The sequence below is a fragment of the Ruicaihuangia caeni genome (genome assembly GCF_029952955.1).
Lineage (GTDB): Bacteria > Actinomycetota > Actinomycetes > Actinomycetales > Microbacteriaceae > Ruicaihuangia > Ruicaihuangia caeni.
In genome coordinates this window covers 357,054-414,323 of the sequence record NZ_JASATX010000002.1, presented here as the reverse complement: position 1 = coordinate 414,323, position 57,270 = coordinate 357,054, and the positions used below count along the sequence as shown (strand labels likewise).

The 57,270-nt window shown below is 67.3% G+C and carries 53 protein-coding genes, 1 tRNA gene and 1 riboswitch (2 of these 55 running past the window's edge); of the genes, 17 read left to right on the top strand and 37 right to left on the bottom strand.

The features are described from left to right. Positions 1-1,075, bottom strand: the 5' portion of a protein-coding gene (gene hutU / locus QF206_RS07045; protein ID WP_281488500.1) for a urocanate hydratase. It extends 650 nt beyond the left edge of the window; the window shows 1,075 of its 1,725 coding nt (coding positions 1-1,075); the start codon lies at positions 1,073-1,075; its stop codon lies off the left edge, out of view. Continuing rightward, a complete protein-coding gene (gene hutH / locus QF206_RS07040) occupies positions 1,072-2,652 on the bottom strand; it encodes a histidine ammonia-lyase (RefSeq protein WP_281488499.1) in 1,581 nt (526 codons plus the stop codon). The genes hutU and hutH overlap by 4 nt, the downstream gene beginning before the upstream one ends. Positions 2,653-2,771: 119 nt before the next feature. Between hutH and QF206_RS07035 the strand changes: the two genes are divergently transcribed. The 6 genes from QF206_RS07035 (at position 2,772) to pstB (ending at position 9,118) form a co-directional block, all read left to right on the top strand. Further along, entirely contained in the window at positions 2,772-3,572 is an 801-nt protein-coding gene (locus QF206_RS07035; RefSeq protein ID WP_281488498.1) for an IclR family transcriptional regulator, read from the top strand. Between the two features lie 10 nt (positions 3,573-3,582). Continuing rightward, entirely contained in the window at positions 3,583-4,656 is a 1,074-nt protein-coding gene (locus QF206_RS07030; RefSeq protein WP_281488497.1) for a phosphate ABC transporter substrate-binding protein PstS, read from the top strand. Between the two features lie 313 nt (positions 4,657-4,969). After that, entirely contained in the window at positions 4,970-6,073 is a 1,104-nt protein-coding gene (locus tag QF206_RS07025) for a phosphate ABC transporter substrate-binding protein PstS (protein WP_281488496.1), read from the top strand. Positions 6,074-6,212: 139 nt separating this feature from the next. Next, positions 6,213-7,166 (top strand): phosphate ABC transporter permease subunit PstC, encoded by a 954-nt coding sequence (gene pstC / locus QF206_RS07020; protein WP_281488495.1) that lies wholly within the window; start codon positions 6,213-6,215, stop codon positions 7,164-7,166. Then, the gene (gene pstA, locus QF206_RS07015; RefSeq protein ID WP_422785371.1) at positions 7,163-8,275 is read left to right on the top strand and encodes a phosphate ABC transporter permease PstA; all 1,113 of its coding nucleotides are present in this window, start codon (positions 7,163-7,165) and stop codon (positions 8,273-8,275) included. Before pstC ends, pstA begins: the two co-directional genes overlap by 4 nt. Before the next feature lie 63 nt (positions 8,276-8,338). Continuing rightward, on the top strand, positions 8,339-9,118 hold the full coding sequence (pstB, locus tag QF206_RS07010; RefSeq protein ID WP_281488493.1) for a phosphate ABC transporter ATP-binding protein PstB: 780 nt from the start codon (positions 8,339-8,341) through the stop codon (positions 9,116-9,118). 449 nt (positions 9,119-9,567) lie between these two features. On the opposite strand, the gene QF206_RS07005 is transcribed toward pstB, so the two are convergent. Then, on the bottom strand, positions 9,568-10,197 hold the full coding sequence (locus QF206_RS07005) for a DNA-directed RNA polymerase subunit beta (RefSeq protein ID WP_281488492.1): 630 nt from the start codon (positions 10,195-10,197) through the stop codon (positions 9,568-9,570). A gap of 156 nt (positions 10,198-10,353) precedes the next feature. Here QF206_RS07005 and QF206_RS07000 point away from each other — a divergent pair, with 156 nt between their 5' ends. Next, positions 10,354-11,757, top strand: a complete 1,404-nt coding sequence (locus tag QF206_RS07000; protein WP_281488491.1) for a CoA-binding protein — start codon at positions 10,354-10,356, stop codon at positions 11,755-11,757. A 42-nt stretch (positions 11,758-11,799) separates the two neighbouring features. On the opposite strand, the gene QF206_RS06995 is transcribed toward QF206_RS07000, so the two are convergent. Further along, complete coding sequence (locus QF206_RS06995) at positions 11,800-12,456, bottom strand: TetR/AcrR family transcriptional regulator (protein WP_281488490.1); 657 nt, start codon at positions 12,454-12,456, stop codon at positions 11,800-11,802. 143 nt (positions 12,457-12,599) lie between these two features. Between QF206_RS06995 and QF206_RS06990 the strand changes: the two genes are divergently transcribed. From QF206_RS06990 to QF206_RS06975, 4 genes are all read left to right on the top strand, one after another. After that, complete coding sequence (locus QF206_RS06990) at positions 12,600-13,379, top strand: enoyl-CoA hydratase/isomerase family protein (RefSeq protein ID WP_281488489.1); 780 nt, start codon at positions 12,600-12,602, stop codon at positions 13,377-13,379. Between the two features lie 8 nt (positions 13,380-13,387). Further along, on the top strand, positions 13,388-14,266 hold the full coding sequence (locus tag QF206_RS06985) for a 3-hydroxyacyl-CoA dehydrogenase family protein (protein ID WP_281488488.1): 879 nt from the start codon (positions 13,388-13,390) through the stop codon (positions 14,264-14,266). 76 nt (positions 14,267-14,342) lie between these two features. After that, positions 14,343-15,518: an acyl-CoA dehydrogenase family protein gene (locus tag QF206_RS06980; protein WP_281488487.1), complete on the top strand. Its 1,176-nt coding sequence runs from the start codon at positions 14,343-14,345 to the stop codon at positions 15,516-15,518. Between the two features lie 49 nt (positions 15,519-15,567). After that, positions 15,568-16,365 (top strand): enoyl-CoA hydratase/isomerase family protein, encoded by a 798-nt coding sequence (locus QF206_RS06975; RefSeq protein ID WP_281488486.1) that lies wholly within the window; start codon positions 15,568-15,570, stop codon positions 16,363-16,365. Between the two features lie 26 nt (positions 16,366-16,391). Here the strand turns inward: QF206_RS06975 and QF206_RS06970 are convergent, their stop codons facing one another. Beyond that, complete coding sequence (locus QF206_RS06970) at positions 16,392-17,441, bottom strand: MBL fold metallo-hydrolase (protein WP_281488485.1); 1,050 nt, start codon at positions 17,439-17,441, stop codon at positions 16,392-16,394. 180 nt (positions 17,442-17,621) lie between these two features. Between QF206_RS06970 and QF206_RS06965 the strand changes: the two genes are divergently transcribed. Further along, a complete protein-coding gene (locus tag QF206_RS06965) occupies positions 17,622-18,920 on the top strand; it encodes an MFS transporter (protein WP_281488484.1) in 1,299 nt (432 codons plus the stop codon). Between the two features lie 7 nt (positions 18,921-18,927). On the opposite strand, the gene QF206_RS06960 is transcribed toward QF206_RS06965, so the two are convergent. From QF206_RS06960 to QF206_RS06890, 15 genes are all read right to left on the bottom strand, one after another. Next, complete coding sequence (locus QF206_RS06960) at positions 18,928-19,542, bottom strand: flavin reductase family protein (RefSeq protein WP_281488483.1); 615 nt, start codon at positions 19,540-19,542, stop codon at positions 18,928-18,930. Between the two features lie 22 nt (positions 19,543-19,564). Then, entirely contained in the window at positions 19,565-20,485 is a 921-nt protein-coding gene (locus tag QF206_RS06955) for a cytochrome b/b6 domain-containing protein (protein WP_281488482.1), read from the bottom strand. Positions 20,486-20,501: 16 nt separating this feature from the next. After that, positions 20,502-21,470 carry an electron transfer flavoprotein subunit alpha/FixB family protein gene (locus tag QF206_RS06950; protein WP_281488481.1) on the bottom strand — a complete coding sequence of 323 codons (969 nt, stop codon included), beginning with the start codon at positions 21,468-21,470 and terminating at the stop codon, positions 20,502-20,504. Between the two features lie 16 nt (positions 21,471-21,486). Further along, a complete protein-coding gene (locus tag QF206_RS06945) occupies positions 21,487-22,266 on the bottom strand; it encodes an electron transfer flavoprotein subunit beta/FixA family protein (RefSeq protein ID WP_281488480.1) in 780 nt (259 codons plus the stop codon). Positions 22,267-22,333: 67 nt separating this feature from the next. Then, positions 22,334-23,119, bottom strand: coding sequence for an SDR family NAD(P)-dependent oxidoreductase (locus QF206_RS06940; protein ID WP_281488479.1), 786 nt, complete (start codon positions 23,117-23,119; stop codon positions 22,334-22,336). Continuing rightward, complete coding sequence (locus tag QF206_RS06935; RefSeq protein WP_281488478.1) at positions 23,119-23,913, bottom strand: enoyl-CoA hydratase/isomerase family protein; 795 nt, start codon at positions 23,911-23,913, stop codon at positions 23,119-23,121. The genes QF206_RS06940 and QF206_RS06935 overlap by 1 nt, the downstream gene beginning before the upstream one ends. Before the next feature lie 28 nt (positions 23,914-23,941). Beyond that, a complete protein-coding gene (locus QF206_RS06930; RefSeq protein ID WP_281488477.1) occupies positions 23,942-24,994 on the bottom strand; it encodes an acyl-CoA dehydrogenase family protein in 1,053 nt (350 codons plus the stop codon). Continuing rightward, positions 24,991-26,166, bottom strand: coding sequence for an acyl-CoA dehydrogenase family protein (locus tag QF206_RS06925; protein ID WP_281488476.1), 1,176 nt, complete (start codon positions 26,164-26,166; stop codon positions 24,991-24,993). The genes QF206_RS06930 and QF206_RS06925 overlap by 4 nt, the downstream gene beginning before the upstream one ends. Then, positions 26,163-28,259 carry an acetate--CoA ligase family protein gene (locus QF206_RS06920; RefSeq protein ID WP_281488475.1) on the bottom strand — a complete coding sequence of 699 codons (2,097 nt, stop codon included), beginning with the start codon at positions 28,257-28,259 and terminating at the stop codon, positions 26,163-26,165. The genes QF206_RS06925 and QF206_RS06920 overlap by 4 nt, the downstream gene beginning before the upstream one ends. 58 nt (positions 28,260-28,317) lie before the next feature. Further along, the gene (locus tag QF206_RS06915) at positions 28,318-29,073 is read right to left on the bottom strand and encodes an SDR family NAD(P)-dependent oxidoreductase (RefSeq protein ID WP_281488474.1); all 756 of its coding nucleotides are present in this window, start codon (positions 29,071-29,073) and stop codon (positions 28,318-28,320) included. Between the two features lie 46 nt (positions 29,074-29,119). Further along, on the bottom strand, positions 29,120-29,953 hold the full coding sequence (locus QF206_RS06910) for an ABC transporter ATP-binding protein (RefSeq protein ID WP_281488473.1): 834 nt from the start codon (positions 29,951-29,953) through the stop codon (positions 29,120-29,122). Continuing rightward, complete coding sequence (locus tag QF206_RS06905) at positions 29,950-30,867, bottom strand: cyclase family protein (RefSeq protein ID WP_281488472.1); 918 nt, start codon at positions 30,865-30,867, stop codon at positions 29,950-29,952. Before QF206_RS06905 ends, QF206_RS06910 begins: the two co-directional genes overlap by 4 nt. Continuing rightward, on the bottom strand, positions 30,851-32,767 hold the full coding sequence (locus tag QF206_RS06900; RefSeq protein WP_281488471.1) for a flavin-containing monooxygenase: 1,917 nt from the start codon (positions 32,765-32,767) through the stop codon (positions 30,851-30,853). Before QF206_RS06900 ends, QF206_RS06905 begins: the two co-directional genes overlap by 17 nt. Before the next feature lie 28 nt (positions 32,768-32,795). Next, positions 32,796-33,749, bottom strand: a complete 954-nt coding sequence (locus QF206_RS06895) for an ABC transporter substrate-binding protein (RefSeq protein ID WP_281488470.1) — start codon at positions 33,747-33,749, stop codon at positions 32,796-32,798. Positions 33,750-33,965: 216 nt separating this feature from the next. Further along, a complete protein-coding gene (locus tag QF206_RS06890) occupies positions 33,966-34,736 on the bottom strand; it encodes an ABC transporter permease (protein ID WP_281488469.1) in 771 nt (256 codons plus the stop codon). A gap of 330 nt (positions 34,737-35,066) precedes the next feature. Between QF206_RS06890 and QF206_RS06885 the strand changes: the two genes are divergently transcribed. Beyond that, a tRNA-Lys gene (locus tag QF206_RS06885) sits at positions 35,067-35,142 on the top strand. A gap of 359 nt (positions 35,143-35,501) precedes the next feature. Here QF206_RS06885 and QF206_RS06880 read toward each other — a convergent pair. Then, entirely contained in the window at positions 35,502-36,188 is a 687-nt protein-coding gene (locus QF206_RS06880; protein WP_422785367.1) for a DNA alkylation repair protein, read from the bottom strand. Between the two features lie 79 nt (positions 36,189-36,267). On the opposite strand from QF206_RS06880, the gene QF206_RS06875 reads away from it, so the two are divergent. After that, positions 36,268-36,648, top strand: coding sequence for an RNA-binding S4 domain-containing protein (locus QF206_RS06875; RefSeq protein WP_281488468.1), 381 nt, complete (start codon positions 36,268-36,270; stop codon positions 36,646-36,648). Between the two features lie 60 nt (positions 36,649-36,708). On the opposite strand, the gene QF206_RS06870 is transcribed toward QF206_RS06875, so the two are convergent. Together QF206_RS06870 and QF206_RS06865 are read right to left on the bottom strand one after the other, a co-directional pair. Beyond that, positions 36,709-37,248: an ABC transporter permease gene (locus QF206_RS06870; RefSeq protein ID WP_281488467.1), complete on the bottom strand. Its 540-nt coding sequence runs from the start codon at positions 37,246-37,248 to the stop codon at positions 36,709-36,711. 6 nt (positions 37,249-37,254) lie between these two features. Then, positions 37,255-38,160, bottom strand: a complete 906-nt coding sequence (locus QF206_RS06865) for an ABC transporter ATP-binding protein (RefSeq protein WP_281488466.1) — start codon at positions 38,158-38,160, stop codon at positions 37,255-37,257. A gap of 87 nt (positions 38,161-38,247) precedes the next feature. Between QF206_RS06865 and QF206_RS06860 the strand changes: the two genes are divergently transcribed. Then, positions 38,248-39,060, top strand: a complete 813-nt coding sequence (locus QF206_RS06860; protein ID WP_281488465.1) for a TetR family transcriptional regulator — start codon at positions 38,248-38,250, stop codon at positions 39,058-39,060. A gap of 33 nt (positions 39,061-39,093) precedes the next feature. Here the strand turns inward: QF206_RS06860 and QF206_RS06855 are convergent, their stop codons facing one another. The 4 genes from QF206_RS06855 to glyA all read right to left on the bottom strand — a co-directional run bounded on the left by QF206_RS06855 (position 39,094) and on the right by glyA (position 42,299). Further along, positions 39,094-39,408 carry a DMT family transporter gene (locus QF206_RS06855; RefSeq protein ID WP_281488464.1) on the bottom strand — a complete coding sequence of 105 codons (315 nt, stop codon included), beginning with the start codon at positions 39,406-39,408 and terminating at the stop codon, positions 39,094-39,096. Next, the gene (locus tag QF206_RS06850) at positions 39,405-39,812 is read right to left on the bottom strand and encodes a DMT family transporter (RefSeq protein ID WP_281488463.1); all 408 of its coding nucleotides are present in this window, start codon (positions 39,810-39,812) and stop codon (positions 39,405-39,407) included. Before QF206_RS06850 ends, QF206_RS06855 begins: the two co-directional genes overlap by 4 nt. 272 nt (positions 39,813-40,084) lie before the next feature. Then, positions 40,085-40,972: a bifunctional methylenetetrahydrofolate dehydrogenase/methenyltetrahydrofolate cyclohydrolase gene (locus tag QF206_RS06845; protein WP_281488462.1), complete on the bottom strand. Its 888-nt coding sequence runs from the start codon at positions 40,970-40,972 to the stop codon at positions 40,085-40,087. A gap of 22 nt (positions 40,973-40,994) precedes the next feature. After that, entirely contained in the window at positions 40,995-42,299 is a 1,305-nt protein-coding gene (gene glyA / locus QF206_RS06840; RefSeq protein WP_281488461.1) for a serine hydroxymethyltransferase, read from the bottom strand. A 14-nt stretch (positions 42,300-42,313) separates the two neighbouring features. Continuing rightward, positions 42,314-42,394, bottom strand: a riboswitch (ZMP/ZTP riboswitch). Between the two features lie 48 nt (positions 42,395-42,442). Between glyA and nagA the strand changes: the two genes are divergently transcribed. Further along, positions 42,443-43,600 carry an N-acetylglucosamine-6-phosphate deacetylase gene (gene nagA, locus QF206_RS06835; RefSeq protein WP_281488460.1) on the top strand — a complete coding sequence of 386 codons (1,158 nt, stop codon included), beginning with the start codon at positions 42,443-42,445 and terminating at the stop codon, positions 43,598-43,600. Between the two features lie 70 nt (positions 43,601-43,670). On the opposite strand, the gene QF206_RS06830 is transcribed toward nagA, so the two are convergent. From QF206_RS06830 to QF206_RS06785, 10 genes are all read right to left on the bottom strand, one after another. Next, positions 43,671-44,867, bottom strand: coding sequence for an MFS transporter (locus QF206_RS06830; protein WP_281488459.1), 1,197 nt, complete (start codon positions 44,865-44,867; stop codon positions 43,671-43,673). Positions 44,868-45,018: 151 nt separating this feature from the next. Next, the gene (gene nagB / locus QF206_RS06825; RefSeq protein ID WP_281488458.1) at positions 45,019-45,810 is read right to left on the bottom strand and encodes a glucosamine-6-phosphate deaminase; all 792 of its coding nucleotides are present in this window, start codon (positions 45,808-45,810) and stop codon (positions 45,019-45,021) included. 6 nt (positions 45,811-45,816) lie between these two features. Continuing rightward, the gene (locus QF206_RS06820) at positions 45,817-48,843 is read right to left on the bottom strand and encodes an FAD-binding and (Fe-S)-binding domain-containing protein (protein WP_281488457.1); all 3,027 of its coding nucleotides are present in this window, start codon (positions 48,841-48,843) and stop codon (positions 45,817-45,819) included. After that, positions 48,840-50,183: a hypothetical protein gene (locus tag QF206_RS06815; RefSeq protein WP_281488456.1), complete on the bottom strand. Its 1,344-nt coding sequence runs from the start codon at positions 50,181-50,183 to the stop codon at positions 48,840-48,842. Before QF206_RS06815 ends, QF206_RS06820 begins: the two co-directional genes overlap by 4 nt. Next, the gene (locus QF206_RS06810) at positions 50,180-51,298 is read right to left on the bottom strand and encodes a serine hydrolase domain-containing protein (protein ID WP_281488455.1); all 1,119 of its coding nucleotides are present in this window, start codon (positions 51,296-51,298) and stop codon (positions 50,180-50,182) included. The genes QF206_RS06815 and QF206_RS06810 overlap by 4 nt, the downstream gene beginning before the upstream one ends. A gap of 67 nt (positions 51,299-51,365) precedes the next feature. Then, on the bottom strand, positions 51,366-52,532 hold the full coding sequence (locus tag QF206_RS06805) for an anhydro-N-acetylmuramic acid kinase (RefSeq protein ID WP_281488454.1): 1,167 nt from the start codon (positions 52,530-52,532) through the stop codon (positions 51,366-51,368). Continuing rightward, positions 52,529-53,455, bottom strand: a complete 927-nt coding sequence (murQ, locus tag QF206_RS06800; protein WP_281488453.1) for an N-acetylmuramic acid 6-phosphate etherase — start codon at positions 53,453-53,455, stop codon at positions 52,529-52,531. Before murQ ends, QF206_RS06805 begins: the two co-directional genes overlap by 4 nt. After that, on the bottom strand, positions 53,452-54,345 hold the full coding sequence (locus QF206_RS06795; protein WP_281488452.1) for an ABC transporter permease: 894 nt from the start codon (positions 54,343-54,345) through the stop codon (positions 53,452-53,454). The genes murQ and QF206_RS06795 overlap by 4 nt, the downstream gene beginning before the upstream one ends. Beyond that, positions 54,342-55,310 carry an ABC transporter permease gene (locus tag QF206_RS06790; protein ID WP_281488451.1) on the bottom strand — a complete coding sequence of 323 codons (969 nt, stop codon included), beginning with the start codon at positions 55,308-55,310 and terminating at the stop codon, positions 54,342-54,344. The genes QF206_RS06795 and QF206_RS06790 overlap by 4 nt, the downstream gene beginning before the upstream one ends. A gap of 70 nt (positions 55,311-55,380) precedes the next feature. After that, positions 55,381-56,934 (bottom strand): ABC transporter substrate-binding protein, encoded by a 1,554-nt coding sequence (locus QF206_RS06785; RefSeq protein ID WP_281488450.1) that lies wholly within the window; start codon positions 56,932-56,934, stop codon positions 55,381-55,383. A gap of 193 nt (positions 56,935-57,127) precedes the next feature. Here QF206_RS06785 and QF206_RS06780 point away from each other — a divergent pair, with 193 nt between their 5' ends. Beyond that, a protein-coding gene (locus QF206_RS06780) for an ABC transporter ATP-binding protein (RefSeq protein WP_281488449.1) crosses the window boundary here: on the top strand, positions 57,128-57,270 show its start. 1,576 nt of this gene lie beyond the right edge of the window; 143 of the gene's 1,719 nt are visible here — the first part of the coding sequence; the start codon lies at positions 57,128-57,130; its stop codon lies beyond the right edge, outside the window.

Genomic DNA, 57,270 nt, shown 5'->3' with positions numbered 1-57,270 from the left:
ACCCGGGGAACTCGAACGCCCGATCGAAGCCGCCGAGTTGGGCTTCGGCACGGATCGAGTTGCCGTAGTCGAACACCTCGGCGCCGGCATCCTGGAACCCCACCATCGCGCGCACCTGCTTCGCCATCGCTGCACGCGCTCGCTCGATGAAGCCGTTGGGGTCGCGCTCGGCGGCGGCTCGCCACTCTGAGACCTCGATTCCTTCGGGCAGATACGAGAGCGGATCATGCGCGCTGGTCTGGTCGGTCACCGCGTCGAACCGGATGCCGCGATCGAGCAGTTCGGCGTAGATCGTCGCCGCGTTGCCAACCATTCCGATCGAGCGCGCCTCACCGATGTCACGCGCGGCGAGTGCCCTCCCGAGCGCCTCGTCGAGATCGCGGCTGTACTCATCGAGGTAGCCGCGCTCGGCCCGCCGGGCGAGCCTCGACTCGTCGACGTCCGCGATGAGTACAGCGCCGCCGTTCATCGTGACCGCGAGCGGTTGGGCTCCACCCATGCCGCCGCACCCCGCGGTGAGCGTCAGCGTGCCCTTCAGCGAAGAGGAGGCGACATCCGCACCGCGTTTCGTCGCGAGTGACCGCGCGACCGCCGCGAACGTCTCGTACGTGCCCTGCAGAATGCCCTGAGTTCCGATGTAGATCCAAGAACCCGCCGTCATCTGCCCGTACATCGTGAGGCCCAGAGCTTCGAGCCGACGGAACTCGGGCCATGTGGCCCAGTCGCCGACCAGGTTCGAGTTCGCGATGAGCACTCGCGGTGCCCACTCGTGGGTGCGGAACACGCCTACCGGCTTGCCGGACTGCACCAGCAGCGTTTCATCGCTCTCAAGGTCGCGCAGCGCTTCGACGATGGCGTCGAACGACTCCCAATCCCGCGCGGCCTTGCCGCTGCCTCCGTACACCACGAGCCGGTCCGGATGCTCCGCTACCTCGGGGTCGAGATTGTTCATGAGCATGCGCAGCGGCGCTTCGGTCTGCCACGACCTTGCGGTGAGCGCTGTACCGCGCGCGGCGCGCACCGGCGCTCGCTCGGTCTGCCGCTGTACTTCTGCCAGAGGTGAATTGTCGATCATCGTTCCTCCTTCTCGGAAACTGTCGACGGCATAGCGGCCTCCACCACCCGCCCTTCGAGCACCAGGGCGGTGATGGCTTCGATCTCGGGCGAGAGGAAGCGGTCGTGCCCCGGCTCGCCCGTCACTTCGGCGACAAGATCTCGCACCGCCGAGGTTGCGCGCGCGGGCTGCAGCGGCGCTCGCAGGTCGAGCGCGCGCACACCGCACAGCAGCTCGATGGCGAGCACCCGAGCAAGACCATCGATGGCGCGCCGAAGTTTACGGGCAGCCGCCCAGCCCATCGAGACGTGGTCCTCCTGCATGGCCGAGGACGGGATCGAATCGACGGACGCGGGCACGGCCAACCGCTTCAGCTCAGACACGATGCCCGCGGCGGAGTACTGCGCGATCATGAGCCCTGAGTCGACGCCCGGCTCATGAGCGAGAAACGCCGGCAGCCCGTGACTCCGAGTGGGATCGAGAGCGCGGTCGGTGCGGCGCTCCGAGATGCTCGCCACGTCGGCGATAGCGATGGCGAGGAAATCGAGCACATAGGCGACGGGGGCGCCATGGAAGTTGCCGTTCGACTCAATGCGCCCGTCGACTGTGATCACCGGGTTGTCGATCGCGCTGGCAAGCTCTCGCTCGGCGATGGTGCGCGCGTGCTCGAGTGTGTCGCGGGCTGCGCCGTGCACTTGGGGCGAGCACCGCAGAGAGTACGCGTCCTGCACTCTCGTGTCCTCGGGACCCCGGTGGCTGGCGACCATCGGCGAACCCTTGAGCACGGCTCGCATGTTCCTCGCGGATGCGGCTTGTCCCTCCTGAGGCCGCAGCGCCTGCAGATCCGCAGCGAAGACCGCATCCGTACCCATTTGCGATTCCACGCTGATCGCTGCGGCGATATCGGCGGTGGTGAGCAGCACCTCGAGGTCGTGCACCGCCAGTGAGAGGTGCGCGAGCATCCCCTCTGTGCCGTTGATGAGGGCCAGGCCCTCTTTCTCCATCAGCTCGAGCGGCTCGATGCCGGATGCCGCGAGCGCGTGTGCGGCCGGCATGCGCGCTCCCGAAGCATCCCGAACTTCGCCTTCGCCCATTGCTGCGAGTGCGACGTGGGCGAGCGGTGCGAGGTCGCCGGAGCAGCCGAGCGATCCGTACTCGCGCACGATCGGCACGATGCCGGCGTTCAGCAGGTCGGCGTACGTCTGAGCGACGATTGCCCGCACACCGGTACGGCCAGTCATCAGAGTAGACAGCCGCAGGAGCATGAGGCCGCGGACGATCTCTGTCTCGATCTCGGCGCCGGTACCTGCTGCATGCGAGCGGATCAGGCTGCGCTGCAGTTGGGCGCGACGGTCAGACGCGATGTAGGTCGTGGCCAGCGCCCCGAACCCCGTCGAGATGCCGTAGTGCGCACGACCGGTGTCGGCTAACTCGGCGACGAGGGCCCGGCTTGCTTCCACCCCGGCCAGTGAGTCGGGGTCGAGTACCACTCTCGCTCTTCCGCGCGCGACGGCCACGACCTGCTCAACCGGCACAGGACGCGAGTCGACTATGACCTCGCCGACCTCTGCTTCAAGCTGCCCGGACTTCGATGTCATGTTTGCATCCCAGCGCACCCGCTGTGCCGCGTATAGTCGAAAGCGATCGGATGTGTCTGGGATACCAGACGTGGCCCCGAAATCGACGGCGGTTTGTCGGCGCCGCACGAGGGAGCATCGTGGGAGATTCGAGCGCGGTACCCGCTGCTGAGCAGGCGCTCGGCATCCTGAGCTACATGGCGCGCCAGCGAGGCCCCGTGACCGCTGCGGCGATTGCGAACGCCCTCGCCGTCCCCCGCTCCACCACCTACCACCTGTTGGCGGTGCTCATTCGCCAGGGATTCGTGACACACCTGAGCGAGCGACGCCGCTACGGACTGGGCGTATCAGCACTCGAGCTCGGCACCGGTTACGCGCGCCAGGAACCGCTGGCCCAGCTCGGACGACCGCTCGTGGAGACTCTTGCCCGCACTGCCGGGGCGAACGCCCACCTGGCGGTCATGCACGGCACCGACGTGCTGTACATCGTCGAAGAGCGGCCGCGCCAAGCGCCGCGGCTGGTGTCTGGGCTGGGGGTACGTCTACCGGCCCACCTGACGGCGAGCGGAAGGGCAATGCTCAGCGCCATGCCCACCGAACAGTTCTGGGCGCTGTACCCCGATCGGGAGATGCTCGTCGAGCGCACCGGCCGCGGCCCCCGGACGGTGGCGGAGTTGCGCGATTGGCTGCGAACCGCGCGCGCCCGAGGGTACGCCACTGAGGTGAGCGAGATCACGCAGGGCCTGGTCTCGGTGGGCCTACCGGTGCTCGATCATCTCGGCTGGCCGACCGCTGCAATAGCGCTGACCTTCCCCGAAGCCGATGGCCGAGCGCTGGACGAGGTCGCTGATGAGATCCGGCCAGCCTCGCAGGAGCTCTCAAGGCGCATCGGAGGCGTCCCCGCACGCCTAGTTCACCGAGACGTCACCAGCCGGCCATAGGCTGTTCAGCATGCGTCGCGCCCTTCTCGTCACGACCGCCATGATCCTCGTGCTCCCCCTCGGCGGTTGCGCGGTGAATGAACTCGGGCTCGAGGGCAAGGGCAAGTACCACGGCACGCTCGTCGGTAGCGGGGCTTCATCGCAACAGGCCGCGCAGGAGGCCTGGATCGCGGGCTTCCAATCGGCCAACGCCGACGCGACCATCGAGTACGACCCCTCAGGATCGGGTGCCGGACGCGATAGCTTCATTGCGGGCGGCAGCATGTTCGCCGGCTCCGACCGAGCGCTCCACATCGACGAGATCGAATCATCGCACTTCGCCGCTTGCGCCGAGGGAAGCGGCATCGTCGAGGTTCCTGCGTACATCTCCCCCATCGCGGTCGTGTTCACGCTCGAGGGCATCGACCGCCTCGATCTCGATCCGACGACCATCGCCCGCATCTTCTCCGGAGAGATCACTCGGTGGAACGCTGAGCCGATCGCCGCGAGCAACCCGGGTGTCGAGCTTCCCGATCTCGCCATCACCCCGGTGCACCGCGCTGACGACTCGGGCGTCACCGAGAACTTCACCGAGTACCTCTCGGTGGCGGCTGCGGATTCGTGGCCCTACGAGCCCGATGGTGTCTGGCCCATCACGAACGGCGAGGCGGCACCGCAGACCTCCGGCATGGTCGCTGCCGTGCGGAACGGAGTCGGCACCATCGGATACGTCGACGCCTCGCGGGCCCGGGGGCTCGACGCAGTGGCGGTGAAGGTCGGCGACGAGTTCGTGCCCTACTCGGCCGAGGCAGCGGCTGCGGTGGTCGACGTCTCGACGGTGGAGCCGGGCCGCGGGCCTGCGGACCTCGCGTTCGATCTCGACCGCACGCCGTCGGCATCCGGCGTCTATCCGATCGTGCTCATCAGCTACCTCATCGCCTGCCAGGAATACCGGGAACCCGCCATCGGTGAACTCGCCCGGGGCTTCTTCGAGTACGTGATCAGCGAGGAGGCGCAGCGCGCCGCCCAGGAGCATGCGGGCTCCGCGCCGATGTCGGCGAGCCTGCAGCAGCGTGCCGCCGAAGCGGTCGCTACGATCCACTGACGGCTGCCATTCCGGATGCCGTCGGGCATCGCCGCGCCGCAGGACCGCGCTCACGGGACCGCGCTGGCAATCCCGGGCGCAGTCGCGCCGGCAGGCCGCCAAGCGGCGCCGCCTCTATTCCCTCTGACAAGCGTCCGCGTGCTGGCCGCGCAGACGTACTGCGCCGCCACGCCGCCAGCAATGCAGCCACGCGCTCACATCCTGTTCACCAGCCGTTCACCGAGAGTGGCCACGCTTGTTAACCGACGTTCCTAGCCTCGACCGAGGGCCGCAACGGTCCGAACGGAACATCACATTCCCCGAAAGGAACACCGTGAACTTCAAGCGTTACGGCAGCGTCGCTGCCATCGCTGTCGCGGGCAGCCTGCTGCTCGCCTCGTGCGCTGCGAACGAGGGCGACACCGGCTCGAGCACCGGCGACGAGGGCACCCCGTCGACGCTCTCGGGCACCCTCGTCGGCGCGGGCGCGTCGTCGCAGCAGTCGGCCCAGGAGGCATGGGTCGCTGCGTTCCAGACCGCGAACCCCGACGTGACCGTCGAGTACGACCCGGCCGGTTCCGGCGCGGGCCGCGACACCTTCATCGCCGGCGCGAGCTCGTTCGCGGGCTCCGACCGCGCGTTCAAGGACGAGGAGATCGCCGAGGACAACTTCGCCTCGTGCGTGCCGGGCACCGGCATCGTGGAGCTTCCCGCCTACATCTCGCCCATCGCGATCATCTTCAACCTCGACGGCATCGCGACGCTGAACCTCGACGCCGACACCGTGGCGAACATCTTCGCGGGCAACATCACCAAGTGGAACGACCCCGCGATCGTCTCGCAGAACGAGGGCGTCGAGCTGCCCGACCTCGCGATCACCGCCGTGCACCGCGCAGACGACTCGGGCACCACCGAGAACCTCACCGACTACCTCGCTGCGGCCGCACCCTCGGTGTGGACGTGGGAGGCCGACGGTGTGTGGCCGATCGAGCACGGCGAGGCTGCTCCCCAGACCTCGGGCGTGATCGACGCCGTCACCAACGGCACGGGCACGATCGGCTACGCCGACGCCTCGCGCGCAGGTGACCTCGGCACCGTCGCAGTCAAGGTCGGCGACGAGTACGTGCCGTACTCCGCCGAGGCTGCCGCGGCCATCGTCGACGCATCGCCCCTGGTCGAGGGCCGCGGTGAGGGCGACCTCGCCATCGAGCTCGACCGCGCCAGCACCGAGTCGGGCGTCTACCCGATCGTGCTCATCAGCTACCTGATCGCGTGCAACGAGTACGAGGACGCCGCTCAGGCCGAGCTCACCAAGGCGTACCTCGAGTACATCATCAGCGACGAGGGCCAGCAGCTCGCCGCTGAGAAGGCCGGTTCGGCCCCCATCTCGAAGACGCTCTTCGAGAAGGCGTCGGCCGCGGTCGCAGCCATCAAGTAACACCTTTGCACCACAGCTCTGCCCGGGACCGAGCTCGCTTGTGTGAGCGGCAAGGCCCCGGGCAGACTGAGGTGGTGGCCGATGTCATCACCCCGTTCAGAGCCCCATTCCCCCACCGCATCAAGGAATCGCCCCTCAGATGACTTCCGCACCGGCCAGACCAGCCCGCATCACGGCGAAGAAGCGTCTCGGCGACCGCCTCTTCTCGGGCGGTGCGACCACTGCGGGAGCGCTCATTCTCGCCATGCTCGCCGCCGTGGCGAGCTTCCTCGTGCTGCAGGGCGTGCCCGCGGTCACTGCCGACCCGCGCGACATGTCGATCCTCGCCGGCCACGAGAACTTCTGGACCTACGTCTGGCCTCTGATCTTCGGCACGCTTTGGTCGGCCGCACTCGCACTCCTCATGGCGGTGCCGCTCTCGATCGGCATCGCGCTCTTCATCTCGCACTACGCGCCGCGCCGCATCGCACAGGGACTCGGCTACATCATCGATCTGCTCGCCGCGGTGCCCTCGGTCGTATTCGGCCTGTGGGGCGCCAACACCCTCGCGCCCGCCGTGCAGCCGTTCTACACGTGGCTCAACGACAACCTCGGGTGGTTCCCGCTGTTCAGCGGCCAGGTGTCAGGAACAGGGCGCACGATCCTGACCGCGTCCATCGTGCTGGCGGTCATGGTCCTCCCGATCATCACCGCGCTCTGCCGTGAGATCTTCATGCAGACGCCAGTGCTGCACGAAGAGGCCGCGCTGGCCCTCGGCGCGACCCGGTGGGAGATGATCCGCATGACCGTGCTGCCGTTCGGGCGCTCGGGCATCATCTCGGCGACCATGCTCGGCCTCGGCCGGGCGTTGGGCGAGACGATGGCGGTCGCGATGGTGCTCTCCTCCGCCGGAGTCGTCACGTTCCAGGTGCTCACCTCCACCAACCCGAGCACGATCGCTGCCAACATCGCTCTGAGCTTCCCCGAGGCATACGGGCTGAACGTGAACGTGCTGATCGCCACCGGCCTCATGCTCTTCGCGATCACGCTCGTCGTGAACTCGATCGCCCGCTGGGTCGTGAACCGGCGCAAGGAATTCTCGGGAGCGAACTGATGACGACGACGCAGACCCGGACGGATGCCGCCCACAGCTCTGGGAACGGGCTCGAGAACGCGTACGCCCACGGCCGCCTCGGCAGACGAGTGCCGTGGCTGGTGCTCGGCGCCACCATGCTGCTCTCGATCGTGGCGTTCGCGCTGCTCGCCGCGGCCGGCAGCACCGACGGATTCAACATCGTCGGGGCGATCATGGTGGGAGCGCTCGGCTACGGCGTGGTGATCTTCATCACCTCGTTGCTGGTGGAGGGCATGCGGCAGGCGAAGGACCGTCTGGTGACCGCGCTCGTCACCACCGCCTTCATCATCGCGCTCCTGCCACTGATCTCGTTGCTCTACACGGTGGTCGTGAACGGCCTGCCCCGTTTCGACGTCGAGTTCTTCACCTGGTCGATGCGCAGCGTCGTCGGCGAAGGCGGCGGCGCCGTGCACGCCATCGTGGGCACTCTGCTCATGACGCTCACCGCTGCTGTCATCTCGGTGCCCATCGGCCTGATGACTTCGATCTACCTCGTCGAGTACAGCCGCGGCGGCCCGTTGTCTCGCGCCATCAACTTCTTCGTCGACGTGATGACCGGCATCCCGTCGATCGTCGCCGGTCTGTTCGCGTACGCGGTGTTCGCGCTGATCTTCGGTCCCGGCATCCGACTGGGAATAGCAGGCGCGATCGCGCTGGCGGTGCTCATGATCCCGGTCGTCGTGCGCTCCAGTGAAGACATGCTCAAGCTCGTGCCGAATGAACTGCGTGAGGCTTCATACGCGCTCGGTGTGCCGAAATGGCTCACCGTGCTGAAGATCGTGCTGCCGACCGCGATGGCCGGTATCACCACCGGTGTCATGCTCGCGATCGCGCGCGTGATCGGCGAGAGCGCGCCGCTGCTGGTGGCGGCCGGCTTCACCGCCAACCTCAACTACGACCTCTTCGACGGTCGGATGCAGAGCCTGCCACTGTTCGTGTACAACTCGTACATCGCCCAGGGCACCGACGCGCAGGCCTACCTCGACCGAGCCTGGGCCGGCGCGCTGACCCTCATCCTCATCGTGATGGCGCTCAACCTGCTGGCGCGCCTCATCGCCAAGATCTTCTCGCCCAAGAAGGGCAGATAGCCTGACCTCGTCACCGCGACGGCCAATGCCCGCGCGGTGCTGAACGCAAGCAAAGGAACCCTGTTGTCAAAGCGCATCGAAGTGAACGACCTCGACGTCTACTACGGCGACTTCAAGGCCGTCGAGGGCGTGACCCTGACGGTCGAGCCCCGCAGTGTGACCGCGTTCATCGGCCCGTCCGGATGCGGGAAGTCGACGTTCCTGCGCACCCTCAATCGCATGCATGAGGTGATCCCCGGAGCGCGCGTCGATGGTGAGGTGCTGATCGACGGCAGCAACCTGTACGGTCCCGGGGTCGACCCGGTGCTCGTGCGCCGGCAGGTGGGCATGGTGTTCCAGCGGCCGAACCCCTTCCCCACGATGTCGATCCGCGAGAACGTGCTCGCCGGCGTGCGGCTCAACAACCGCAAGATGGCCAAGTCGGAGGCTGACGACCTCGTCGAGAAGTCGCTGCAGGGCGCGAACCTGTGGAACGAGGTCAAGGATCGCCTCGACCGTCCGGGCTCGGGGCTCTCGGGCGGGCAGCAGCAGCGCCTGTGCATCGCGCGCGCGATCGCAGTATCGCCCGACGTGCTGCTGATGGATGAGCCGTGTTCGGCCCTCGACCCGATCTCGACCCTCGCGATCGAAGACCTCATCGAGCAGCTGAAGAACGACTACACGATCGTCATCGTCACCCACAACATGCAGCAGGCATCGCGCGTCTCGGACCGCACCGCGTTCTTCAACATCGCGGGCACCGGTAAGCCGGGCAAGCTCATCGAGTTCGACGACACCGACGTGATCTTTTCGAACCCGAAGGTGCAGGCGACGGAGGACTACGTCTCCGGCAAGTTCGGGTAGGCCCGGCCCCGGGCTCACTGGTCGGATCGGCGTTGAGCCTGCTTGGCTGCGCTCGACTCACGGCCTCATGGCTTCGTTCAGCGGCGCTCCGCGAGCAGCCCTCGTGAGAACCCCCGGCCACGGAAGCGGAACGTCGAGTCGTCGCTGACCGACGGCATCCGCTCGGATGAAGTCTGTGCCCGACCGCAGAACGCCTCTCGGCGCGAGGCCGCTCGAAGCGGCTAGTTTTGGAGCCCGGGGTTACTGCGGCCGGACCCGTCGAGTGTACGCGCCGCTTCTCAGTGCCTCAAGTTGCACGGATGCCGCTGGGCCCCCTCTGAGCGAATGCCCAGCCGCGCCTCGCGTGCGGCCCCGCTCACTCGCATCAGCTATCTGTTCGACCCCGGCCATCGTGCAACACAGCACCCAACAACCGCCGTGCAGCCGCCCGTGCCCCGCGGCGACAGCCATCAGTCGAGACTGCCCTTGCGCCAGAGCCGTGCGCAATCTGCCAACTCGAGCGCGGTCGACGAGTACCGCAGGCCGCGCTGCGTGAGCGCGCTCGCCCGCTGAGGGTTCACCAGTTCCTGGTCGTCGGCGATGCTCGTGGCGCCGGCGCTCATCAGCCGGCAGAACGACACCGCCCGGTCCAGCGCCACCCCGAAGTCGCCGGTGAACACTCCCCGGAGGATGCGGTCGGCGAGCTCTGCGATCTCGGCCGGTCCGGTGGGCTGCTGCGCTCCGGCGACCGCCGCGTCGATGGTGCCGAGCACTTCAGTGCCCCGCTGGAACTGCACGCTCGCGTGCTCCGGGTCTTGGCGAACCGCCGCTCGCAACAGATACAGCCGCCACAAGGCGCCGGGCAACGTCGTGGCACTCGTGCGAGCCCACAGCTCGGCGAGCGCGTCGATCCCGTGCTCGTCGGTGTAGGCCACGACGCGATCGATGATCGCCGGATCTGCGCCGTTGCGCACACGGTCGAGCAAGGCGTTCGCCGTGTCGTGCGCGACACGCAGCGTCTCCGCAGGGTCTTCCGCGCCCTGGTACGCCTCGAAGCGGTCGCCTGGCAGCTTCGTCGGCCGGTGGAATCGCTCGCTCACCGTTCAAGGGTAGGCGCGTACGCTCCGGGGTGGCTGGGTCCCTGTTCGGTTGGCGTCGTCTAACCTACCGATGTTCGACCTCGTCAGCGCCGTCGCGGCGAGGACCACCGTCGGTTCGGCCGGCACTCACGATGCTGAAGGCTGTGTGGCTTTGCGATGACTGGAGAAGACGAGACTCCTCCGCAACCGGGCGCCATCGTGGCGCGGCTTCTTGAACCCCGAAGCATCGCGCTCGTCGGAGCGTCGGATGACCTCCGCAAGCCGGGCGCACGCGTACTCCGGAACATCACCACGCACGGGTACAGCGGGGAGGTGTTCCCAATCAATCCCAAGCACACCCAGGTCCTCGGGCTTCGTGCACACTCCTCGGTGGAAGCGCTCCCGCGGGTTCCCGACCTGGTCATCCTCGCCGTTCCAGTCCCGGCGGCAATCCTCGCGCTGCGACAATGTGCAGCACGCGGCGCAGACATGGTCATCATGCTCGGCGCGCTCGCACTCGACGACCGAGCGCACCGCGACGAGCTGAACGCGGTGCTGCGCAAGCATTCCTCGCTCCGAATGCTCGGTCCGAGCAGTTTGGGCGTACACAGTGCGCGCTCGCAGCTCGCGGCGAGCTTCATGACCGCGACCGATGAGGAGTCGTTCCAATTCGCGTCATCGGGCGTGTTCATCGTCTCGCAGAGCGGCGGCGTGGGAGCGTACCTTTTCTCGGCCGCTCACGCAGCGGGTTTGCCAATCGGCGACTTCATCAGCACCGGTGCTGAGTTCAGCCTCACCTTCGCGGATCTGCTCCGCAGTGTCGTCGACCGCTATGCACCGCGACTGATCTTCGCCTACATCGAGGGGGCCGCCGATGCGCACGACTTCGTCGCAGCTCTCGAGCACGCTCGGGCCAAAGCCGTACCGGTTGTGATCCTTCGGGCCGGAACGACGCCCGAGGGGCGCAACGCCATCGCCAGGCACAGCGGGCTTCCTCCGTGGGACGATGAGGCCTGGCATGACAGCGTGGCCGGGACCGGAGCAGTCACCTGTTCCACCATCGAACAGGCCATTGACACCGGACGCGCGATCACGCACCCAAAGCGGCCCCGTGGCGATCGGGTCTCGATCGTTGCGGCCGCTGGCGGTGCCGCAATCTTGATGACCGACGCCGCCATCGCCAGCGGGCTCCGGCTCGCCCGGTGGACCGATTCAGAACGACGCGAACTCGCTGAGCTGTTGCCGCACCACGCGATCGTGGACAACCCGATCGACGCCACGGGAGCGATCTTCGCCCGCCTCTCTACACTGCGGGCGGTGCTGCAGCGATGTATCGCGCACGTGGGAACCGACATCGTGGTGTTCACGCTCGGGAACATGCCGCACGTTGACGAACGGCTGTTTCAGGAGATCGCGGCGATCTCCGCGGAGGCGCGAAAACTCGTCGCGGTCATCTGGGCGGGAGGCTCGTCGGACGCGGTGCGCCGACTCGCCGAGCACGGAGTCCTCGCCTTCGACGATCCCGTTCGCGCCGCGCAGTCGATCAGCACAATTCTCGTAAGGCAGCCCACGCTCGCCTGACCAAGACCGCTTGCGTCCATCGCCCGCGCTGGCAGCCCGAGGTCAGTCGAAGTCGTCTGGATCCATGTCGGCACGGGATGGGTTGTTCGTGCCGAAGACGAACAGCTGCCAGAGCTCCTTCGCGACCGGCCGCACCTCCTCGGGCTTGAGCCGTGAATGCGCCCGCGATGCCCAGTTGCAGACGCCGAACAGCGAGAATGCCACTGTTCTCGTGTCGCAAGCCGGGATGACCCCGAGCTCGATATCGCGGCGGAACGACTCCTCCACCAGATGCCGGTAATGTCGACGATTCTCGCGCATCTCGAGCCGCCGATCAGCGCTCAGTTCGCGCTGGTGCTCGAAGAACGAGAGCAGCATGCCGGGGTTCTCCGCGGTCACCTGAAGCTGTTCGAGGATGACCTCGTAAACGACTCTCGTCGACGAAACGCCGCGTTCCACGCGCGCCTGCTGCGACTCGATCAGCGGCATGATGTATTGCAGGTGGAGATCGAAAAGGATCTCCTCCTTGCTCCGGAAATAGTGATAGAGCGTGGGTTTCGCGATCCCAGCCACATCGGCGATCCGGTCCATGGTCGCGCTGTGGTATCCCATCTCACGGAACAGCTCGCTTGCGAGGCGAACGATTTCGCGCCGGCGCACTTGGCCCACGGGTCGCGTGCGGGGACCGACCGCTGGCGTCTCCGGCTCATTGTTCGTCATTCCCTGAGTGTTCCGTTCTTCTCAACCGATCGCAACGCAGGGCGCTTGACCCCAACAGGCCCATCCGGCACTATACCGGTATCGACCGACTAATCGGTCGGCGCACCAGGGAGAGCCCTCCCTCATCGCTGCTCGGAGGTCGAGTGAGAGAGTTCCAAACGCTGCAGACGGTGACGGATGCCGGCATCCTCCTCGTGACAATCAACCGCCCCGCTGCGAGGAATGCGCTTGATCAGCTTGCTCAGCGCGAACTCCGCGAACTGCTGCGCACGGCGTCCGATGACGACGAGGTGCGAGGTCTCGTGATCACCGGCGCGGGCGATGCTGCGTTCGTCTCCGGCGCTGATATCGGCGAACTTCGCGACCGGGACCTGCTGAGCGGGCTGCGCGGGGACGCGCAGCAACTCTTCAGCGAGGTTCAAGCGTTCGAGAAGCCTACCGTCGCAGCCATCAACGGGCATGCGCTCGGCGGAGGATGCGAGCTCGCGCTGGCCTGTGATCTGCGAATCGCAGTCGAACACGCGAAGATCGGGCTGCCAGAAGTGGGCCTGGGGATCATTCCAGGGGCGGGCGGCACACAGCGTCTGGCGCGTCATATCGGCGTCGGACGCGCGGTCGACATGATCCTTACCGGACGACTTCTCTCGGCCGACGAAGCCAGGGATGCCGGGCTCGTGAGCGATGTCGTGCCGCGTGATCGCCTGCTCGCGCGCTCGACCGAAATCATGCGGGGCATCCTGTCGAAGGCGCCTCTGGCTGTGCGGCTCGCGAAGCTGGTCACTCGCTCGGCGCTCGACGTCGATGAACGCACGGGCCTGATGATCGAACGCTTGGCGCAGGCGCTGCTCTACACGACCGACGACAAGCGCGAGGGCACGACCGCGTTCATGGAGCGCCGGAAGCCCGGGTTCAGCGGAAGGTGACCGTGCCCATGAAGAACATCCTGGTCGTCGGCGCCGGCGCGATGGGCGTGCAGATCGCGGTGCTGTGTGCCCTGCGCGGGCTGCACGTGACGCTCGCGGAGCTTGACGACGACACGCGAGAGACGGCGCGCCCGCGCGCGGCCGCCATCATCGGCAAGCACGTCGACAAGGGACGTGCGACGCGACCCGAAGCGAGTGCGGCGCTTGAACGACTTGAGTTCATCGCTCGCCTCGATGAGGTGACCGACATCGACCTGGCCATCGAGGCCGTGACCGAGGACCGCGAGGTCAAGCGGCGCGTGCTAGCGGAGCTCGAGCCGGCGCTTCCGGCCGATGCCCTGCTCGCGTCGAACTCGTCGAGCTTCGTGCCCTCTTCGCTCGCGACCGATCTCGACGACCGAAGCCGCTTCCTGAACATCCACTTCTTCAACCCGGTGCTCTCGATGCGATGCGTCGAGATCATCGCTGCGCCCGAGACCTCCCCCGGCGCTGTTCACCGAGCGACCCGGTTCGTCGAGTCGCTCGACAAGCTTCCGGTGATCGTGAAGAAGGAGATTCCGGGTTTCGTCGCGAACCGCATCCTGAACGCAGTTCGAGACGAGGCCATCCGGCTGCTGGAAGGGGGCTATGCCGATGTTGAATCCATCGATCTCGCCTGCCGTCACGCGCTCGGGTACCCGATGGGACCGTTCGAGCTCATGGACCTCACGGGTATCGACATCGGCTATCTCACCAAGAAGGCCCGCTTCGAAGAAACAGGCGATCCTGCCGACGCCCCATCCCGCACCGTGACCGCGCTCGTGGAACAGGGAACGCTGGGTCGCAAGACCGGCCAGGGGTTCTATCACTACGACACTGACTCGCGCAGAGGAGCGCCCGCGCTCTAGACAGCACCACGAGACCCACCATCGAGACAGCACCAACGAGACATTGCGATTGACCATTCGCAGAAAGGAGCCGGCCATGGCCCCGGCATCCCTGATCGACACCGACTCGAAATTCGACCCAGACGATCTCGAACTCCGGGATGCGGTGCGGTCGTTCTGTGACAACAGGTTCCGCCCCGGCGTCAGCGAGTGGTACGAGACGGGCGAGTTCCCGGTGCGTGAGGCCGCACGCGAACTGGGCGGTCTCGGCGTGCTCGGCATGCATCTCACGGGATACGGGTGCGCTGGCTCGAGCGCCATGGCCTACGGACTGGCGTGCCTTGAGCTCGAGGCGGTCGACTCAGGTCTGCGATCGCTCGTGTCGGTGCAGGGTTCCCTGGCGATGTTCGCCATTTGGAAGTGGGGCAGCGAAGAGCAGAAGGCGCATTGGCTGCCGCGCATGGCCCGCGGAGAGGCGATCGGATGTTTCGGGCTGACCGAACCCGACTTCGGATCGAATCCGGGCGGCATGCGAACATTCGCGCGCAGGGACGGCGACGATTGGGTGCTGAACGGCAACAAGATGTGGATCACCAACGGCTCGGTCGCGGACGTCGCGATCGTCTGGGCACAGACATCGCCGCAAGGTGACGCGTCCGGCATCAGAGGGTTTGTCGTCCCCACCGACACCGCGGGATTCTCGGCGCCCCAGATCAAACACAAGCTCTCGCTGCGCGCGTCGGTGACCAGCGAGCTTGTGCTCGACGAGGTGCGCCTGCCAGCCGCGGCTGTGCTGCCCGGTGCAGCAGGGCTCCGGGGCCCACTGACGTGCCTGAACGAGGCGCGGTTCGGCATCGTGTTCGGCGCGCTCGGCGCCGCGCGCGACTGTCTTGAGACGACGATCCGCTACTCACGAGAACGCGAGGTGTTCGGCCGACCGCTCGCCGGCTACCAGCTCACGCAGGCCAAACTCGCCGATATGACCCTCGAACTCGAGAAGGGCATGCTGCTGGCGATCCGTCTCGGCGAACTCAAAGACGGCGGCGGGCTCAAGCCCGAGCAGATCAGTCTCGGCAAGCTCAACAGCACGCGCGAGGCACTGGAGATCGCACGCGGCTGTCGAACCATCCTCGGCGCGGCGGGCATCACCGGCGAGTTCCCGGTGATGCGTCATGCGAACAATCTTGAGTCAGTACTCACGTATGAAGGCACCTCCGAAATCCACCAGCTCTCGATCGCGCGGGCGATCACGGGGCATGCCGCATTCAATTGAGCCGGCCCCACGCAACTGTGCGAGACGCAACCGGACGAGAGGAGCGGCGATGACCGGGCAGCCGGAGTCGCGTGGAATCCTCGTGAGAGATCACCACGATATCCGCGTGATCACTCTCCAATTCCCGGAGCGGCGGAACGCGCTCGACCTACCGGCAAGAGTCGAGTTGCTGCACGCTCTGCGCGCGGCCGAACTCCAAGCACGCGCAATCGTGCTGACGGGAGCGAACGGGTTCTTCAGCGCCGGAGGTGACATTCGCACGATGAGCGACGACCCGATCGAGGCAGGCGAACGCCTGGACGTGCTCGCTGCGATCGCGCAGCAAATCGTGCATAGCTCCACGCCCGTCGTCGCCGCCGTGGAAGGCGGCGCCTACGGCATGGGACTCTCGCTGGTGTCCGGCGCCACCTACGTCGTCGGCGCCCGGAGCGCGCGCTTCGAAGCATCGTTCGGGAAGATTGGGCTGGCTCCCGACACAGGCCTGACCTGGACCCTTCCTCGACGCATCGGACCAGCCAAGGCCCGCCGGATGATGCTCACCCTGCTCACACTCACCGGACAGACCGCGCTCGAGGCGGGACTCGTCGACGAACTCGTCGACGACGGCGACGCTCTGGGGCGCGCCATGGACGTGGCAGGAACACTCTCACGGCTCTCGGCACCGATGGTGGCGGGTGTCTCGCGTCTGCTGGCACACGAAGCGGGATCGCTTGCGGAGGCCGCCGCAGCGGAAGGTCGCGTGCAGAGCGAATTGCTGCGTTCGCGCGAGTCGATCGATCTGCGAGCACGGTTCCTCGAAGGGACCGTCAAGACGCGTCGAGCCACGGCGGGCGCCGAGCCGAACTGAGCTCGAGCCGACGGCATCCGAGCAGATCACATCGCCGCTAGGGCACGGCCCGTGCGCCGCCACTCCTCCTCAAGCGCGCCTGCGGCACGAATGGACCACTCGATGGTCGGCGTGCTTGCGACGCGGACGACGGCACCGATCGCTTCCAGGTAGTACAGGTGCGAGAGCACCTCGCCGAGGGCCGCGCGGCGCTGCAGTCCCGAGATTCCGCTCCACGGGCGCGACCATGAGAGGGCTTGCGCGACGTCGTGAGTCGACTGCCGGGGCAATGCTCCGAGCGCCATTACGATCTCGTGGAGACGCGCCCGATGGTGCGCGATGAGTCCAGTCGCGCGGGCCTCCGCCCCTTGGAATGCGTATTCGTGGCCGGGCATGACCTCGCGCGAGTCCAGTGCGCGCACTCGTTCGAGCGATTGCAGGTAGTCGGCGAGCGCGGTGGTGCGGTGACCGACCATGGACGAGACGTTGGGCGTGATCCTCGGCAGAAGGTGGTCGCCAGAGAAGAGCAGGCCGCGGTTGCGGTCTTCGAAGCAAACGTGCCCAGGCGTGTGGCCCGGGGTCCAGTGCACGATGAGTTCGCCGCCGGGCACCGCGAGCACTTCGCCATCACGCAGCCAGCGCCCCACGGTCAGCGGCGTCGGCGGAGCGGGCAGCGCATCAATCGCCTCGCTCGCCGCCTCGGGCATCGCGCCGACGAGGCCGAGCCACTCCTGCACCCGGGCCTGATGCCGCTCTGGTGGCTGCGGAAGCAGCACCCGGTCAGCCGGGTGCAATGCCACGCTCGCTCCGGATCGCGCGGCGAGTCGACCGGCCAAGCCACTGTGATCACGGTGGACGTGGGTGAGGAGGATGGACTCGACCGACTCAATCTCGAGACCGATATGACCGAACGCCACCTCGAGTTGCGCCCACGATTCGGGAGTCGGCCACCCCGGGTCGATCACGGCGGCGCGCCCAGCCTGGGCATACACGTAGCAGAACGACGCACGAAGCGGGTGACGCGGCATCGGCACCCGGATCGCCCACACGCCCGGGGCGACCTCGGTGACGGCTCCCGACGACTTCGCGTGGCTCATGATGAATTCTCCAATCCGCATGCTGATCAGGGGTTCTTAGCCACGAGGGCTGCCCGACCGATCGGTCGGTCGTGCTACACTCTTCTGCATGATACGGAGGCCAGTCAAGGGAGACGCCGTGACGTACCGCTCGGGGGTGCGCTTCTCGAGGATCGCCCGGAGCTCCGCCGGCAGCACGAGATGAGTCGCGCGACCGGAGATTTTTCATGGCGCAGCCTCGCGGTTCCCGTCCTACTGCCCACACTCCTCTACGCCACTGGCGCGGGCGCGATTCTGCCGGTCGTTCCGATGTTCGCGAGCCGGCTCGGGGCATTGCTGTTCGACGACGCCTCAACCGTTCTCGCCGTCGCGGGCGTGGTCGCCTCACTGCTCATGCTCGGCGAGCTCATCGGGAACATCCCGAGCGGCTGGCTCGTGGGACGCATTGGCGAGCGCAACGCGATGATCGCCGCAGCATGCCTTTCAATCGTCGGCCTCATCGTGTGTGTGCTCGCGACGACGCCATGGCACCTCGGGGCCGGTGTGTTGCTCACCGGGCTGGCGACCTCAGTGTTCGGCCTGGCCCGCCACGCGTTCGTGGTGAGCTACGTGCCGTTCAGCCACAGGGCCCGCGCGCTCGCGACCGTGGGAGGACTGTTCCGATTCGGGTACTTCGTGGGGCCGTTCATCACGGCGGCCGTGCTCACGATGTTCGTGTCATTCGAGTCGGCGTTCTGGATCCACGTGGCGATGTGCTTCGCGTCAGCGATCGTACTGCTGTTCGTGCGCGACCCCGCGAAGGCGATGAACGACCTCGCTGAAGCGCCGGTCGCGAGAAGCCGCGGGAGCCTGTTTCGCACCATCGCCGCTCGCAGCGACGTGCTCCTGCGACTCGGCTCTGGGGCAGCAGTGATCAGCGCTCTGCGTGCCGGGAAGATGGTGGTCCTGCCGCTCTGGGGCGTGAGCATCGGCCTGCCCGACGTTGCTACGACGACGATCATCGGGATCGCCGGCGGCGTGGATTTCGCACTGTTCTATCTCGGCGGGTGGCTGATGGACCGTCACGGACGCTTGTGGAACGCGATTCCCAGTACCGTGGGCATCTCGATCACGTTCCTCCTGCTGGCCTTCACCCACGATCTGGCTGCAGCGGTTCCCTGGTTCATCGTGCTCGCAATGTTGATGTCGGTGGCCAACGGGCTGGGCAGCGGCATCATTCTCACTCTTGGCGCCGACCTCGCGGATCCGGGCGACCCCGCACCTTTCCTCGGTGCATGGCGGTTCACCGGGAGTCTCGGCAACGCAGCGGCGCCGCTCGCGATCGCGGCAGTCACTGCGGCGATCTCGCTGCCTTTCGCAGTCGCCGCGCTCGGGGTGGTCGGGTTCGCGGGCGCGGGATTGCTCGCCAGGTACATCCCCCGCTACCCTGCGACCGAGCGACCTCTGCCCTCGACGCGGAACGACAGCGCAAGCGAATCGCACCCGGATACCCAGCCGTGATGGATGCTTACCAGCGCTGGTGCTCGGCCGTGTATTCGAGCACGGTCTCGACCTTCGAGTAGTTCGGACCAGCGATGCGCGCGAGCGGTTTGAGCTCGCGAGTTTCGATCTTGCCGTCACGATAGAGCGCCGTGTCGATGTGCGCGAGAGCGACCCTGCCGATGAAGAACTCCGACGGCGAGCCGTCGAAGGTCAGCACCTGTTCGAGCCGACATTCAAGCGCGATTGGTGCGGAAGCAAGGCGCGGGGTGCGGGTGGTCACCGAGGGGCACGTCTCGAGGCCCAGCAGTTCGACCTCGCTGATGTCGGCGGGCACCTGCGCCGAACTGCGGTGCACCAGGGCAGCCTCCGACTCGTGCGCGACGTTCAGCACGAACTCGCCGTCGCGAAGGATATTCACGGCAGTGTCCTTGCGGCCTTCCGCTCGCCGCCCGATCGAGATCCCCACCAGCACTGGCGCATAGGACACCATGGTGTAGCAGCTGAACGGCGCGAGGTTGACCGCCCCGCTCACGGCAGTCGTGGTCACCCAGGCGATGGGGCGCGGCACGATCACCCCGGTCATAAGCCGGTACGCGGCGCCTGCCTCGAGCTCAGACAGGTCGATGTCGGTCATCGGCATCGCACGTGGCCTCCGCCGGCAGTCATCTTGAGACGGTTCCCATCAATTGCGCGAGCGGCCGGAGGATCAACGGTCGTGCCGCCACCCAGGCCACGACCATGACGACCACCGAGGCGGCGAAGATCCAGAATCCCAGCCACGATGCGCCATCCCGTGCTGCATACATGTGGTTGAGGTTCCGGAGCGCTCCCGTCGCGAAGACCAGCGTGATGTGGGCGATGAGGAACAGCACGAAGTACAGCATCACGGGGAAGTGCACCGCTCTCGCGAGCTCGATGGGATAAAGCCGATTGAGGCGGGCAGTCGATGCGGGCCAGGCCGCCGACATCCGGAGGCCGCTGATGATCGCGAGCGGAGCTGCGACGAATACCGTGACGAAATAGGTGAGGACTTGCAGGCTGTTGTAGTTCACCCAACCGTTCTCGAGCGGCCAGTCAAGCGAGGCATACTGAAGCCCCGCCGAGAGTGCGTTCGGAAAGACCTCCCAACTCGTCGGCACGATGCGCATCCAATGCCCTGTCGTGAACAGCATCACGATGAAGATCGCGCCGTTGACGATCCACAGCACGTCGAGCGTCTGATGGAACCAGAGGTCAAGGCTGATGCGCTTCGGCGGACGCTTGGTACGGATCAGTCCGGAGTTGTTGCGTGTCCAGTGGGCTGCCGGACGCTGTGTGGTGCGGACCGACCACCCGCTGCGGACGATGAGCACGATGAAGAACGCGTTGAAGAAGTGCTGCCACGCGAGCCAGGCTGGGATGCCGACCGGCGCCGATTCCGGAAGTGCGACGTGACCCGGGTGGGTCATGACGAAGTCGGCGACCGCGGGCAACTCCCGCAGCCAGCGGGCGAGGACGATCAGCACGGCGACGGCGACTATGGCCCCGGGAATCGCCAGGGCGAGTGTCCGCCAGCGCGGTCGTGCGACATTGGTCGATGTCATCGGTCACGCTCCATGCTCAGCGACGTGCTTCGACCTCGGCGATCAGCGCCGGCACCACCGTGAAGATGTCGCCGACGACGCCGAAGTCTGCGATCTCGAAGATCGGCGCGGTCTCGTCCTTGTTCACCGCGACGATCGTCTTCGCGGTCTGCATACCAGCGCGATGCTGGATCGCGCCCGAGATGCCAAGTGCGATATAGAGCTCGGGCGACACGCTAACCCCGGTCTGGCCGACCTGGTGATCCTGGGAGATGTAGCCGGCATCGACCGCGGCCCGGGAGGCGCCAACAGCGGCGCCTAAAGCGTCAGCGAGGCGTTCTACCAGCTCGAACCCCTCTGCAGAGCCGACCGCCCGTCCGCCCGAGACCACGCGCTCAGCGGTGCGGAGCTCGGGCCGCTCGCTGCGCCGCGCATGCTCCGTGGCCTCCGTGATCACAGCAGTCGGCACGGTGGTGTCGTCGATCTCGAGCGCGGAGGCCGAGGCGGTCACCGGCGAGGGCTGTTCGCCAGTCGATCCTTCGCGGACAGTGGCTACCGTCATCCGATCGCCTGCGGTCGATGCCGTGAGGTATGCCCCGCCGAAGACGGAGTGCTCGCCGACGACTCGCTTGCCTTCGGCGTGCAGGCCGACGATGTCGAGGAGCAGCCCTGCATCGAGCCGCACCGCGACACGCGCCGCGACATCCCGGCCACGCACCGTATTCGCTATCAGTACGGCAGTCGGATTCCGTGCTGCTGCGGCAGCGACGAGCGCCCGCACTCGCGGCTCGGCGTCAGCGGCGCCCACGGCGGCCGACTCGGCGACCAGCACCTCGGCCAGCCCGAACGCTCCGAGGCGCTCGGTGACCGATGCGCTGTCGCCGGGGGCGACGGTGACGACGCCGACCGGCGAGCCGATCGATCGGGCGTGCGCGACGAGATCTGCCAGACCGGGGCGCACGTCGCCCGATGGCGTGAGTTCGATGGAAACAAGGACGGTGGTCATCGTGTGCTCCCGAGTATCAGATGAGGCGCCGGCTGGCGAAGAAGTCGGCGAGCGCTGCAGCCGCGCTGCCATCGTCGATGATCCGTGTGCCTGCCTGGCGCGGCGGACGCTCGGCGACCGACACCACGGATACGGCCGGGTGGAGGTCGGTGAGCCCGAGGTCGGCCGCTGTGAGTACCTCGACAGGCTTCTTCTTCGCGCCGAGGATGCCCCGGAAATTCGGGAAGCGGGCGTCGGGCATCCGCTCGGTGATACTGACGACACTGGGGAACCCAAGCCGCAGCACCTCATCGACACCGTCGGCGGACCGACGGCCGACGAGGTCACCCCCGGCAGCGCCGCCTGTGAGCTCGAACGAGTCGAGCCCGGTCGCCGAGGCCACGCCCAGGCGCTCGGCGAGCATTGCGGGGAGCACTCCGCCGCGTCCGTCGGTGGATTCGTTGCCCGCAATGACGAGGTCCCATGGACGCCGCAGCAGCGCGGCCGCGATCACCCGGGAAGTGATCGTGACATCGGCGCCCTGCAGCGCGTCGTCGCGAATATGGACAGCGTCGTCCGCGCCCATCGAGAGCCCTTTGCGGAGCGCGTCGAGCGCGCCCGCCGGGCCCATCGTCAGCAGTGTCACGGTGGTGGACTTGTCGGCATCCTTCAGGGCGAGCGCGGCTTCGATCGCCCGTTCGCTGATCTCATCGATGACCGCCTCGCTCACCGCGCGGTCGACACGCCCGGTTTCCGGGTCGAGTCGGCGCTCGGACCACGTATCGGGCACCTGCTTCACCAGGGTGATGATCTTCATAGTCGGTGCGGCTCCTCTTGCTCTCTCCCGCATTCGATTGCTGACACTGCTGACGCTGCGCTCGAGTTCACGGCGCCATGAAAGCTCCACCGTTGATGTCGATCGTCGCTCCGGTGACGAACCCCGCCTCATCGCTGCACAGATAAGAGACCAGCCCCGCGACGTCGGACACGTGCCCTTCACGACCGACCGGGATACGGGCGCGAGACGCCTCCTGCACCTCGGGGGCGCTGCGCGCCGACATCGGAGTCGCGATGCGCCCAGGAGCGACGGAGTTCACCGTGATGCCGTGCTTCCCGACCTCGAGTGCAAGCGTTCGCGTCAGGCCGTTGATCCCGGTCTTCGCCACGCCGTACGGCAGGCCCGCGATCCGCGCGCCCTGCCGACCCGAGCTCGAGGAAATGTTCACCACTCTTCCCCACCCGGAAGCGATCATCGACGGCAGCACCGCACGAGTCGCCAAGAACGGACCACGCAGGTTCACCCCCATCACCAGGTCCCACTCCTCTGTGGACGTCTCGGTCGGCGAGACCCGGTACCCGTTCTCCTGCTTCGGGGAGATCGCGGCGTTGTTGACAAGGCAGTCGACTCGGCCGGTCTCCGAGATGATCGTCTGGACCGCGTCCTGGATGCGCTCCTCGGATGCGACGTCCACCGACATGGCGCGCACTCCGGGGGCCGTCGCCATCCACTCGGCGTCGGGTGAGTCGAGGACCACGTCGAGGTCCCACACGTAGACACCGAACCCGTCGTCGGCCAGGCGACGGCTGATCTCGGCCCCCATCGCCCGACCGCCCCCGGTGACGATCGCCACTCGGTCCGACGACCTGCTCCGTTCAGGTGAGCGCGACATCAGATTCCCTGGTAGACGCCGGGGCGCTTCTCCGCGCGTGCCCGGAGCGCCTCCTGGTGATCTTCCGTCCTCATCGAGATCCGCTCCCAGGCGAGCGACGCGTCGAGGACTTGGCTGTTCACCGCGCTGACGTAACGGTTGATCGCGGCTTTCGTCGCGCGGACCGCATAGGGCGGCTGCGCTGCGATCTCGCGCGCAAGCGACAGCGTCTCGCTCTCGAGCGCGTCGGCGGCGATCTGTCGATTGACCAGGCCGAGCTCGACTGCCTCGGCGGCGCTCAGCATGCGGCCGGTCATCAGAAGCTCCTTGGCTCGCAGGGGTCCAACCAGGAGGGGCCACGCGACCGCACCGCCATCTCCGGCGACGAGTCCGACGTTGACGTGCCGATCGCCGATCGTGGCGGCATCCGACATGAAAACGACATCGCAGAACAGCGCGATCGTGGCGCCGAGCCCGGCTGCTGGCCCGTTGACCATCGCGATCAGTGGCTTTTCGACGGAAAGCATGCCCGAGATCAGGTGACGTCCGCGGGAATAGACCCGCAGGGGCTCATCCTTCTTGGCATGCCTGCCGGCCATGGTCTTCGTGTCGCCCCCCGAACAGAACCCTCGACCGGCGCCGGTGAGCACGACCACATTCGTGTCGATGTCGGCATCGATGGCGTCGAACAACTCTTGCAGTTCGTGGTGCATCTCGGGGCTGACCGCGTTCAGCCGATCTGGTCGGTTCAATGTGACGACCGCTATGCCGTCACCCTCGTATCGGACATCGAGGGTTGACCCTGATTTCAGCACTGTGCTCTCCTTCGTGTCGTGAACTCACTCAGAGGCCCGGGAAGACGGCATCCGAGCCTTGCTGGTCGTCTCGCATGGCCGCTCCCAGACTGCGCAGATGGAATCCCCGCGACCCGTAAGCATGCTCGAGCAGCTTTCCTCGCTTCATCCAGAAGTGGAGCGGATGCTCCCAGGTGAAGCCGATACCGCCGTGCACCTGCAACGCAGAGTCACCGACGACTCGCGCGGCATCGCTTGCGGAGGCCTTCGCCACGCTTGCGGCGGCCGCTGCGTCGGCAAGCCCTTGGCTGCACGCGTGAGCCGCGTACCAGGCGCAAGGCCGGGAACTCTCCATGGCCACCCACGCATCGGCGATCAGATGCTTCACCGCCTGAAAGCTTCCGATTGCCCGGCCGAACTGCTCCCGGGTCTTCGCGTGGTCGACCGTCATTTCGAGCATCCGCCTCGATACGCCGTTGAGCAGTGCCGAAGCCGCCCATACCGCGCGTCCGCGCGCATCGTCGGTCGCGCCCGCGGCGAGCCGTGTGGCGTCTGAGAGCACCGAGGACTCCACGCTCACCCGGGCAAGCCTGCTGGCAGGGTCGGGCGAGTGCACCTCGACGGTCGAGAACTGACGCCGATCGAGCAGGTGGAGACAGTCATCACGCTCAAGAAGCAGCACATCGGCCTCGGCGGCGAACATGGCGCGATCACCGCCGAACATCACCGTTGACGCCGCGATGCGCTCACCGCTGATCAGTCCTGGCAGGAATGACGCCCGCTGCTCGGCGCTGCCATACCGTTCAATGATCGGCACCACGACGGCCGCGGTGTCCACGAGGGGCAATGATGCCCCCGAATAGCCGATCTCTTCGATCGCGAGCACAAGATCTTCCGGCTGCACGCCGAGCCCGCCGACCTCCTCCGACGCGAGTGCGCCGGTGAACCCGAGCGCCGCTACCTCGCCCCAGAGGGCAAGGTCGAGGCTGCCATCGCTCCACGCCGCGCGCACACGGTCAAGCCCGCAGTGCTCGTTGAAGAACTCGCGCAGGCCGGTCGCGAGCTCGACGGAAGTCTCGTCGGCACCGTACGAACCGGTCATCGCTTCTCCTTCGGCAGTCCGAGCACGCGCTCGGCGATGATGTTCTTCTGTATCTGGTTGGAGCCGGCGAAGATTCTTGTCGCTCGCGCATGCCAGTACTCGGCTTCCCAACGGCCGTATCCATCGAGCACAGCCGAGTCGTCCGACAGGGCCGAAAGGTCGTTGAGGAGTTTCATCCCGGATTCATACAGCGCGGCCTCCATCTCCGACCAGAACAACTTGTTGAGACTCGCCTCCGGCCCGAACGCACCGTTACTGCTCTCAGCCAGCGTGCGCCCGACGTGATGCCGATACTTGCTGACCTGCATCACATGGGTGCCGAGCTCCTCAAGCGCTGCACCGTCGCGGCCGGCACCGGTCGAGGTCGTCAGACTGCTGAGCGTGCGCAGAAGCGGAACGTACTTCACATACGACCTGCGCCCGATGCCCCGCTCAAGCAGCAGCGCGCCCATGGCCACGTTCCACCCGTCATCGACCGCGCCGATGGTGTTCGCGACCGGCACCTCGACGTTGTCGAAGAACACCTCGGAGAACGTGCCGCGACCGTTGATCTGGCGGATTGGTCGCACCGAGATACCCGGGGTACGCATATCGATTAGCACGGCGGAGATGCCGCGGTGCTTGGGCGCCTCGGGGTTCGTCCGCACGAGCGCAAACATCCAATCGGCGTACGTGGCGCCTGATGTCCAGATCTTCTGGCCGTTGATGATGTACCGATCGCCCTCGATCCTCGCTGCGGTGCGCAGCGAGGCGAGATCGCTACCGGCATCCGGCTCGCTGAAACCCTGGCACCATACCTGCTCGCAGCGCAGGATGGCGTCCAGCCAGCGCTGCCGCTGAGCGTCGGTGCCGTGCTCCATCAGCGTCGGCCCGACGAGCATGAGCCCCTGGATGTTGAGTCGAGGCGGTGCTCCGATCCGTTCGTACTCCTCTTGGAAGATCATCCGGTGCGCCGCTCCCATACCGCGGCCCCCGTACTCCTTGGGCCAATGGATCGCCGCGTAGCCCCCGTCGTACAGTTCGCGCTCCCACGCGCGCCTGCGGTGCAACGCCTCAGGGCCGGTGAGAGCGCCAGGCTCTGTCAGGTCGGCCGGCAGGTGCGCTTTCAGCCACCCGCGAACTTCGTCTCTCCACGTGGCCACGTCGAGCGTCGTTTCTGTGAGCGCACTCATGAGTCAGTCACTGCTCCTCTCAGGAAGGCCAGCGCGTCGACGGCGACGGCACCGTTTCCATCGGGTCGAACTATCAGAGGGTTCACGTCGAGTCCGTCAATGCGGTCGCCGATCTCGCTGATCATGGCAATCACTCGACGAATGCTGTCGACGAGCGCGTCCACGTCCCCTCGCAACCCGTTGCGGTAGCCATCGAGCAGGCGATACGCGCGTAGCCGCTGCAGTGCAGCGCGGATCGCAGCGTCGTCGAGTCGCGGAACGCGGATGACGACGTCATCGAGCAACTCAGTGATCAGCCCGCCTGACCCGACCACAAGCAGCAGTCCGAAGTCGGGGTCGCGCTTCACCCCGATCAGCATCTCGTGGCCGGATGGCACCATCCGTTGCACGGTGAATTCGATCGTCAACCCGAGTTGCCGTTCGATTCGAGCCGCCATCGCTTCGGCCTCACGGTGCACTTCGGTTCCCGAGACGAGGTCGAGCACCACGCCACCAACGTCGGACTTGTGGAGCAGTTCAGGGTGCACCGCCTTGAGCACGACGGGGAAGCCGATCCGCTCGGCGGCGGAGGCGGCTTCGTCCGCATTGGGGGCGCGTCGCTCCTCGACGACGGGAATGCCGTACAGGCCGAGCAACTCCTTGCTGGCCACCTCGTCCATCGCCCCGGCGCCGCCGCTCGCGGCGATCAGATCAAGAGCGCGCGCCCGGCGCGCCTCGTCGACCGGTTCGCTGACCGCGCGGCCGGAACCGGCCGCGTTCGGCCGCCGCGCCGCGATCGCGCGGACCGCGTCGAGCGGTTCGGCGAAGCAGGGGATGCCGCGAGCGCTGAGCACAGCGCCTGGTTTGCCGCTGCCGCCAACCCAGACGACCACGAGCGGCACGGGTGAGGTGGCGGCCTTTTCGGTGATGATCTCGACGAGCGCGTCCTCGTTGTTCTCAAGATTGCCCAGCATGAGCAGTGCGACGTCAGTGCCGGGGTGTGAGACCAGCGTGTCGAGCACCGGCGCAAGCACCTCCGGCCGGCCGCCTGCTCCAGTCATGTCGATCGGGTTGCCGAGCGCTGAGAAGTGCGGCAGCGCCTCCCCGAGCCGCTGCTGCCAGTCGGCATCCCACTCCGCCAGCGTGAGGCCGAAGCGCTCGCAGTAATCGGCCACGAGGATGCCGGCGCCGCCCGACGTCGTGGCGACGCTCAGGCGAGGACCGCGAGTGACGTGCTCGACGGCCGCGAGCTCGACGTAGTCGCCCAGTTCGCGGATAGTGTCGAGCCGGTGCACGCCATACTGCTCGAATATCGCGTCGTACGCCTTGTCGCTGCCTGCGAGCGCGCCGGTGTGCGACGCGATAGCGCGCTGCCCCGTGTCTGAGCGTCCGGCCTTCATCATGGCGATCGGCTTACCGGCGGCCTGCGCTCGCTCAAGCGCTTCGATGAACCCACGGCCATCGCGGATGCCCTCGATGTACCCCACGATGGAGGTCACTGCAGGGTCGTCGATCGACGCGTTCAGCATGTCGGTGAGCGAGACGTCCATCTCGTTGCCGGTGCTCAGCATCGAGCCGAGTCCCACGCCCTTCCCCTGGCACTGGCTGAAGATGAAGGCCCCCATCGCCCCGCTCTGCGACACCAGCGCGACCCCGCTGTTGCGGAACTGAAACCGGTCCTGATCGAGCCCGGTGTTGATGGTCGCAGCGAGGTTCACCCGCGTCGAGACGATGCCGACGCAGTTGGGCCCGAGTACGCGGGTCCTGCTGCCCGCGACGACCGCCTCGAGCTCCGCCTGCATCGCACGGCCCTCGTCGCCGATCTCGGCGAATCCGGCTGAGACGATGATGACCGAAGGGATCTCCCGTTGAACGCAGTCCTCAAGACTAGCGAGCACGTGTCTGCCAGAGGTGACGATCATCGCGAGGTCGACCCGCTCTGGAATGTCACGTACGGAGGGGAAGGACGGAAACCCCTGCACCTCATCGCGCGCAGGGTTGACCGCATAGGCACGTCCGTGGAATCCGTAGTGCCGCAGATACCTGAGCGTGCGACCTGACGCCTTACCAGGGTCGGTCGACGCACCAATCACTGCGACAGATTCAGGGGACATGAAGCCGCGATACGACTCAGCGCTCAGGGATGCTCGTCTCGGCGATCGCCGCCCCAGCTCAATAGACGGCACGGCCACCACTCAGGTCGAAGACGGCCCCGGTCGAGAAGCTGCAGCGCGACGAGGCGAGGAAACCGATGAGTTCAGCGGCCTCGTGCACTTCACCCGGCCGGCCCAGCGGAATGCGCGAGATGAGGTACTCGTGGTAGTCCTGGTCGACCTTCTGGTTGATCGGAGTGGTGAACACCGTGGGGGCGATGGCGTTGACGAGCACGCCGGTTCGGGCCAGCTCTTTGCCGAGCGACTTGGTCAAGCCGATCACCGCCGATTTTGATGATGAGTACGCCGACGATCGCGCATTGCCCTCCATCCCCGCCATGCTCGCAATATTGATGACGCGGCCATACCCGGCCTTGATGAGATGCGGCAAGACGGCCCGGCACATCAGAAATGTGCCGTCGACATTGACGCGGTAGATCTGCTTCCAGTAGTCGTACGATGTCTCCCAAAGCGGGGCCTGCGGACCAGTGATGCCGGCACTGTTCACGAGAATGCTCGCGCTGCCAGCCTCTGTGGCGATCCGCTCGGCAGTCTCAGCCACCTGCTGCTCGTCTGATACATCGCAGTGCACCGTTTCGATCTCGAGCGTGCCGACGCGCGCGGCGACGATCTCGGCAGGTGCCGTCTGGTAGTCGCGGTCGACGCTGAACACCCGCGCTCCCCGACGTGCGAAGTGCTCGACTGCGGCAGCACCGATGCCGCTGGCGCCGCCGGTCACGATCGCGACTTGGCCTGCAAATGAATCGTCTGACATTGCTTTCCCACTCCTTCTGTCGGCGAGCTGAAATCTGATGACCGCGCTAGGCAGTCGCGGTGGCGTGCTCTTTCAACATCAACCACAGCCGTTCCTCGAGATCACGGAATTCCGGCGACTTGCGCAGCTCGGGGTCGCGCGGCCTATCGAACGGAATGTCAACGGAGTCGACGATCCGCCCCGGGCGGGCCGACATGACGAGCACTCGGTCGCCGAGGAGGATCGCCTCCTCAAGGCTGTGGGTGACGAATACCACGGTCCTGCCCGCGTCCCCGACGATCTCGAGGAGCTCCTCCTGCAGGCGACGACGGAGTTGGGCATCGAGCGCTGCGAACGGCTCGTCCATGAGCAGGATCTCGGGTTCGGCGACCAGAGCTCTGGCGATGGCGACTCGCTGCAGCATCCCGCCCGAGAGTTCAGAAGGATACGCCGACTCGAACTTGCCCAGGTCGAGCCGATCGAGCCACACGCGCACTCGCGAATGCTTCTCGGGCTTGGGCAGCCCGCTGCGTGCCAGACCGAGCGAGACGTTGTCGAACACGTTCATCCACGGGTAGACGCTGTAGTCCTGGAACACCATCGACGTGAGCGGCCGGTCGGTACTCGACTTCGAGATCTCCACAGCGCCCTCACTCGGTCGCTGCAGGCCGTTGATCATGCGTAGCAACGTCGATTTGCCGCATCCTGAGGGCCCGACGATCGTCAAGAACTCCCCGTCGTAGATATGCGCGTCGACGTTGTCGAGGGCGGGCACCTGGGTTCGCCCCCGGTAGACCTTGCTGACGTCACGAATCGTCGCCTTGATCTGTCTGGCCGAGCTGTCGGTCACCTCGAGACTCCCCACTTCGGTGTGCATGGTGTTGGTGTGCGCGGTGGTCATCGGATCGCAATCGCATTCGCCGGCGATCCGACGCCGCCGACCAGGTTCATGGGACTCGACACGACCATGGCCTCGTGTCTGCCGTCGGCAGCGCAGTCTGCGGCGAGGTCATCGAGCCACCAGAGCTCGCCAAGTGGCATGCCGAGTCGCGCCAGTACTCGGTGGTGCAATGAGCCCGCACTACTTGGAAGCGCCTCCACACCAGGCGAATCGGAGGCTACGGCAATGAACCCGTGGTCCCAGAGATACTCCGCCATCGCAGCGGATCCCTCGAGCCCGGGCGCCGCCCGCGAGTCACGTACTCGAGCGCGGGACTCTGCGTCCTGTTCGCGGAACCATGAGATCCATCCGGTCCGCACCACCAAGATGTCGCCGCGCCGATACTCGACGCCTGCCGCGCGGCGAACCGCTTCGAGCGCCTCGACATCGACCGGGGTTCGAGAGGCGAACGCGTCGGAGCCCGCCGCAGCGATCGCTTCACTGATGTCGAGCACCACGCCGCGTCCGACGATGCCACGGCTCGCCCAGTGATGCACGCCATGCTCGTCTCGACCGAGCCCGTTGTAGAACCCGAGTTCGGGGTCGGGCACGTGGAGGAACCCGTCCCACTGCGATGACGACTGCGGGTAGAAGTTGTCGACCACGTCATCGAGGTTGCCGCGGGGTGTCGTGAACACCCGGTGCCGCGGGAACTGACGCTGGAACAGCGCAGGCTCGGGCTGGTCGAGCGGAAGGTTCAGCGAGAACACGCGGCCCATGACCGCGGCTGAGAGCGCCCCGAGCACTGTCTCGGGAGACTGCCGATTCAATGTGCCGAGCACGTCGTCGGCGCCGAACACACCGTGCGCACTCCCCTCTGGCAGCTCGGCCCACGGCTTTTCGCAGGAAGGCAACCCTCTAGTTCGAGAGCTCATGGGTCTCCTCGGGGTCTCTGCGCAGAATCGCCGCATAATCATGGATGCGCCAGGGCATGTTGACGTTCTGACGGCCGAAGCGGTTCACGTAGTAGTTGCGCTCTTGCGGCGCCTCGCCTTCCCAGATGAGCCGTTCCATCTCCTTGTCCATCAACGAGTTGTAGGCCTCGAAGGCCTCCGGTCGGACGGCGCTGCTCCGGTGACCCGACTCGATCGTGCGCACCATGTGCCGGGCGATGTAGTCCACCCACAGTTCCAGCGCAGCCACGAGGCTGCCGCCTCGCGGCTGGCCGTTCGGGCCATACATGACATAGAGGTTGGGGAACCCCGGCACCTCGAGCCCCACGTAGGCGCGGGGTCCGTCTTCTGCCCAGGCCTCTTCGAGGGTCTGCCCCGAGGCGGAGTAGTACTGCGCCGGCAGCGTGTATTTCTCGGCGTCGAAGCCGGTGGCGAGCACGAGCGCGTCGCACTCGAATTCCGAACCGTCGCTGCATTCAACCGTCGTCTCATCCAGCGCCGCGACAGGCCGGGGAACGAGCGTGACGTTGGGCTGCACGACCGCGTCATACCACCCGTTGTCCACGACGAGTCGGCGGGCCAGCGGGGCATAGTCGGGGGTACAGGCGCGCTGAAGGTCTGGATCGTGTCCGAGCTTGGTCGCAATGTATTCAGTCAGGTTCGCGCGGAGGCCGTCATTGCGTCGGCTCACCTTCCCGCCGAGTGCCTGCCAGGCGCGGTCGTACTCCTGTGCATCGCCAAGCGAGCCTCGTATCAGTCGTGCGTTGTAACAGGACCACCGCCAGTAGAAGGGGATGTTGTCGTGCAGCCACTGTGTCTGCGTCGACACGTGCTCCTTGTATTTCTCGAGCGGCGAGATCCACTGGGGAGTGCGCTGGAATACATATACGTGTTCTGCATTGCGAGCGAGCCAGGGCATGATCTGCACGCCGGTCGAGCCGTTGCCAACGATCCCGACACGCTTGCCGCGTGGATCGAACTCGGGATCCCACTGGGCACTGTGCAGAACCGGCCCGCGGAAGCGCTCCATGCCCGGAAAGTCCGGCCACTTCGGCGTCGAGAACAGACCGGAGGCGCTCACGATGAAATTCGCTTCCTCGCGCCACTCGCGACCAGCAGCGTCGCGAAGCAGCACATTCCAGAGCGAGGTGTCGCGATCGAAGCGGGCTTCGACCACTTCCGTGTTCAATCGGATGTTCGGGGTCACACCGTATGTCTCAGCGACATGCTCGAGATACTCCCTGACCTGCTCCTGGGGCGCATAGTGCTGCTTCCAGGCGTACTCCACGAAGCTGTACTGGTATACGAAGCTGGTCGTATCGACTCTCGCCTCAGGAAACTGGTTGCGTTCCCATGTGCCGCCGATGCGTGACTGCTTGTCGACGACGGAGTACGGGATGCCAAGCTCTTGCAGGCGAACAGCCATGCCAATGCCGCTGAATCCAGTTCCGACGACGAGCGCCCGCCAGCCGGTCACATCCTGCCCTCTTGACCACACCGCTCGAGATGTCTCGACACCGGATACCTCCTCGAGGCCCAGTTCGCGGATGCCGAGGCGGAACTCCGCTGCGCTCGGCCGGCTGCCGAGTAGGAAGCCGATCGCATCGCGCACGCGCTCCTGATCGGCGCTCGGAGCCGCGTTGGCATCCGAACGCCGAGCGGAGTGCGGCGTCGCCAGGAAGTCGGCCGCGAGCTCGATGACACGTTGGGCGTCGCGCTCACCGAGGACATGCTCGATGAACGCGCCGCCGCGGCGCTCGCACTCGATCGTGCGCATGACCGCAAGCTCACGGTCGCCCGTCAGAAGGTAGAGGACCGCCCGGAGCACGTTCGTGTTGGCGTGACGAAGGTGCTCACGGATGTCGCTCCTGTTCAACGACACGGTCCCGTCCGCTGCTTCCAACGAGCGGTCAGTTGCGAGCGAGGAGGTCATTCGCAAAGGTCATGAATCGGTCGTCGATCACATCGGACTCGGCGAGTGGCGTGTCGTATTGAAGCAGGTCATCCCAGTTGCGCCAGGTCTCGTCGAATGTCGCCGCGTAGCCGGTGGGAAACGCCAACGGGAGCGTGTAGGTCGGGGTGGTCATCTGCTCGAGCGCGTCCTGCGGCTGTCCGAGGAGTTCAGCGAAGTATGCCTCCTTGCCACGGAGCCACTCGCCCTGCAATTCGTCACGATAGAGCTCCGCCAATGCAGCCACGAAGGCGAAGCCGACCTCCGGGTGGTCGCGCAGCATTGACTTCCCGAACGCGATCGAGCCGTTCGGGAACCCGGGCTCCATCTGACGTGCCGAGAAGGTCGCGTGACCCGCCTTCTCTACGACAGCGGTGATCGGCTCCTGAATCAGTCCGCAGAAGAGCGCGCCGTTCTCCAGAGCCGCAACCTGGTCGGACGTGCTCATCTGCACGACCTCGACCTCGTCGACCGGCACGCCTGCGGCCTTGAGGTTCTCGGCGATCTGAATCATGGAGACTCCGCGGTTGGCTTGCGACGAGCCGATCTTCTTGCCGCGCAGCATCTCCCAACTGAAGTCCTTGCCGCCCATCTCGTCGACCCTGCAGTAAAGCCCGTCGACGGCGTCGTCCGCCTGTATCTGGGTGGGAGCGACGACCGCGAGGTCGCTTCCACTGTTGATCGAGTTGAACATCCCGACATCCGGAGCGCTGTAGTTGCCGTCAAGCTGCCCCGTCGCCATGAGGGGATACGAGTCGACTCCCGGCATGTTGACGATCTCCACGGTGAGATTCCGTCGCTCGAAGGACTCGTACCCTGCCGCGGCCATGTAGAGCGGGATCGTGAACGCGGTCGGCGCCGCCGTTGCGATGGTGATCGTCGCCGGCTCAGTGAGCACCCCTTCCTCGTCCATGACACCATCAGCAATGAGTTGTTCGGCAGTCCCGAGGGCGTCCTCGTCTCCGTCGGCGGGTCCACTGTTGCCTGAGGCAGCCCCGCATCCGGACAGCGCAAGCGCCCCGACTATCGTTCCCGCGAATATCGCCGTAATACGCATAGATGTTCCTTTCACTCTTCGTTGAGGGATTGAAATTGCGAGTTCGAAACTGGGTGAGGTCGACAGGAGAGATCAACGACGTCGACTCGTCGATTTGGGACTCCAGGGAACAGCCACCCTGGCGATCATCTTCACGAGCTTCGTGAGCACGTATCCCAAGAGGCCCACGCAAACGATGCCGGCGTACATCCGCTCGGTGGCGAAGATCTGCCACGAGTTCCAGATCATGCTGCCTATGCCGCTTCCGCCCATGACGAACTCGACCCCGACGATCAAGAGCACTGCGTTCCCGACTGCGATCCGGAGCCCGACGAAGTACTCGGGGAGCACCGCAGGAAATATCACCAACCGCAGTCGTTGACTGCGGGTCAGTTCAAGCGACTCCGCAGTCTCCAAGTACCCGTGGGCAATACCCATGGTCGCTTCGATCATGCTGATCCAGGCGATGAAGAACGAGCCGATCGCGACGACGATGACACGCGGCATTTCTCCAAGCCCGAGCATCAGGAGCAGCAGCGGCAGAATCGCCAGCTTCGGCACGGTGTACAGACCCGAAAGCAGCGGGTCGAGCGAGGCACGCAGTGGGCGAATCAATCCCATGCTCACTCCGACGACAGTGCCGATGACGTTTCCCACTATCAGGCCGACCATGAGCGTTCGAAGGGTGACGGCAAGGCTCTCTAGGAGCACGCCGTCTTGCACGAGGTTCACGCCCGTCCTGGCAATAGAGCTCGGGGCGGGAAAAAAGCGGGTATCGATCAGGCCCAGCAGAGCTGCTAGCTCCCAGAGAACCAGGAAAAAGACCGGTGTGGCGATCGCCAGCACCGTGTTCTGCCGCGACACACGGCGGTTGAACTTCTCGGGGTCTCGATCTGTGATCCTCGGTTCAACGACAACCGTGGCAACGCGGGTAGAGCCTTGTCGCGACTTCGGTATCACAGTCAATTCCCATCAGCCCTTCAACTCTGAGCGGCTTGCGGTTCGCGAGCGGACCTGCATTCAGGCCCGCAGTCTTCGTCGACTTGCATCTCCCGACCGATTGGTCGGTCGTGCAACACCTTTCCGTATTGAGCGACGCGAGTCAAGGGGTGTCCTACTCGACTTGAGGCCGACCGTGCGAGCTCGGCCGTTGGATGCCACGGCTGGCCAGTGCGACACGACTAAGCTTGTCGCGGGCCTGTAGCTCAGCTGGCAGAGCAGCGGACTTTTAATCCGCGGGTCGCGGGTTCGAGCCCCGCCGGGCCCACCATGTGAGCGACCACCGCGTGCGCTGGAGTCGTCTCAGAGACACGAGACTGGTGGCAGACCCCTGCTCGGCTCCACAGTGGAACAGCGCAAGCGCCCCGGAGGGGAGACCCGACCCCGTCGACGTAACCCGAATTCGTGCACAGGCCGGGCCTCCCCGAACGGCGGGGAGGGCCGGGTGCTTACCCGCAACCAGGCCGTGCCCGCCATTTTGCATGATGATCCCTCAACTGCGGCGCCCGGAACCGGCGCATGCCTGAGAGTTCGCCGCGCAGCGCGATCCTTGCGACGTTTCGCCGAAGCGCTCTTGGCCCGTCGGTCGGGGGGGGGGGGGGGGGATCAGTCCCGTCGGCACCGTGTCAGTCAGCCTTTTCGACGCACCATCTCGGCGATCCACGTCGGCGCGTACGGGGAGGTGCAGTTCGGCGGGGTCGGGTAGTCCTTGAGCACTTCCAGGCGTTCGCCGATCCCGATCGCTCGATCGCGCAGATCGGGATGTTCGATGCCGATCTGGGCCAGGCAGGTGTTCATGGCCCACTGCAGACGCTCGGGCGCGTCCTTCATCTCCGCCTCGATCGTGTCGAGCAGGCCGGGGAGATCAAGACCATCCGACTTCTTGACCACTCGCTCCGATGTCAGCGCCCAGCCGGCGCTCGCTACCACCGGGTCTGAGTCGGCGAACCAGGCGAGGCGCAACTCCTCGGCGTGGGGGCTCTTCTTCACGATGTAGTTCACGAGCCAGTCGTGCACTTTGGGAGCGCGGGCCTCGCGGAGCATGGCGTCGAGTTCGCCGCGCTCGAACGTATTGGGCCGACTGACGAGAATCGCGAGCAGTCGAGCGGCGGTGTCATTCGTCTGCCAGAGCGCTCGAGCCAACTCGGGCTGCGCCTTGAGTCGCTTGGCGATGGCGCGCAACGCGCTGAGGTTCACCCCGTGGTCATCGCCGTGGCGCTCATTCACCGCCCGCATCCGCGGGTCGTCGAGCGCCGCGAGTTCGGCCATCAGATCGTCGACCACCGAAGCGGCCAGCGCCGTCTCAGTCACACGCATCTCCTCAACTGCCGAGTGCCCTCGATGCAGCCAGGCTACTCGCCAAGCCTGCCGAGTGGTCACTGCCTAGACTCTTCGCATGGCTGACTCCGCCCGCGTCGATGCGTGGATCTGGGCGGTGCGGTTCGCGAAGACCCGCTCGGCTGCCACAGAGGCATGTCGGGCAGGGCACGTGCGCATCAACGGCGAACGGGCGAAGCCGGCACAGCGGGTGCGCTCGGGCGATGAGGTGCGCGTGCGCGTCGCCGGGATCGAGCGGATCGCGGTGGTGCAGCAGACCATCAGCAAGAGGGTTTCGGCATCCGTCGCGGCAACATGCATGATCGACCTCACTCCTCCCCCGCCGCCTGCCGCGGAGCGCGAGCTCGTGCCTCAGCGCGACCGGGGCGCAGGGCGCCCGACCAAGCGCGACCGACGCGAGATCGAACGACTGCGCGGCCGTGGCGGACCGCCTCACTGAACCAACGAAGCCGCCGGTTCCCGCTCGCCGACGCAAAAGGGAACCGGCGCTCCATCGAATTCAGGCGCGCCGAATGACGGCCCGAAGGCTCACAGCGAAGCCGACCACGCACCAGGCACCAAGCACCGCGAGATCCCAGGCCGACGCGTTGTAGCTGTCAGACAGCATGCCCGCGCGCAGCAGATCGGCGGCCGGCCGGAACGGCAGCACGTCGTGCACCATCTGGAACCATTCGGGCAACTGGCTGGCGTGGAAGGTGATCGGCGAGAAGAGCATCACGAAGAACACGAGCACCTGGGTGACGAGCTGGGTGAGCATGGGAGGCAGCGCAAGCGCCAGTGCGCATCCCACCGCGGATGCCGTCACAGCGGTGAGCGTGGACGCGAGGAGCAGCACGGGCCAGTCGAAGCTGAAATCGAAGCCGTACCGCCAGTGCGCGACGAGCAGCGCTACCGCCACGCTCGGCAGGGAGACGGCCAACCAGACTGTGAGGTCTGCGAACAGCAGCAGCGGCCGGGGAACAGGGAGCGCGCGCAGATAGGTGAATGTGCCGGTCGTGCGGGCCTGCGCCACGCCTTGCGACACCATCACCAGCCCCATGACCATTCATCGGGCGAGGGAGTACCCTTCCACGCGGCCCTGACCGCGCAGCGCCGCAGCCCACCTGACCGCCGACTCAGCGGCATCCGGCGCGATTGTGAGCAGCACACGTCGCCCGACTCGCACTCGACGTGTCACCGGCATCGGAACATCGGTCGGTGGCAGCGTCGGGTCTTCGCCTTCCGGCGTCAACGAGAGCTCGAGGCGGAGTTCGTTGTCTCGGTCACCACGAAGTCGGCTCGGGGAGCCCGCAGCGACCACGGCGCCGCGGTCGAGCACGACGAGGTCGTCGACGACGCGCTCGGCTTCCACCACATTGTGCGTGACGAGCAGCACTCCGGCGCCTTCGTCTCCGAGCCGGCGCACTGCCGCCCAGAGAAGACGCCGTCGCGCGGCGTCGACGTCGTTCGTGGGCTCGTCGAGGATGATGAGCGGCACCCCAGCGACAGCGGCCATCGCAAACGCTGTGAGCCGCCGCACCCCTCCTGAGAGCCCGCCGCCGTCTGGCATCGCGCGACGGTCGAGCCACTCGCCGATGTCGAGCTCGTCGGCGAGCTCACGGGCGGCCCGCCGCGCATCATTGCGAGACATCCCTCGGATGCGACCTGCGATCTCAATGGCCGCGCGAGGCGTCAGACCGTCGAGCGGCGCCTGACTCTGCGCCTGCAGCGCAACGCACCTGCGAGCGGCAGCCGGATCAGCGATCGCATCCATGCCCGCCACCCGAACGGAGCCGCTGTCTGGCTTGGACAGGCCGACGACTTGCGAGACGAGGGTCGTCTTTCCGGCGCCGTTATGCCCGAGCAGCCCGACCACCTGGCCGGGCTGCACCGTCAAGTCGATCGCATCGTTTGCCACCAGCGCCCCGAAGCGCTTGGTCAGCGCCTCGACCTCCAGAACCGCTCTCTCCATACCGACCCTCTTTCAGATACCGTCGTTATTTCAAGTACTGACGGTATTTGACATACGCTCGGTATGTCAAGTCCGTATGATCGGCGTATGGAGTCGACGCCCTCGAATGCGGATGCGAGCGCAGGGCACACCCGTGCGCGGGCTGCGGGCAGCAGGGCGGCCCGGCAGCAGGAGACCCGGGAAGCGCTGGTCATGGCGGCGCTCGATGCGTTCACCCGGGTGGGCTATCACGCTGCCAGCCTCGACACGATCGCCGCCGAGGCGGGGTTCTCGAAGGGAGCGGTCTACTCCAACTTCACGAACAAAGCGCAGCTCTTCCTGGCGACGATGGACTTCACGATGGGCGCCCTGCGGAGCCAGGGCTGGGACCCGTTCGCTGCGGGGTCCGGGTCGGCGCCGGGTCGGGTATCAGACCACCGCGAGCCGCATGATGAGCACGAGGCTGATGCCGAGTCTCCCGCGACGAGCGCCCCGGGCTCGCTCGGCATGGGTGGCGCCGACACGAACCCAGAGGAGCTCGTGCGCGGCTTCGGCCTCGCGACCCTCGAATTCATCGCGGCTGCCGCGCGAGACGAAGCCCTCACGGAAGCGCTCCGCGAGCGTGTGCAGGTGATGATCGACGTCTACGCCGACCTCGCGAGGGCCAACCGGCCTGCTGACGACTCGTTGCCCGCCGAGGATGCCGCGAAGCTGATGGCGGCGCTGGATCAAGGCGTGTCAGTGCTCTCCCTCAGCGGCATCACGTCCATCGATGGCGGCCTGGTGCGCGTGGGACTGCAGCGCCTGCTCGACCCCGGCGCCGCCGCATCCGCTCCCGCACCCGAACGCGATCGATCGTCGCCGCTGCTCGACGTCGACCGCGTGCGCACCATGATGGAGAACGAGTCGCCCGACGCCTGACTCGTCTGCCCCGTGCCGGGATTGACTCGCGGCTCAGCCGAGCTCGACGAGCACGACGCCCGCGATGATGATGACGATGCCGAGCACCATCCGCTTGGTCAACGGCTCCTTCCAGATGGCGCGAGCGAGAACGGCAACAGCGACAATGCCGATCGCACTCCAGACGCCGTAGGCGATGCCCACCGGCATCCCCGCTTCGAGGGTGAAGGCCAGGAAGAAGAACGAGGCGACGTAGCCGATGACCACCGGGACCAGCCACCGGCGTTTGCGAAGCCCGTCTGAAGCGCGCAAGCTGAGCGTCGCCGCCACCTCGGTGACGATTGCGAGCGAGAGCCAGAACCAGCTCATGCGGCGCCCTCGTCTGGCTCGGCTGCCAGTTCTGTCTTCGGAGTGGAGGCCCGGCGAAGTGGGTGCGACCCCATCTCGACGACAACGACACCCACGATGATGAGCAGGATGCCGACGATCGCCGGTCCGCTCAACAGCTCGTCGAAGAGCACCGCGGCGAGCACCGCGGTGAGCGCGACACCGCAGGCGCCCCAGATGCCGTAGGCGATGCCCACCGGCATCCCGGCGCGAAGCGCGAGCCCCAGCAGCACGAACGCGGCCGCATAGGTGACGATCACGACCGGCATCCAGACGGCGTCATCGACCGTGGCCCTCAACGCGAGCGTGCCCACCACCTCGGTGAGGATCGCGGCCGACAGCAGCAGCCAGCGCTTCAACGGGGCAGCCGTGCCGCGAGATCGCATGTGGTGAGACTACTCACCACCGATCGCTTCGTGCGTCTACTCGGCGACGTGGCCGCACCACTCAGAGGCGGGAACTTGAGCCTTCGCCTCTTCGATGTGCTCACCGCAGCCGGCCCACGTCACTTTGCCGCAGCGGTTGCAGGTGACTGGCTGACACATGGTGACTTCCTCTCGCGGGTGTGCCCGGCGGCATCCTGCCGGATCGTCCGATCGAGCGTAACAGCGCCCGCTCCGCGTACTCTGCGCCGTAGCGGCTGAGGTGCCGGCTCGGCCTAGGCGGCGGGATGCTGCAGCTCGGCGGCCTTCACGACGTTGGCGAGCAGCATGGCCCGCGTCATGGGCCCGACCCCGCGCGGGTTGGGCGACAGGTGCCCGGCGATGGACGCGACCGCGGGGTCGACATCGCCGGTCAGCCTGCCCTTGCCTGTGGCGGGATCTTCGACGCGCGTGATGCCCACGTCGAGCACCGCGGCGCCGGGCTTCACCCAGTCGGGCTTGATGAGGTGCGGCACTCCGACCGCCGCGACCACGATGTCGGCCCGGCGCACTTCTGCGGCGAGATCGACCGTGCGCGAGTGCGTCAGCGTCACTGTGGCGTCGAGGCCCTTGCGGGTCAGCAGCAGGCCGAGCGGACGTCCGACCGTGATGCCTCGACCGACTACCACCACATGCCGACCCGCGATCGGCACGTCGTAGCGCTGCAGCAGCTCGACGATGCCAGCGGGGGTGCACGGTAGCGGCGAGTCGAGCTCGCCGGCGACGCCGAGCACGAGGCGGCCGAGGTTGGTCGGGTGGAGGCCGTCGGCATCCTTCGCCGGGTCCATCGCCTCGAGCGCGGCGTGCTCGTCGAGGCCGCGCGGCAGCGGAAGCTGCACGATGTAGCCGGTGACGGCCGGGTCGCTGTTGAGCCGGTCGATCGCGGCACGCACATCGGCATCCGTCGCCGTGGCCGGCAGATCGACGCGGATCGATTCGATGCCGACTTCGGCGCAGTCGCGGTGCTTGCCGGCGACATACGAACGCGATCCAGGGTCGTCGCCCACGAGGAGCGTGCCGAGCCCTGGCACGACGCCGCGCGCTCGCAGGGCCGCGATCCGCGAGGCCAACTCCGACTTCACGGCCGACGCGGTGGCGACGCCGTCGAGCGTGATCGCGGTCATCGGCTCAGCCTCCTCCACTCGATCAGAGCGCCTGGTACAGGGGGAACGCGTCGGCGAGCGCCTTCACCCGTGCGCGCGCCGAATCGATGTCGGCGCCAGGCATCAGCACCGACGCGATCACATCGGCGACCTCGGTGAACTCCGCATCGTCGAAGCCACGAGTGGCGAGCGCCGGGGTGCCGATGCGAACACCCGAGGTGACCATCGGCGGGCGGGGGTCGAAGGGCACCGAGTTGCGGTTCACGGTGATGCCGACCTGATGCAGCAGATCTTCGGCCTGCTTGCCGTCGATCGCCGACTCGCGAAGGTCGGCGAGCACGAGGTGCACATCGGTGCCACCCGTGAGCACGTCGATGCCGGCGTCACGCGAGTCGGATGCCGTGAGCCGCTCCGCAAGCAGCTTCGCGCCGCGCAGCGTGCGCTCCTGACGGTCCTTGAACTCGGGCTCGGCAGCGAGCTTGAACGCGACCGCCTTCGCTGCGATCACATGCATGAGCGGGCCGCCCTGCTGCCCCGGGAACACCGCCGAGTTGAGCTTCTTCGCGATGTCGGCGTCGTTCGACAGGATGAAGCCCGAACGGGGTCCGCCGATTGTCTTGTGCACGGTCGAGCTCACCACGTCGGCGTACGGCACCGGCGAGGGGTGCAGCCCAGCCGCCACCAGTCCGGCGAAGTGCGCCATGTCGACCCAGAGCGTCGCGCCCACTTCATCGGCGATCGAGCGGAAGGCCTCGAAGTCGAGCTGTCGAGGGTAGGCCGACCAGCCGGCGATGAGTACCTGGGGGCGCACCTCGAGCGCCTTCTCGCGCACCACGTCCATGTCGATGCGCATGGTCTCGGGGTCGACGCCGTAGGCGTGCGCCTCGTAGAGGCGGCCCGAGAAGTTCAGGCGCATGCCGTGCGTGAGGTGACCACCGTGAGCGAGCTCCAGGCCGAGGATGCGGTCGCCGGGCTTCGCGATGGCGTGCAGCACCGCGGCGTTCGCCTGCGCGCCGGCGTGCGGCTGCACATTCGCGAACTTGGCACCGAAGAGCGACTTCGCGCGCTCGATCGCCAGGTTCTCGGCCACGTCGACGTACTCACAGCCGCCGTAGTAGCGGCGTCCAGGGTAGCCCTCGGCGTACTTGTTGGTGAGCACCGAGCCCTGCGCCTCGAGCACGGCGAGCGGCACGAAGTTCTCGCTCGCGATCATCTCGAGGTAGTCGCGCTGACGGCCGAGCTCTTGCTCGAGGACCTTGGCGATCTCCGGGTCGACGACGCTGAGCGGTTCGTTGAACGTGGAGGGGAGGCGGTCGGACACGGAGTACTCCTTCACAGACACGGACATGACAAAACTAGTCGGGTGCGGGCCCAGGCGTGCGGCCGATCCGTGTCTGTCGCTCCCCGATGGTGACCCATCCGACGCCAGTCGCGACGACCCGATTCTATGCCCGGATGCCGCGAACGCGCAGCAGTAGAGTGAAGCTCACGATGCGCACCGTCATCCACTCCGGCCGCCTCATCCGCCCCTCCAGCGACGAGCGGCACCCGGAGGCGTGGATCGTCTTCGACGAACGAGGCATCATCGCGCTCGGAGGCGGCGACGACTGGCGGCAGCACTCTGTCGGCGATGCGGTCGTGGTCGATGCTCGCGGGTTGACGCTCACCGCTGGTTTCGTCGACATCCACTGCCATGGCGGGGGCGGCGCCTCCTTCGACAACGGCGCCGACGCGATCCGCCAAGCGCTCTCGCTGCACCGCGCGCACGGCACCACCCGCAGCGTGCTCTCATTCGTGACCGCCCCGCTCGAGGTGCTGGAGCGGCGGCTGGATGCCGCGGCATCCGTCATGGCCGACGATCCGCTCGTGGTCGGGGTGCATCTCGAAGGGCCGTTCATCGAGCACGAGTTCCGCGGTGCGCACGACCCGGCCCAGCTGCGCGCTCCGAGCGCAGCCGCGGTGCAGCGGCTCATCGAGGCGGGCCACGGGGTGATCCGCCAGGTCACCCTCGCCCCCGAACTGCCCGGTGCGAGCGAGGCCATCGCACTGTTCCGCGAGGCGGGCATTCGCGTCGCGGTCGGTCACACGGGCGCCGATTTCGAGCAGGCGCGGGCCGCCTTCGAGTCGGGAGCGACCCTCCTCACTCACGCGTTCAACGCCATGCGTGGCATCCATCACCGCGAGCCCGGACCGGTGATCGCTGCAACCGAGGCACCGGGTGTGACCCTCGAACTCATCAACGACGGCGTGCATGTGCGACCGGAAGTCGTGCGGCTCGCATTCGCCGGAGCGCCCGGCCGCATCGCGCTCGTCACCGACGCCATGGCGGCAGCCGGCTCGCACGATGGCGACTACGTGCTCGGCTCGCTGGATGTGCAGGTGCGGGAGGGCGTCGCACGCCTCCGCGACGGCGGCGCCATCGCAGGGTCGACACTGACCATGGATGCAGCGGTTCGGCGCGCGATCGAGGCCGGGGTGCCGGAGGCCGACGCCGTCGCCGCGGCGACGGAGACGCCGGCGCGCGCGATCGGTCTCGACCGTGCCGGTCGGTTGGACCCCGGTTCCGTTGCTGACATGCTGCTGCTCGATGCCGAGTGGAACGTTCGACGTGTATGGGCAGACGGTCGGGAGCTCACCCCGGCTGCCTGAGTGCTCGCGCCGCATCGTGCTCCGCGCACGCGGCTGGGCGGGACGCCCCCGGTCGGCCGCAGCTCTCGGTTCAGCGCAGGGCGCCGCGCATCACCCGACGGTCGGTGATGAAGGCCACCACTGCGCTGAGCGCGAGCAGCACCGCCGCGGGCCACGGCACGGCAATCGCTCCCCCGGCCTCCAGCACCGCGGCTCCCGCCAGCGCCCCCGTGCCGATTCCGACGTTGAACGAGGTCGTGAGGAAGGCCGACGACACGTCGCGCACCCGAGGCGAGGCCACCCGCAAGAGTCGCGTCTGCAGCAGCGTGGGCAAGAGGCCCATGGTCGCGCCCCACACGAGCGCAAGCACGAACACCGGCCACTGCCACGAGGCGGTCAGCGCGAGCGAGACGATCGCGCCACCGGCGACGATGATCGCCCCGACGAAGGTGCCGCTCGGGTACCGGCGGCCGATGGTGCCCGCGAGCAAGAGCCCCACTGCCCCGGCAAGCCCGTAGAGCAGCAGCACGGTCGGCACGGCCGCGGCATCCAGCGCTGGCACCTCGATGAGCCACGGCGCGATGTAGGTGTAGAACGAGTGCTGGCCGAGCATGATCAGGAGCGTCAGCACGCACACGACCACGACGGCGGGCAGGGTCGGGTCGCGGCGCACCGGGATGGCGATCTCGCCGGTGCGGAGCGGCACTCGGTGCTCCACCGGAGGAAGCAGCAGGCGCACGAGCACCGCGAGCACCGCGACGGTGACCGCCACCGAAGCGAACGCGAGGCGCCAGCCGAGCGCCTGCCCGAGCGCCGTGCCGAGCGGGACGCCCATGACGAATGCCGCGGTGCTGCCCATGTTAGTCACCGCGATGGCCTTGTTGAGCTGCGCACCGGTCACGAGTTGCACCGGGTATGCGCCGGCGACCGCCCAGAAGACACCGTGCGCGAGCCCCGCGATGACACGGGCCACGACGAGCACCGTGTAGTCGGGCGCGATCGCCGCGACCAGGTTCGAGGCGGCGAAGAGCAGCAGCACGGTCACGATGAGGGCGCGGCGCGAGTACCGGCGGGTGAGCGCGGTGAGCGGCGCGGCGCTCACCACGACGGTTCCCGCGAAGATCGTCACGAGCAGTCCGACCTGTGCCTGGCTCACGTTCAGCTCGCGAGCGATGTCGGGCAGCAGGCCGGTGGGCAGGAACTCGCTCACCGTGCAGCTGAAGATCGCTCCAGCGAGCACGAGAAGGGCCGGCCAGGGGAAGCCGCCGGTACGAACAGGCGCGGACATTGCCTTGCTTTCAGAGGACAGGGGAACGTTGTCGCCGTTCAAGCGGGATGCCGCGAGGCGCAGCATCCCTTCCAGCTTAAGACTCTGCTCGCCCGTCCTCTGCGCGCCTGCCCTCTGCGGGCGAGTGCTCAGTGCTGCATCGGAGTGCTTCTCAGACCGCTGCGCTGACCGCGCGCTCCGGCTTCGTGTTCCACGCGTGCCGGTAGTACTCCGTGTACTGCAGCTTGCTCGCGGCGGCCTCATCGATGATCACCGTGGCGTAGCGGTGGCCCTGCAGCACGGATGCCGGCATGACCGCTGCCATGGGGCCCTCCACCGCCGCGGCGATCGCGTCGGCCTTGTGCTCTCCCTGGGCGACCAGCACGACCTCGCGTGCGTCCATGATCGTGCCGAGCCCCTGCGTGAGGCACAGGGTCGGCACCTGGTCGAGCGAATCGAAGAAGCGGGCGTTGTCGGCCCGGGTCTGCGGTGCCAGCGCCTTCACGCGCGTGCGCGAGCCGAAGGATGATGTGGGCTCATTGAAGCCGATGTGCCCGTTGCTGCCGATGCCGACGATCTGCAGGTCGACGCCTCCGGCCTGCTCGATCGCCTCTTCGTAGGCGTCGCACGCCGAGTGGAGATCGGCCGCTCGGCCATCCGGCACATGCACGCGAGCGGGGTCCATCGACAGCCGCTCGACGACTTCACGGTGGATGACGCTGTAGTAGCTCTGCGGGTGCTCGAGCTCGATTCCGACGTACTCGTCGAGCGCGAAGCCGTGCGCCCGCGACATGTCGAGCTCGCCCCTCGCCACTGCGTGCGCGAGCTCGGCGTAGATGCCCAGGGGCGAGGACCCGGTAGCGAGGCCGATTGCGGCCGTCGGCTTCCGCCGCACGAGGTCGATGATCTTGCTGGCGGCGATGCGACCGATCTCGGCGGCATCCTCACAGATGACGATTTCCATTTCGAACTATCTTCCCCGATCGGTTCGTATTGGTCTGACAGGGCCCTGAGCCGGCCTGACGCCATCGCCGGCCACATCAGGGGCAGCAGAAGGCGTGGCGGATGCCGAGAGCGTAGCGACCGTCGCGGCGTCCACTCGCGCGTCGACCGTGCGCGTCGACTCTTCGAGCAGTTCGAGCACGTGCCGGTACGGCCTTCCCGTCGCACGGGTCATTCCCAACTCGCAGGTGCGGTTGCTCGACGCATAGGCCTCGAAGTCTTGCGCTGCGACAGTCGCGGCTTCGGGAGCCGTGGCGGCCGCGGTGAGCTCCGGATGCAGCAGGCCCCGGTCGCCCGCGAAGCCGCAGCACCCCCAATCGGCCGGCACCTCGACCTCGTCGGCGATGCGGGTGGCGATGGCAACCGTGCTTGCCGTGGTGCCGAGGCGATGCGAGGAGCAGGTGGGGTGCACGACCATCGACGCGATCGGCGAGGTGGCCTCGAGCTTCGGCAGCACGTGCTCGGCGACGAACGACACCGCATCGACCACGTTCAGCCCCGAGGCGCCGCCTGCGAGCGAATTCTCGCCGCCGGCACCGTCGTTCGCGGGATGCTCAGCGACGGGAGGCCCGGCAGCATCCGACGCGATCATCGCCATGAGTCCTTCAGTGCACGAAGACGCATCGCACACGACCGGGAGCGCGCCGCCCTCGGTCGCCTCGAACAGAGCGTCGAGCACGCGCTTCCGCATCGACTCGAAGCCGCGTGTGAACCCTTTCGATCGCCAGGGCGTGCCGCAGCAGAGGCCCTCGATCGCGTCGGGCACACGAACCGGCACGCCCGCGCGCTCACAGAGCTCGATCAACGCGCCCGCAGACCCCATGCCCCGCTCGCCGTCGCTCCCCTGCTCAGCGCCGAACATGGTGCCGATGCACGCGGCGAAGAACACAGCCACCGGCTTCTCGGCCTGCAGCGCCGAGCGCCTGGGACCGCCCGCTGGCATCGGTCGACGGTATTCCGGAACCCGTTCAGCGCCCAGCACCGACCTTGCAGCGCGACTGGCTCCGGTGACGAGCGGTTCGGGCATGCGATCGGCGACCGTCAATGCGGCCGATCCTGCACGCGCAACCCCTCCCCATCGGTGGGCGGCGCCCGACCACGCTGCCTGCTCCAGGCGTCCGACGCGCTCGGCGCGCAGACGCTTGACGAGGGCGCCGGTGTCGATGGCGACGGGGCACGCGGTCTGGCACATGCCATCGGCGGCGCAGGTCTGCTCGCCGTCGTACTCGTACTCGCGCTCGAGCTGCCGAACGAGGCGCTCATCACCGCGGTGCTCCGCTGCCGCCAGTTCGCGCCTGAGCACGATCCGCTGCCGTGGTGTCAGCGTGAGGTCGCGGCTCGGGCACACTGGCTCGCAGTAGCCGCACTCGACGCAGCGGTCTACCTCCTCCTCCACCGGCAACGCCGACTTCAGGTCGCGCACATGCGCGTCGGCGTGCTCAGTGATGATGACACCGGGGTTGAGCACTCCGCGAGGGTCGCAGAGCCGCTTGAGCTCGACCATGAGCGCGTACAGCTCGTCGCCGAACTGCTCCCGCACGAACGGCGCCATCATGCGACCCGTTCCGTGCTCGGCCTTCAGCGTGCCGCCTTCCGCCAGCACCAGCGCGACCAGTTCGTCGGTGAACGCCAGGTAGCGGTCGAGCCCCTCGTCGTCTCCGAACCGCTCGGTGAGCATGAAGTGGATGTTGCCGTCTTTCGCGTGACCGAAGATCACGCTGTCGCGGTACCCGTGACGGTCGAACAGCACGCTGAGCTCGCGGCAGGTGCGGGCGAGCGCCTCGGGCGGCACGGCGATGTCTTCGAGCAGCGCGGTGGTGCCCTGCGGGCGCGACCCGGCGACCGCCGCATAGAGACCCTTGCGGATGTGCCAGAGCGCGGCTCGCGCCGATGCGTCGCGCGTGAGCCGGGCGGGCACCGTCAGGGGCAGCGCGTCGAGCACCGGCTGCCCCGCGGCCACGAGCGCGTCGAGTTCACCGTCGGTGGCGGCTTGAAACTCCACCAGCAGGGCGGCGTGGTCGGCGACGGTGAACCCGCGCAGTCCTTCCTCGGCGAGCGTGTCGAGCTGGGCCACCCTGAGCGAAGCGGCGTCGAGCAGTTCGATCGTCGCGAAACCGGCCTCGATGAGCGCCGGCAGCGCCGAGGTGGCCGATTCCAGGTCATCGAAGTACAACAGCCCCGTCGCTGCATGCGGCAGCAGCGGAATGGTGCGCATGGTCGATTCGGCGACGAAGGCAAGGGTGCCCTCGCTGCCCACGACGACATGCGCGAGCATCTGCGCCGGCGTTTCGTGGTCGAGAAAGGCGTTGAGGCCGTAGCCCATGGTGTTCTTTCGGGCGAACTGCGTTCGCACCGACTCGGCGAGCGCGCGATCGCCGAGCAGTGTCTCGCGGATGCCGAGCAGCCCCCTGTAGAGCTCGGGCTCCTGCTCGCGCAACTGCTCGTCGGCATCCGGTCTGCTCGTGTCGATGACCGTGCCGCTCGGCAGCACGAGCGTTGCGGACTCGAGCGTGCGGTACGCGTTGTCGCGGATGCCGCACGCCATGCCGCTGGAGTTGTTGGCGATGACGCCGCCGATGGTGCAGGCGGCCTCGCTGGCAGGATCGGGACCCAGCTTCCGGCCGTGCCGTGCCAGCCAGGCGTTGGCCTGTCGCACGGTGGCCCCTGGCTGCACTCGCACGCGCCGACCCTCGTCGAGCACTTCGATGCGGCGGAAGTACCGGCGTGTGTCGATGAGCACGCCGTCGGTGACCGCCTGCCCGCTGAGGCTTGTGCCGCCCGACCGGAACGTGATCGGGGCATCGGCGGTCGCCTCGCTGAGCAGGCGTGCGACCTCCTCGATGGTCGACGCGCTCACCACCGCTTGCGGGGTGAGCAGGTAGTGCGAGGCGTCGTGCGCGAGCGCGAGTCGATCGGTCGCGCGGCTCCGCACGCGCCCGGGTGCGGCGGCTTCGAGCCGGTCGAGCAGAGCTGGGTCGGAGGCGGCGAGTGTCACTGTGGTCCTGGGCCTTTCGAGGCGGAGCGAGCGGCTGCGGTGGACGAAGAAGTCGTCGGCGCGGATGCCGGAGCGAGGAGCACGAGCACACAAGCGAGCGTGGCACCGACCGCGGTGAGCACGAACAGGCCGGTGCCCACTGAGCCGGGCACGAGCGCGATCGCTGCGACCGGGAGCAACGCTCCCCCGCCGGCTCCGCACGCGACGAGCAATCCGGTTATCCGTTCGGCCTGGACATCGCTGACCGCGGCGAGGCCCACGCCGAGGATCACGGCGTAGCACGGGGCCAGCGCCAGGATGGCGGCGCCGATGAGCAGCGCCGCGATGATCGGTTCCTCGACGACGCTGAACGCGGCTGCCGCCATGAGCACCGCCACGATCCCGAGGTTCGCAGCGGCGTAGCGCCGCGGGTCGCGGGCCGCCCGCAGCAGCAGCCATGCGATGCCGCGACCGAGGGCCATGAGCGCCCAGAACGCCGAAGTGCCGAGCGCGGCGTGGGCGGGAGTGAGCTCGAGAAGCTCGGACGCGAGCACAGCCGACCATCCTGAGACGATCGTCTCGATGCCGACGTAGAGCGCCAGGGCGACTGCGACCGACGCGAGCGCGATGGCCAGTCCCCGGCCTCCCCCGCCAGCGACAGCGGGCGATGCAGGGGCGGGCGGATGGGTTGCAGCGTCGAGGCCTGCTCCGCGGGCGGTTCCGCCAGGCGAGTGCACCGCGGCACGCATCGCGATGAGCCCCGCCGCCACGTGCACAGCGGCGACGGCTGCCAGCAGGAGGGCACGGGCGTCGAACGCAGCGAACACGACGATGAGAGGGCCAAGCGCGGCGACTGCGGCGACGGTCGCGGTGAGCGCCGTCAGCAACCGGGCGGCGCCGGCATCCGCGATGCGCTTGGCGACGATGCTGCCGCCGGCCTCGCCGAGGCCGAAACCGACGCCCGCGACGGCGGCGGCCGTGATGAAGAACGGCGGCTGACTGGCGGCGGCCATCGTCGCCAGTGCCACTGCTTGCAGCCCCGCACCGAGCGCCAGCGTACGAAGCGGCGTCAGTCGTGACGCGATCACCGTCGTGAGCAGCACGCCGAGCAGTAGGCCTCCGAATAGCGCCGGCACAGCAGGCAGATAGGCATCCATCGGCGTGGCCGCGGCAGCCGCGAGCGCGGGCAGCACTGCCGGCACCGAGGCGGCAGTGCCGCCGAGCCCGGCGAACGCGAGGAATACCGCGGCCGTCGAGACCCGCGGCGGCACGGCATCGGCGCTCACCGCCGGGCTTGCCCCGCTGCGCGTGCGCGATTCGGCCTGCTCTTCGTCGAGCTGGTCTCGTCGGTGTGCACTCATCGCACGGCCTCCGCATGCGTCGTGGCGAGGGCGCGGCCCACGGGCCGCCAGAGCTCGTCATGGCTCAGCGGCTCCACTTCGGGGGCGTGGAGCAGCCGGTTGGTGCCGACCGCCACGACGAGGTGCAGCGAGGGCACCAACGTCAGACTCGTGCCCGTGAACCCCGGATGCCAGAGCACCTCGACGCCTGTCTCGTCGATGGTCCGCCGACGCAGCCCTAGGGCTTGTGTCTCGTCGGGCCCAGCGCTGATGAAGGCGTCACGCACCGTCGCGCCGCACCAGGGGTCTTCGTGCAGCAACTCCCGGCCGAGCGTCAGCAGGTCGCTGATCGGCGCGAATAGACCGGCGTGGCCGGCAGCGCCCCCGAAGGCGTGGAAGGCGTTCCCGTCGTTCGCCTCGCCCACGAACAGCCGCTCACGCCACCCGCCGAACGACGTGTCGTCGTACGGCACGGGGTAGGGGTTCCGGGTGCGAAGCATCGTCTGCTCGGCGGCGTCGCCGAACGCACTGGCAGCCGCATCCCGTCTCATCTCATCGAGCACGAACGCCGTGCCGGTCATGCCCAGCGGTCGCAGCACGAGCGCGTCGAGCGCTTGCGGCAGACCGTCGCCCGTCACCTGCTCGATGACCATGCCGAGCACCATGAAGCCGAGATCGGAGTACCGATGCTCGCGGCCCGGCTCATAGCGCAGAGGCAGTTGCAGCACGGCGTGCCGCGGTTCGCGCGCCTCGCAGTACAGCGGCCACCACTCCCACATTCCCGCTCGATGCTGAAGCAGCAGGCGCGGGGTGATGTCGTCTTTGCCTGCCCCTCGAAACTGAGGCAGGATGCTGCGCACCGGGCGGTCGAGGTGGAGCAGCCCCTCGCCGGCAAGCGTCATCACTGCGGCGGTGGTCACAACCTTTGTGACGGATGCCAGATCGAATGGAGTGACGTCGAGCATCGGCGGTGCGCCCCCGCCGGTCGGGTCGTCACCACCCCTGCCGTAACCCTCGCCGCCAGGTTCCTGACCACCGCCGGAAGGCAAGCGCGTGCCACGCGCGACGACGGCCGAGCCGGCGCTGTTCGCCACTCCGACCACGGCGCCGGCCGGCCCACGAGTTCCGATGGGCATGCCCGAAGCGACGGCTTCGGCCAGGGCCGCCGGTTCCGATATCGCCGGGTTCAATTCAGACGCTCGCTCAGTGCGCCCGCAGCACCAGCGCCGCAGGCGCGATCGCTGCCGCGGGCACCACGAACCCCTCGCGTCCAGGGGTGAGCGCGCCCAGCACGCTCGCGCGGCCCGCCCCGGTGCAGCTGGGGACGATCGCCGGCACAGCGTGCAGTGACGCCCAGCCGAGCAGGGCGAAGGCGATCGCCTCCTTCTCTCCGGCCGGAGCACCGAACTCGTCGGTGCACCGAATCGTCACGCCCGGCAGCGCGTGCTCGAGCCGCTTCATGAGGTGCGGGTTGGCGCAGCCGCCACCAGAGGCCACGAGCGTGGTGACTCCGGCGCGCCGCACATCGGCTGCGACGGTTCGCGCAGTGAGTTCCGTGAGGGTGGCGACGAGATCGGCGAAGGGCACCGGTCGTCCGTACCGCTCGAGCGCGGTGTCGATGTAGTCGGGGCTGAAGAGCTCCTTGCCGGTGCTCTTCGGAACCGGCAGGCGGTAGTAGGGCTCTTCGAGCAGTTGCTCGAGGAGGGCTTCATCGATGGTGCCGGATGCCGCGATGGCGCCGTCGCGGTCGAAACCGTCGTCGATCCCGTTCGCAGTGACAACGGCGTCGATCAGCGCGTTCGCGGGTCCGATGTCGTACGCGTACGGCTCGGCATCCGGAGCGATCACCGTCATGTTCGAGATGCCGCCGAGGTTCAGCGCGGCCGCCGGCTCGCCCAGTCCACCGAGCAGCAGGGTGTCGAGGTACGAGACCAGCGGTGCCCCGTGCCCACCGGCGGTGATGTCGCGGATGCGCACATCAGCGAGCACCGAGATACCAGTGCGCTCCGCGATCCACGCGGGCTGACCGAGCTGGAGTGTGCCCAGCGCCCGATCGCCGTCGACCCAGTGGTACATCGTCTGGCCGTGCGAGCAGATGAGGTCGACCGCGCCGGCTGCTCCCTCGATCGCGCTCTCCGCTGCTGCTGCGAACGCCTGGCCGATCAGCGTGTCGAGTTCGCACACTTCGCGCATGGTCGTCTGCGCGGGCGGCAGCGCGTCGATGATCCGGCGGCGCAGATCGCCCGCGTAGGGCGTGCTGGCGGTGTGCTCGACGGTGCCGTGCAGCGTGTCTCCCTCGAGCCGGAAATCGACGATCGCGGCATCGATGCCGTCATGGGACGTGCCGGAGATCAGACCGAGAACCCTCACGCGCTTGCCTCCTGACCGCTCGCGATGGCGGCTTTCAACCTTCCACCGGCCGCGTCGAGGAGTTGAGCCGCCTGCTTCGCATCGACGCGGAGCTCGAGCATGAGCACGGCAAGCTTCACGCTTCCGCCGCACTCGGCGAGCGCGCTGAGCGCGCGGTCACGAGTGCTGCCGGTGATGGAGGTGATGATGCGCACGCTTCGCTCGCGCAGCTTCGAGTTGGTCGCGACGAGGTCGACCATGAGGTTGCCATACGTCTTGCCGAGCCCGACCATGCTGATGGTCGAGAACATGTTGAGCACCATCTTCTGGGCGGTACCGGCCTTCAGCCGAGTCGAGCCGGCCACGAGCTCCGGTCCGACGATGACTTCGATGGACCGCTCCGCGACCGCGCCGAGTTCGGTGTCGGTATTGCAGGACAGCCCGGCGGTGAAGGCGCCGAGCTCTCGAGCGCGACGCACCGCCGCGATCACGTACGGGGTGCGCCCGCTCGAGGCGATGCCGATCACGCTGTCGAGCGGCCCGACCCCTGCCGCATCGACCGCGGCCGCGCCTTCGTCTGCGTCGTCTTCCGCGCCCTCGACCGCTGAGACGATCGCGGTCGCGCCACCGGCGATGAGCGTGATGACCTGATCGGGGTCGGTGCCGAACGTGGGCGGGCACTCGGATGCGTCGAGCACGCCGATTCGTCCCGGGGTCCCGGCACCCACATAGATGAGCCGGCCTCCCTGACGCATGCGGGCGACGACCTCCTCGATCGCCGCGGCGATGTCGGGCACGGCTCGCTTCACCGCGGTCGCGACCTCGGCGTCGAGCTCGTTCATCAGCGCGGTCAGCTCGAGCACCGTGAGTTCGTCGATGCGAGCGAAACGCGGGTCGGCGAGCTCGGTGACGAGGGTGTCGAGACCGGAGACGGCCTGGGTCATTTGGTTCCTCTGTTCCTCGGGTCGAGCGCATCGCGCAGGCCGTCGCCGAGCAGGTTGAGCCCGACGACGAGCAGGATGATGACGGCGCCTGGCGCGAACATGGTCCACGGCGCGAAATTGACGAGTGTGCGGGCCTCGAAGATCATGGCGCCGAGCGATGCCGCGGGCGGCGGCGTGCCGAGCCCGAGGAAGCTGAGCGACGCCTCGGTGAGCACCGCCCACGACAGCGAGAGCGTGATCTGCACGATGACGATGGCGCCGATATTGGGAAGGATGTGCTGCCAGATGATCGCGAAGCGACGCATGCCGACCACGGTCGCGGAGCGGACGAAGTCGGCTTCGCGGAGCGACAGCACCGGGCCCCTGGCCACGCGCACGAAGATCGGAGCGTAGACGATCGCGATCGCCACCGCGATCGTGAACCAGGTGCGGTCGAACGCCGAGGCGAGCGAGAGCGCAAGCAGCAGCGGCGGGAATGCGAACAGCACATTGGTCACACCGCTGATCGAGCGGTCCGACCAGCCGCGGAAGAACCCGGCGATGAGCCCGCCCGCAGTGCCGATGATGGCGGCGAATGCGACCGCCACGACTGAGATCAGCAAAGAGTTGGCGACGCCCGACGCCGTGCGCGAGAGGATGTCGCGACCGAACTGATCGGTGCCGAACCAGTGCTCGCCCGACGGGCCCTGCAGGCGCACTTCAGGGCGCTGCGCGATGGGGTCGAACGGAAGCAGGTTGAAGACGGAGAGCAGCCCGAGCGTCACGACCGCTCCGGTGAGCAGCAGTCCGATCAGCCCGCTGGGGCTGCGAAGGATGCCGGCGAGCACCGAGCCCCGGCCCTTCGCGGGCGCCTGCAGCGCCGTGGTGTCGACGGTGACCTCGGCGCTCATTGCGCACGCACCCTGGGGTCGATGACCCGGTAGAGCAGGTCGGTGAGCAGGTTGATGATCACGAAGCTGAGTGCGATGACGAGCACGGTGCTCTGTACCACGGCGTACTCCTTCTGCTGGATGCCGATGAGCACCTGCCGGCCGATGCCGGGAATGGAGAAGATCTGCTCCACGACGACCGCGCCCCCGAGCAGGTAGCCGAACTGCAGACCGGTCATCGTGACGATCGGCACGAGCGCGTTGTGCAGCACGTGCTTCAACTGCACACGGACCGGACCCGCGCCCTTGCTGCGCGCTGTACGGACGAAGTCCATGGAGCGCACCTCGAGCAGGGCTGAGCGAGCGGTGCGCATGATGGGCGCCGCCAGGCCGAAGCCGAGCACGAGGGCCGGCATCAGCATCTGCTGCAGGTTCAGCCACGGATCTTCGGCGAAGCTCGCGAAGCCGCGAGCGTTGGGGTTGTAGCCGAGCATGGACGCCGAGAGCGCGAGCATGGTCGAGCCGAGCAGGAATGCCGGGATCGACAGGCCGGCGAGGCCGACCGTCTGACCGAACGCGTCACGGAGCGAGTTGGCGCGCGAGGCCGAGAGCATGCCGAGCGGCACGCCGATGAGCAGGCCGATGATGATCGAGAGCACGGCCAGCTCGAAGGTGATCGGCAACGAGTCGGCCGTCATCTCGAGCACCGACTGGCGCGACCGTGACGAGTAGCCGAGGTTGCCCGTCACGACATTGCCCAGCCACGAGAAGAACTGCACGACGAGCGGTTGATCCAGGCCGTAGTACGCCTCGAGCGCCGCTCGCTGGGCGGGAGTCAGCGCGGCGGCCTCGATGCCCAGCGTGGCGCTGATCTGGTCGCCGCGAGTCGCGCGCAGCATGACGAAGACGAGCACGGCCACCCCGAGAAGGGTGAGCGCCGCTTCTGCCAGCTTTCGGGCGATGGGGTGGCGGGTGATGGTTCTCATGGTTCCAACCGGGGCTCCCCGGTGCCGTCTGTGGAGTCGTCAGACGGCACCGGGTTCGCCGGATCTCGGGTCAGTTGCTGACCGTGGTGGAGCGGAGGTTCTGCAGCGACCCGTTGGCCATCGGCGTGAAGCCGTCGACCGTGTCGGTCGTCGCGGTGTAGGTGTAGCTGGTGAACAGCCAGATCCACGCCGCGTTGTCCTCGAGGTGCTGCGAGATCTCGTCGTAGATCGACTTGCGCTCGTCGGCGTCCATGGTCGCCTTGCCCTCAGCGAAGAGCGCGTCGAGCTCCGGCGAGTTGTAGCCGGCGACCTGGTTGAGGTTGCCCGTGCTCGGGAAGTAGCGGCCGTACATGCCGTCGGGGTCAGGACGCCCGCCGTTGAGCGCGACAGCGGCCTCGAAGTCGGCCGCGATCCAGCGGTCGACGTACGCGCCCGCCTCGAGCACCTCGAGGTCGAGGGTGATGCCGGCCTCCGCGAGCTGCGCCTGCAGGTTCTGCGCCTCGTTCACGGAGGTGGCGTACGAGCCCTGCGACACGATGGTCTTCACGGTGACGCCGTCAGCCATGCCCGCCTTCGCGAGGTACTCCTTGGCCTTGTCGAGGTCGCGTTCGGGGCACGGGCGCGCCTCGGGGTCGGACTTGAACGCGGGTGACGTGATCGGGCCGGTCACTTCGCCTTCGCCGAGGGCGGCGGTGTCGAGCACCTGCTGCCGGTCGATCGCGCACTGCATCGCGAGGCGCACGTTCACATCGGTGAGCGCACCCTTCGTCGCGTTGAGCTGCAGCGCGTGGTAGCTCAGCTGCGGGGTTCCCACGACCGAGATCCCGGAGCCCTCCGCGGTCTTCGCGACGAGCGGGTCGTTGAGCACCGCGAACTGCACATCACCCGACTGCAGCGCCGACACGATCGACGTCTCGTCGGCGATGATGCGGAACTCGAGCGAGGAGAGCGATGCGGCGTCGCCCCAGTAGTCCTCGTTGGCCTCGAGCTTGATCGACTGGTTGGGCGTGCGGTCGACGTAGACGAACGCGCCGGTGCCGTTCGGCTCGGTGTTGAGGTCCTCCTCGGTGTCGTCGGAGGAGAGCATCGCCACGTTGACGTTGGCGAGATTCGCCATCAGACCGGCATCCGGCGCCGACAGGGTCAGCGTCACCGTGAGCGGGTCGACGACCTCCACGTCGGTCACCGAGCCGATGCTCGCCGCTGCCACCGCGGCGGTCGCCTCGTCGCGGATGAGGTCGAGCGAGTGCTTCACATCGTCGGCGTCGAACTCGCTGCCGTCGTGGAAGGTCACGCCGTCGCGCAGCGTGAGCGTCACCTGGGTCCCGTCTTCCGACGGCTCCCACTTCTCGGCAAGGCCGGGCACGACGTTGAGCTCATCGTCGAACTGGGTGAGGGTGCCGTAGATGTTCTCGAGCACGTTGACGGCCTGGAACTGCGTGGCCTTCCAGGGGAAGAGCGTGTCGGGGTCGGCCGTGATCGCGGCGACCAGCGTGCCGGAGCCGCTCGTCGACTGGGGGTCAGGCTCATTTGCGCTGGAACACCCGGTGACCATCAGCGCGAGCGCTGCCGGGCCCGCGAGAATGGCGAGACCAGCTCGCTTCCGGGATGGGCGAAACGTCATTGTTACCTCCGCTATCGAATGGTTCGTCGCAGAACGACATCGGTACGGTGCAAGGCGGCAGTACCGAACTGAAAGGCACGTTAGCGCAAATAATTTTCCCGATCTACTGTTTTCTTGTAATTCTTTTTCCTATCCTTGGGTGACCGTCCCGAGTGACACGGTTCACGCGACTGAAGAGAGATAAGGGCCGCCGATGACGTCGACCACGCAAGACACGACCGCCAAGAGCACAGCGCTCGGCGCCGCGGGTCCGCTGCTGACCATCGACGACCTGAGCGTGGAGTTCGCGATGGGCGGCTCGACGGCATCCGCCATCCGCGAGGTCCGGCTCGAGGT

Coding starts and splice junctions, on each gene's coding strand:
- pstC (WP_281488495.1), top strand. CDS start 6,213: ATGACTTCCGCACCGGCCAGACCAGCCCGCATCACGGCGAAGAAGCGT.
- QF206_RS07030 (WP_281488497.1), top strand. CDS start 3,583: ATGCGTCGCGCCCTTCTCGTCACGACCGCCATGATCCTCGTGCTCCCC.
- QF206_RS06880 (WP_422785367.1), bottom strand. CDS start 36,188: ATGCGTGTGACTGAGACGGCGCTGGCCGCTTCGGTGGTCGACGATCTG.
- QF206_RS06860 (WP_281488465.1), top strand. CDS start 38,248: ATGGAGTCGACGCCCTCGAATGCGGATGCGAGCGCAGGGCACACCCGT.
- QF206_RS06930 (WP_281488477.1), bottom strand. CDS start 24,994: ATGACCGGTTCGTACGGTGCCGACGAGACTTCCGTCGAGCTCGCGACC.
- QF206_RS06980 (WP_281488487.1), top strand. CDS start 14,343: ATGGCCCCGGCATCCCTGATCGACACCGACTCGAAATTCGACCCAGAC.
- QF206_RS06815 (WP_281488456.1), bottom strand. CDS start 50,183: ATGAGTGCACACCGACGAGACCAGCTCGACGAAGAGCAGGCCGAATCG.
- QF206_RS06870 (WP_281488467.1), bottom strand. CDS start 37,248: ATGGGGCTGGTGATGGTGTCGCAAGGCGTGGCGCAGGCCCGCACGACC.
- QF206_RS06950 (WP_281488481.1), bottom strand. CDS start 21,470: ATGACCACCGTCCTTGTTTCCATCGAACTCACGCCATCGGGCGACGTG.
- nagA (WP_281488460.1), top strand. CDS start 42,443: ATGCGCACCGTCATCCACTCCGGCCGCCTCATCCGCCCCTCCAGCGAC.
- QF206_RS06960 (WP_281488483.1), bottom strand. CDS start 19,542: ATGCCGATGACCGACATCGACCTGTCTGAGCTCGAGGCAGGCGCCGCG.
- QF206_RS06850 (WP_281488463.1), bottom strand. CDS start 39,812: ATGCGATCTCGCGGCACGGCTGCCCCGTTGAAGCGCTGGCTGCTGCTG.
- glyA (WP_281488461.1), bottom strand. CDS start 42,299: ATGTCCGTGTCTGTGAAGGAGTACTCCGTGTCCGACCGCCTCCCCTCC.
- QF206_RS06895 (WP_281488470.1), bottom strand. CDS start 33,749: ATGGACGAGGAAGGGGTGCTCACTGAGCCGGCGACGATCACCATCGCA.
- QF206_RS06875 (WP_281488468.1), top strand. CDS start 36,268: ATGGCTGACTCCGCCCGCGTCGATGCGTGGATCTGGGCGGTGCGGTTC.
- QF206_RS06915 (WP_281488474.1), bottom strand. CDS start 29,073: ATGTCAGACGATTCATTTGCAGGCCAAGTCGCGATCGTGACCGGCGGC.
- QF206_RS07000 (WP_281488491.1), top strand. CDS start 10,354: ATGACTGGAGAAGACGAGACTCCTCCGCAACCGGGCGCCATCGTGGCG.
- QF206_RS06955 (WP_281488482.1), bottom strand. CDS start 20,485: ATGACATCGACCAATGTCGCACGACCGCGCTGGCGGACACTCGCCCTG.
- nagB (WP_281488458.1), bottom strand. CDS start 45,810: ATGGAAATCGTCATCTGTGAGGATGCCGCCGAGATCGGTCGCATCGCC.
- QF206_RS06855 (WP_281488464.1), bottom strand. CDS start 39,408: ATGAGCTGGTTCTGGCTCTCGCTCGCAATCGTCACCGAGGTGGCGGCG.
- QF206_RS06995 (WP_281488490.1), bottom strand. CDS start 12,456: ATGACGAACAATGAGCCGGAGACGCCAGCGGTCGGTCCCCGCACGCGA.
- QF206_RS06785 (WP_281488450.1), bottom strand. CDS start 56,934: ATGACGTTTCGCCCATCCCGGAAGCGAGCTGGTCTCGCCATTCTCGCG.
- murQ (WP_281488453.1), bottom strand. CDS start 53,455: ATGACCCAGGCCGTCTCCGGTCTCGACACCCTCGTCACCGAGCTCGCC.
- QF206_RS06975 (WP_281488486.1), top strand. CDS start 15,568: ATGACCGGGCAGCCGGAGTCGCGTGGAATCCTCGTGAGAGATCACCAC.
- hutH (WP_281488499.1), bottom strand. CDS start 2,652: ATGACATCGAAGTCCGGGCAGCTTGAAGCAGAGGTCGGCGAGGTCATA.
- QF206_RS06910 (WP_281488473.1), bottom strand. CDS start 29,953: ATGACCACCGCGCACACCAACACCATGCACACCGAAGTGGGGAGTCTC.
- QF206_RS06845 (WP_281488462.1), bottom strand. CDS start 40,972: ATGACCGCGATCACGCTCGACGGCGTCGCCACCGCGTCGGCCGTGAAG.
- QF206_RS06810 (WP_281488455.1), bottom strand. CDS start 51,298: ATGCCCATCGGAACTCGTGGGCCGGCCGGCGCCGTGGTCGGAGTGGCG.
- QF206_RS06925 (WP_281488476.1), bottom strand. CDS start 26,166: ATGAGTGCGCTCACAGAAACGACGCTCGACGTGGCCACGTGGAGAGAC.
- QF206_RS06965 (WP_281488484.1), top strand. CDS start 17,622: ATGAGTCGCGCGACCGGAGATTTTTCATGGCGCAGCCTCGCGGTTCCC.
- QF206_RS06795 (WP_281488452.1), bottom strand. CDS start 54,345: ATGAGCGCCGAGGTCACCGTCGACACCACGGCGCTGCAGGCGCCCGCG.
- QF206_RS06940 (WP_281488479.1), bottom strand. CDS start 23,119: ATGTCGCGCTCACCTGAACGGAGCAGGTCGTCGGACCGAGTGGCGATC.
- QF206_RS06920 (WP_281488475.1), bottom strand. CDS start 28,259: ATGTCCCCTGAATCTGTCGCAGTGATTGGTGCGTCGACCGACCCTGGT.
- QF206_RS06865 (WP_281488466.1), bottom strand. CDS start 38,160: ATGGAGAGAGCGGTTCTGGAGGTCGAGGCGCTGACCAAGCGCTTCGGG.
- QF206_RS06790 (WP_281488451.1), bottom strand. CDS start 55,310: ATGAGAACCATCACCCGCCACCCCATCGCCCGAAAGCTGGCAGAAGCG.
- QF206_RS06970 (WP_281488485.1), bottom strand. CDS start 17,441: ATGAGCCACGCGAAGTCGTCGGGAGCCGTCACCGAGGTCGCCCCGGGC.
- QF206_RS06905 (WP_281488472.1), bottom strand. CDS start 30,867: ATGAGCTCTCGAACTAGAGGGTTGCCTTCCTGCGAAAAGCCGTGGGCC.
- QF206_RS06945 (WP_281488480.1), bottom strand. CDS start 22,266: ATGAAGATCATCACCCTGGTGAAGCAGGTGCCCGATACGTGGTCCGAG.
- QF206_RS06830 (WP_281488459.1), bottom strand. CDS start 44,867: ATGTCCGCGCCTGTTCGTACCGGCGGCTTCCCCTGGCCGGCCCTTCTC.
- QF206_RS06985 (WP_281488488.1), top strand. CDS start 13,388: ATGAAGAACATCCTGGTCGTCGGCGCCGGCGCGATGGGCGTGCAGATC.